Annotated in this window: 61 protein-coding genes; 18 read left to right on the forward strand and 43 right to left on the reverse strand. The window is 72.0% G+C overall.

What is annotated here, in order from left to right; all coding sequences use genetic code 11:
* Positions 1-65: 65 nt before the first annotated feature.
* Positions 66-620 (reverse strand): YceI family protein, encoded by a 555-nt coding sequence (locus AB0M28_RS13200; protein ID WP_365402499.1) that lies wholly within the window; start codon positions 618-620, stop codon positions 66-68.
* A gap of 98 nt (positions 621-718) precedes the next feature.
* Here AB0M28_RS13200 and AB0M28_RS13205 point away from each other — a divergent pair, with 98 nt between their 5' ends.
* From AB0M28_RS13205 to AB0M28_RS13220, 4 genes are read left to right on the forward strand one after another with little or no spacing between them, the layout of a single operon-like run.
* The gene (locus AB0M28_RS13205; protein WP_365402502.1) at positions 719-1,237 is read left to right on the forward strand and encodes a MarR family transcriptional regulator; all 519 of its coding nucleotides are present in this window, start codon (positions 719-721) and stop codon (positions 1,235-1,237) included.
* A gap of 27 nt (positions 1,238-1,264) precedes the next feature.
* A complete protein-coding gene (locus AB0M28_RS13210; RefSeq protein ID WP_365402780.1) occupies positions 1,265-2,017 on the forward strand; it encodes a molybdopterin-dependent oxidoreductase in 753 nt (250 codons plus the stop codon).
* Positions 2,001-2,654: a cytochrome b/b6 domain-containing protein gene (locus tag AB0M28_RS13215; protein ID WP_365402503.1), complete on the forward strand. Its 654-nt coding sequence runs from the start codon at positions 2,001-2,003 to the stop codon at positions 2,652-2,654. The genes AB0M28_RS13210 and AB0M28_RS13215 overlap by 17 nt, the downstream gene beginning before the upstream one ends.
* The gene (locus AB0M28_RS13220) at positions 2,623-3,873 is read left to right on the forward strand and encodes an AI-2E family transporter (protein WP_365402506.1); all 1,251 of its coding nucleotides are present in this window, start codon (positions 2,623-2,625) and stop codon (positions 3,871-3,873) included. The genes AB0M28_RS13215 and AB0M28_RS13220 overlap by 32 nt, the downstream gene beginning before the upstream one ends.
* Positions 3,874-3,881: 8 nt before the next feature.
* Here the strand turns inward: AB0M28_RS13220 and AB0M28_RS13225 are convergent, their stop codons facing one another.
* From AB0M28_RS13225 to AB0M28_RS13235, 3 genes are all read right to left on the reverse strand, one after another.
* A complete protein-coding gene (locus tag AB0M28_RS13225) occupies positions 3,882-4,340 on the reverse strand; it encodes a group II truncated hemoglobin (protein ID WP_365402509.1) in 459 nt (152 codons plus the stop codon).
* 69 nt (positions 4,341-4,409) lie between these two features.
* Positions 4,410-6,542, reverse strand: a complete 2,133-nt coding sequence (locus AB0M28_RS13230) for a regulator (RefSeq protein WP_365402512.1) — start codon at positions 6,540-6,542, stop codon at positions 4,410-4,412.
* Positions 6,543-6,545: 3 nt separating this feature from the next.
* On the reverse strand, positions 6,546-7,487 hold the full coding sequence (locus AB0M28_RS13235) for an EamA family transporter (protein WP_365402515.1): 942 nt from the start codon (positions 7,485-7,487) through the stop codon (positions 6,546-6,548).
* Positions 7,488-7,627: 140 nt separating this feature from the next.
* Between AB0M28_RS13235 and AB0M28_RS13240 the strand changes: the two genes are divergently transcribed.
* The gene (locus AB0M28_RS13240) at positions 7,628-8,119 is read left to right on the forward strand and encodes a MarR family transcriptional regulator (RefSeq protein ID WP_365402517.1); all 492 of its coding nucleotides are present in this window, start codon (positions 7,628-7,630) and stop codon (positions 8,117-8,119) included.
* Positions 8,120-8,125: 6 nt separating this feature from the next.
* Here AB0M28_RS13240 and AB0M28_RS13245 read toward each other — a convergent pair whose 3' ends face one another.
* Positions 8,126-8,797 carry a response regulator transcription factor gene (locus AB0M28_RS13245; RefSeq protein ID WP_365402520.1) on the reverse strand — a complete coding sequence of 224 codons (672 nt, stop codon included), beginning with the start codon at positions 8,795-8,797 and terminating at the stop codon, positions 8,126-8,128.
* The gene (locus AB0M28_RS13250) at positions 8,794-10,242 is read right to left on the reverse strand and encodes a sensor histidine kinase (protein WP_365402523.1); all 1,449 of its coding nucleotides are present in this window, start codon (positions 10,240-10,242) and stop codon (positions 8,794-8,796) included. The genes AB0M28_RS13245 and AB0M28_RS13250 overlap by 4 nt, the downstream gene beginning before the upstream one ends.
* Positions 10,243-10,444: 202 nt before the next feature.
* Between AB0M28_RS13250 and AB0M28_RS13255 the strand changes: the two genes are divergently transcribed.
* Complete coding sequence (locus tag AB0M28_RS13255; RefSeq protein WP_365402526.1) at positions 10,445-11,128, forward strand: ABC transporter ATP-binding protein; 684 nt, start codon at positions 10,445-10,447, stop codon at positions 11,126-11,128.
* A complete protein-coding gene (locus tag AB0M28_RS13260) occupies positions 11,125-13,482 on the forward strand; it encodes an FtsX-like permease family protein (protein WP_365402529.1) in 2,358 nt (785 codons plus the stop codon). Before AB0M28_RS13255 ends, AB0M28_RS13260 begins: the two co-directional genes overlap by 4 nt.
* 53 nt (positions 13,483-13,535) lie before the next feature.
* Here the strand turns inward: AB0M28_RS13260 and AB0M28_RS13265 are convergent, their stop codons facing one another.
* From AB0M28_RS13265 to AB0M28_RS13280, 4 genes are all read right to left on the reverse strand, one after another.
* Positions 13,536-15,524, reverse strand: coding sequence for a serine/threonine-protein kinase (locus tag AB0M28_RS13265; protein ID WP_365402532.1), 1,989 nt, complete (start codon positions 15,522-15,524; stop codon positions 13,536-13,538).
* 181 nt (positions 15,525-15,705) lie between these two features.
* Positions 15,706-17,925, reverse strand: coding sequence for a catalase/peroxidase HPI (katG, locus tag AB0M28_RS13270; RefSeq protein ID WP_365402535.1), 2,220 nt, complete (start codon positions 17,923-17,925; stop codon positions 15,706-15,708).
* Between the two features lie 111 nt (positions 17,926-18,036).
* Complete coding sequence (locus AB0M28_RS13275) at positions 18,037-18,468, reverse strand: Fur family transcriptional regulator (protein WP_365402538.1); 432 nt, start codon at positions 18,466-18,468, stop codon at positions 18,037-18,039.
* A 27-nt stretch (positions 18,469-18,495) separates the two neighbouring features.
* Positions 18,496-18,837, reverse strand: a complete 342-nt coding sequence (locus tag AB0M28_RS13280; protein WP_365402541.1) for a winged helix-turn-helix transcriptional regulator — start codon at positions 18,835-18,837, stop codon at positions 18,496-18,498.
* Between AB0M28_RS13280 and AB0M28_RS13285 the strand changes: the two genes are divergently transcribed.
* The 3 genes from AB0M28_RS13285 to AB0M28_RS13295 all read left to right on the forward strand — a co-directional run bounded on the left by AB0M28_RS13285 (position 18,781) and on the right by AB0M28_RS13295 (position 21,076).
* The gene (locus AB0M28_RS13285; RefSeq protein ID WP_365402786.1) at positions 18,781-18,906 is read left to right on the forward strand and encodes a hypothetical protein; all 126 of its coding nucleotides are present in this window, start codon (positions 18,781-18,783) and stop codon (positions 18,904-18,906) included. The genes AB0M28_RS13280 and AB0M28_RS13285 overlap by 57 nt on opposite strands.
* A gap of 416 nt (positions 18,907-19,322) precedes the next feature.
* Entirely contained in the window at positions 19,323-19,781 is a 459-nt protein-coding gene (locus AB0M28_RS13290; RefSeq protein ID WP_365402544.1) for a CBS domain-containing protein, read from the forward strand.
* On the forward strand, positions 19,778-21,076 hold the full coding sequence (locus AB0M28_RS13295; RefSeq protein WP_365402547.1) for an ArsB/NhaD family transporter: 1,299 nt from the start codon (positions 19,778-19,780) through the stop codon (positions 21,074-21,076). The genes AB0M28_RS13290 and AB0M28_RS13295 overlap by 4 nt, the downstream gene beginning before the upstream one ends.
* A 7-nt stretch (positions 21,077-21,083) precedes the next feature.
* Here AB0M28_RS13295 and AB0M28_RS13300 read toward each other — a convergent pair whose 3' ends face one another.
* The 4 genes from AB0M28_RS13300 to AB0M28_RS13315 all read right to left on the reverse strand — a co-directional run bounded on the left by AB0M28_RS13300 (position 21,084) and on the right by AB0M28_RS13315 (position 23,587).
* On the reverse strand, positions 21,084-21,629 hold the full coding sequence (locus tag AB0M28_RS13300; protein ID WP_365402549.1) for a PASTA domain-containing protein: 546 nt from the start codon (positions 21,627-21,629) through the stop codon (positions 21,084-21,086).
* A 136-nt stretch (positions 21,630-21,765) separates the two neighbouring features.
* Positions 21,766-22,092: a TfoX/Sxy family protein gene (locus AB0M28_RS13305; RefSeq protein WP_365402552.1), complete on the reverse strand. Its 327-nt coding sequence runs from the start codon at positions 22,090-22,092 to the stop codon at positions 21,766-21,768.
* A gap of 53 nt (positions 22,093-22,145) precedes the next feature.
* Positions 22,146-22,610, reverse strand: a complete 465-nt coding sequence (locus tag AB0M28_RS13310) for a DUF5990 family protein (protein WP_365402555.1) — start codon at positions 22,608-22,610, stop codon at positions 22,146-22,148.
* Between the two features lie 8 nt (positions 22,611-22,618).
* The gene (locus tag AB0M28_RS13315; RefSeq protein WP_365402783.1) at positions 22,619-23,587 is read right to left on the reverse strand and encodes an alkylmercury lyase family protein; all 969 of its coding nucleotides are present in this window, start codon (positions 23,585-23,587) and stop codon (positions 22,619-22,621) included.
* A gap of 83 nt (positions 23,588-23,670) precedes the next feature.
* On the opposite strand from AB0M28_RS13315, the gene AB0M28_RS13320 reads away from it, so the two are divergent.
* The gene (locus AB0M28_RS13320) at positions 23,671-24,075 is read left to right on the forward strand and encodes a heavy metal-responsive transcriptional regulator (protein WP_365402558.1); all 405 of its coding nucleotides are present in this window, start codon (positions 23,671-23,673) and stop codon (positions 24,073-24,075) included.
* An 82-nt stretch (positions 24,076-24,157) separates the two neighbouring features.
* Here the strand turns inward: AB0M28_RS13320 and AB0M28_RS13325 are convergent, their stop codons facing one another.
* Positions 24,158-24,526, reverse strand: coding sequence for a hypothetical protein (locus tag AB0M28_RS13325; RefSeq protein ID WP_365402561.1), 369 nt, complete (start codon positions 24,524-24,526; stop codon positions 24,158-24,160).
* 648 nt (positions 24,527-25,174) lie between these two features.
* On the opposite strand from AB0M28_RS13325, the gene AB0M28_RS13330 reads away from it, so the two are divergent.
* On the forward strand, positions 25,175-25,411 hold the full coding sequence (locus tag AB0M28_RS13330; protein WP_365402564.1) for a helix-turn-helix transcriptional regulator: 237 nt from the start codon (positions 25,175-25,177) through the stop codon (positions 25,409-25,411).
* A gap of 154 nt (positions 25,412-25,565) precedes the next feature.
* Here the strand turns inward: AB0M28_RS13330 and AB0M28_RS13335 are convergent, their stop codons facing one another.
* The 3 genes from AB0M28_RS13335 to AB0M28_RS13345 are packed head-to-tail and all read right to left on the reverse strand — an operon-like array spanning position 25,566 to position 26,378.
* Positions 25,566-25,904, reverse strand: a complete 339-nt coding sequence (locus AB0M28_RS13335) for a hypothetical protein (protein WP_365402567.1) — start codon at positions 25,902-25,904, stop codon at positions 25,566-25,568.
* Positions 25,901-26,155: a hypothetical protein gene (locus AB0M28_RS13340; RefSeq protein ID WP_365402570.1), complete on the reverse strand. Its 255-nt coding sequence runs from the start codon at positions 26,153-26,155 to the stop codon at positions 25,901-25,903. Before AB0M28_RS13340 ends, AB0M28_RS13335 begins: the two co-directional genes overlap by 4 nt.
* Entirely contained in the window at positions 26,145-26,378 is a 234-nt protein-coding gene (locus AB0M28_RS13345; protein ID WP_365402572.1) for a hypothetical protein, read from the reverse strand. The genes AB0M28_RS13340 and AB0M28_RS13345 overlap by 11 nt, the downstream gene beginning before the upstream one ends.
* A 174-nt stretch (positions 26,379-26,552) precedes the next feature.
* On the opposite strand from AB0M28_RS13345, the gene AB0M28_RS13350 reads away from it, so the two are divergent.
* The 3 genes from AB0M28_RS13350 to AB0M28_RS13360 are packed head-to-tail and all read left to right on the forward strand — an operon-like array spanning position 26,553 to position 28,441.
* Entirely contained in the window at positions 26,553-27,296 is a 744-nt protein-coding gene (locus AB0M28_RS13350) for a DUF6879 family protein (protein WP_365402575.1), read from the forward strand.
* 10 nt (positions 27,297-27,306) lie between these two features.
* Complete coding sequence (locus AB0M28_RS13355) at positions 27,307-28,161, forward strand: DUF5753 domain-containing protein (protein ID WP_365402577.1); 855 nt, start codon at positions 27,307-27,309, stop codon at positions 28,159-28,161.
* A 58-nt stretch (positions 28,162-28,219) separates the two neighbouring features.
* Positions 28,220-28,441 carry a hypothetical protein gene (locus AB0M28_RS13360; protein ID WP_365402578.1) on the forward strand — a complete coding sequence of 74 codons (222 nt, stop codon included), beginning with the start codon at positions 28,220-28,222 and terminating at the stop codon, positions 28,439-28,441.
* A 307-nt stretch (positions 28,442-28,748) separates the two neighbouring features.
* Here AB0M28_RS13360 and AB0M28_RS13365 read toward each other — a convergent pair whose 3' ends face one another.
* Entirely contained in the window at positions 28,749-29,192 is a 444-nt protein-coding gene (locus tag AB0M28_RS13365) for a hypothetical protein (protein WP_365402580.1), read from the reverse strand.
* Between the two features lie 201 nt (positions 29,193-29,393).
* On the opposite strand from AB0M28_RS13365, the gene AB0M28_RS13370 reads away from it, so the two are divergent.
* Both AB0M28_RS13370 and AB0M28_RS13375 read left to right on the forward strand, forming a co-directional pair.
* Complete coding sequence (locus AB0M28_RS13370; protein WP_365402581.1) at positions 29,394-29,753, forward strand: hypothetical protein; 360 nt, start codon at positions 29,394-29,396, stop codon at positions 29,751-29,753.
* A gap of 57 nt (positions 29,754-29,810) precedes the next feature.
* Entirely contained in the window at positions 29,811-30,446 is a 636-nt protein-coding gene (locus tag AB0M28_RS13375; protein ID WP_365402583.1) for a hypothetical protein, read from the forward strand.
* A gap of 102 nt (positions 30,447-30,548) precedes the next feature.
* On the opposite strand, the gene AB0M28_RS13380 is transcribed toward AB0M28_RS13375, so the two are convergent.
* The 18 genes from AB0M28_RS13380 to AB0M28_RS13465 all read right to left on the reverse strand — a co-directional run bounded on the left by AB0M28_RS13380 (position 30,549) and on the right by AB0M28_RS13465 (position 46,120).
* Positions 30,549-31,184: a collagen-like protein gene (locus tag AB0M28_RS13380; protein WP_365402586.1), complete on the reverse strand. Its 636-nt coding sequence runs from the start codon at positions 31,182-31,184 to the stop codon at positions 30,549-30,551.
* Positions 31,181-31,444, reverse strand: a complete 264-nt coding sequence (locus AB0M28_RS13385) for a hypothetical protein (RefSeq protein ID WP_365402589.1) — start codon at positions 31,442-31,444, stop codon at positions 31,181-31,183. The genes AB0M28_RS13380 and AB0M28_RS13385 overlap by 4 nt, the downstream gene beginning before the upstream one ends.
* A gap of 28 nt (positions 31,445-31,472) precedes the next feature.
* A complete protein-coding gene (locus tag AB0M28_RS13390) occupies positions 31,473-31,724 on the reverse strand; it encodes a hypothetical protein (protein ID WP_365402591.1) in 252 nt (83 codons plus the stop codon).
* Between the two features lie 2 nt (positions 31,725-31,726).
* Positions 31,727-32,545, reverse strand: a complete 819-nt coding sequence (locus AB0M28_RS13395) for an N-acetylmuramoyl-L-alanine amidase (RefSeq protein ID WP_365402594.1) — start codon at positions 32,543-32,545, stop codon at positions 31,727-31,729.
* Positions 32,546-32,603: 58 nt separating this feature from the next.
* Positions 32,604-33,065: a hypothetical protein gene (locus AB0M28_RS13400; RefSeq protein WP_365402597.1), complete on the reverse strand. Its 462-nt coding sequence runs from the start codon at positions 33,063-33,065 to the stop codon at positions 32,604-32,606.
* Positions 33,066-33,074: 9 nt separating this feature from the next.
* Positions 33,075-36,896, reverse strand: coding sequence for a hypothetical protein (locus AB0M28_RS13405; RefSeq protein WP_365402600.1), 3,822 nt, complete (start codon positions 36,894-36,896; stop codon positions 33,075-33,077).
* An 8-nt stretch (positions 36,897-36,904) separates the two neighbouring features.
* Positions 36,905-40,066 carry a hypothetical protein gene (locus tag AB0M28_RS13410; RefSeq protein ID WP_365402603.1) on the reverse strand — a complete coding sequence of 1,054 codons (3,162 nt, stop codon included), beginning with the start codon at positions 40,064-40,066 and terminating at the stop codon, positions 36,905-36,907.
* A 140-nt stretch (positions 40,067-40,206) separates the two neighbouring features.
* Positions 40,207-40,692 (reverse strand): hypothetical protein, encoded by a 486-nt coding sequence (locus AB0M28_RS13415; protein ID WP_365402605.1) that lies wholly within the window; start codon positions 40,690-40,692, stop codon positions 40,207-40,209.
* A complete protein-coding gene (locus AB0M28_RS13420; RefSeq protein WP_365402608.1) occupies positions 40,689-41,150 on the reverse strand; it encodes a hypothetical protein in 462 nt (153 codons plus the stop codon). Before AB0M28_RS13420 ends, AB0M28_RS13415 begins: the two co-directional genes overlap by 4 nt.
* Before the next feature lie 67 nt (positions 41,151-41,217).
* Positions 41,218-41,640 (reverse strand): minor capsid protein, encoded by a 423-nt coding sequence (locus AB0M28_RS13425; protein WP_365402611.1) that lies wholly within the window; start codon positions 41,638-41,640, stop codon positions 41,218-41,220.
* Positions 41,633-42,004, reverse strand: a complete 372-nt coding sequence (locus AB0M28_RS13430; RefSeq protein ID WP_365402614.1) for a hypothetical protein — start codon at positions 42,002-42,004, stop codon at positions 41,633-41,635. The genes AB0M28_RS13425 and AB0M28_RS13430 overlap by 8 nt, the downstream gene beginning before the upstream one ends.
* Before the next feature lie 12 nt (positions 42,005-42,016).
* Entirely contained in the window at positions 42,017-42,334 is a 318-nt protein-coding gene (locus tag AB0M28_RS13435; protein WP_365402617.1) for a hypothetical protein, read from the reverse strand.
* On the reverse strand, positions 42,331-42,744 hold the full coding sequence (locus AB0M28_RS13440) for a hypothetical protein (RefSeq protein WP_365402620.1): 414 nt from the start codon (positions 42,742-42,744) through the stop codon (positions 42,331-42,333). Before AB0M28_RS13440 ends, AB0M28_RS13435 begins: the two co-directional genes overlap by 4 nt.
* 15 nt (positions 42,745-42,759) lie before the next feature.
* Positions 42,760-43,272, reverse strand: coding sequence for a hypothetical protein (locus tag AB0M28_RS13445; protein WP_365402623.1), 513 nt, complete (start codon positions 43,270-43,272; stop codon positions 42,760-42,762).
* Between the two features lie 17 nt (positions 43,273-43,289).
* Positions 43,290-43,856, reverse strand: coding sequence for a hypothetical protein (locus AB0M28_RS13450; RefSeq protein WP_365402624.1), 567 nt, complete (start codon positions 43,854-43,856; stop codon positions 43,290-43,292).
* Positions 43,853-44,254 (reverse strand): hypothetical protein, encoded by a 402-nt coding sequence (locus AB0M28_RS13455; RefSeq protein ID WP_365402626.1) that lies wholly within the window; start codon positions 44,252-44,254, stop codon positions 43,853-43,855. Before AB0M28_RS13455 ends, AB0M28_RS13450 begins: the two co-directional genes overlap by 4 nt.
* A gap of 5 nt (positions 44,255-44,259) precedes the next feature.
* Positions 44,260-45,324, reverse strand: a complete 1,065-nt coding sequence (locus AB0M28_RS13460) for a major capsid protein (RefSeq protein ID WP_365402629.1) — start codon at positions 45,322-45,324, stop codon at positions 44,260-44,262.
* A 16-nt stretch (positions 45,325-45,340) separates the two neighbouring features.
* Positions 45,341-46,120 (reverse strand): hypothetical protein, encoded by a 780-nt coding sequence (locus AB0M28_RS13465; protein WP_365402632.1) that lies wholly within the window; start codon positions 46,118-46,120, stop codon positions 45,341-45,343.
* Positions 46,121-46,164: 44 nt separating this feature from the next.
* Here AB0M28_RS13465 and AB0M28_RS13470 point away from each other — a divergent pair, with 44 nt between their 5' ends.
* Positions 46,165-46,764: a hypothetical protein gene (locus tag AB0M28_RS13470; protein ID WP_365402635.1), complete on the forward strand. Its 600-nt coding sequence runs from the start codon at positions 46,165-46,167 to the stop codon at positions 46,762-46,764.
* A 15-nt stretch (positions 46,765-46,779) separates the two neighbouring features.
* Here the strand turns inward: AB0M28_RS13470 and AB0M28_RS13475 are convergent, their stop codons facing one another.
* From AB0M28_RS13475 to AB0M28_RS13500, 6 genes are read right to left on the reverse strand one after another with little or no spacing between them, the layout of a single operon-like run.
* On the reverse strand, positions 46,780-46,938 hold the full coding sequence (locus AB0M28_RS13475; RefSeq protein ID WP_365402638.1) for an Rmf/CrpP fold protein: 159 nt from the start codon (positions 46,936-46,938) through the stop codon (positions 46,780-46,782).
* A 14-nt stretch (positions 46,939-46,952) separates the two neighbouring features.
* Positions 46,953-48,899: a phage minor capsid protein gene (locus tag AB0M28_RS13480; RefSeq protein ID WP_365402641.1), complete on the reverse strand. Its 1,947-nt coding sequence runs from the start codon at positions 48,897-48,899 to the stop codon at positions 46,953-46,955.
* Positions 48,900-48,914: 15 nt separating this feature from the next.
* A complete protein-coding gene (locus AB0M28_RS13485; RefSeq protein WP_365402644.1) occupies positions 48,915-50,408 on the reverse strand; it encodes a capsid protein in 1,494 nt (497 codons plus the stop codon).
* Positions 50,409-50,467: 59 nt separating this feature from the next.
* Entirely contained in the window at positions 50,468-50,656 is a 189-nt protein-coding gene (locus AB0M28_RS13490) for a hypothetical protein (RefSeq protein WP_365402647.1), read from the reverse strand.
* Positions 50,656-51,939 carry a PBSX family phage terminase large subunit gene (locus tag AB0M28_RS13495; protein WP_365402649.1) on the reverse strand — a complete coding sequence of 428 codons (1,284 nt, stop codon included), beginning with the start codon at positions 51,937-51,939 and terminating at the stop codon, positions 50,656-50,658. Before AB0M28_RS13495 ends, AB0M28_RS13490 begins: the two co-directional genes overlap by 1 nt.
* The gene (locus AB0M28_RS13500) at positions 51,929-52,480 is read right to left on the reverse strand and encodes a hypothetical protein (RefSeq protein ID WP_365402652.1); all 552 of its coding nucleotides are present in this window, start codon (positions 52,478-52,480) and stop codon (positions 51,929-51,931) included. Before AB0M28_RS13500 ends, AB0M28_RS13495 begins: the two co-directional genes overlap by 11 nt.
* Between the last annotated feature and the right edge of the window lie 730 nt (positions 52,481-53,210).

Consider the following 53,210-nt stretch of genomic DNA (forward strand, 5'->3'; position numbering starts at 1 on the left):
GAGCGGGGAGCTGAGCTCCCCGCCCCCCTCAGGAGGTGGTGGTCACCGCACGCGCGCTGGCGCGGTCAGGCCGCGTCCGGCGACAGCGCCTCGATGTCGAGGGTGATCCGGATCTTGTCGGAGACGGCCGCGCCCGCCGCGCCGCCGGTCACGCCGAAGTCCGCGCGGCTGATCTCCGTGGAGGCGGAGAAGCCGGCCACCTTGCCGCCCTGGTAGTGGTCGCCGAAGCCGCCGATCTCGAGGGTGAGGGTCACCGGCTTGGTGATGCCCTTCAGGGTGAGGTGCCCGTCGACCAGGAACGTCTCCTCGTCCTCGATGCGGATGCCCGTGGAGCTGAAGGTCATCGTGGGGTGCTTCTCGACGTCCAGGAAGTCCTCGTTGCGGACATGGTCGTCGCGCATCTTGTTGGCGGTGTTCACCGAGGCGGTGCTGATCACGGCCTCGACCTTCGACTCCAGCGGGTTCTCCGCCGTCACGATCGTGCCCTGCACGTCGTCGAAGCGGCCACGGACCTTGGAGACGCCCAGGTGACGAACCGTGAAGGCGGCGTCCGTGTGGACGGGGTCGATGGTCCAGGTGCCCGCGAGGAAGCCGGGGACGGTGAGCTCGGTGCTGGTCATGGAAAGCCTCATCTCGGTTATTGCGGAACTATTGGTTGAACGCTCATCTAACATAACAGGAAACAGTTGAAACCTCAAGCACCGGGTATGCTGGGAGTATGACCGACAGCGACTTCCGATGGCTCACCGAGGACGAGCAGCGCGTGTGGCGCTCGTTCATGCAGGCTTTCAACGACTTCAACGCCCATCTGGACCGCCAGCTGCGGCAGGACTCCGGCATCCCCGTGGCGTACTACGAGATCCTCGTGATGCTCTCGGAGGCTCCCGGCCGGCGGCTGCGGATGGGCGAGCTGGCCGAGAAGCTGAGCTCCTCGCGCAGCCGCCTCTCGCACGCGGTGACCGCGCTGGAGAAGGCCGGCTACGTCTCGCGCTGTGCCGCCGACGGCGACCGCCGCGGCCAGGTGGCCCAGCTGACGCAGACGGGCTACTCGGTGCTCGAGGCCGCCGCCCCCGGGCATGTCACCGAGGTGCGCAGCAACCTCTTCGACCTCCTCACCCCGGAGCAGCTGACGGCGCTGGGCGAGATCGCCGCCGCCATGAACGGCAAGATGAAGGGCGTGTGCGCGCAGGCCCGGGCGGAGGCCGAGGCGGAGGACTGTCCGACGACCGTCGTCTGACGTCTTTCTTACGAACCGGCCCCGCCCCTGGCCCCGGGCCGCCCCGGGTGCTCGAATCGAGGGGTGGATCCCGAACTCAGCGGCACCCCCGTGGGCCGCCGCCTCGTCCTCGGCATACTGGCGCTCGGCGCCGGCGCCGTCGTCGCAGCCCCGGCCGTCCAGCGGCAGTTCGAGAAGGGCCTCGGCTCCGTCGCGGGCAAGGACCCGACGGGCCTGACGGGCCTGCTGCCCAACGGCGGAGGCTTCCGCTACTACTCCGTCGCCGCCTCCGTCCCGCACCGCGACGAGACGGACTACGGCCTGAAGGTCGGCGGCCTCGTCGACCGCCCGCACACCTACACCCTCCCCGAACTGCGCGCCCTGCCCCAGCGCCGCATCGTCCGCGACGTGCAGTGCGTGACCGGCTGGCGGGTGCTGAAGGTCCCCTTCGAGGGCGTACTGCTCTCCGACCTGCTGGACGCCGCCGGCGTACGCGGCTCGGCGAAGGCCGTCCGGTTCACCTGCTTCGACGGCGCCTACAGCGAGAGCCTCACCCTCGACCAGGCCCGCCGCGACGACGTCCTGGTGGCGCTGCGGATGCAGGACAAGCCCCTCGGCCACTCGCACGGCGGGCCGGTCCGGCTGTACGTCGCGCCGATGTACTTCTACAAGTCGGCGAAGTGGCTCTCCGGCATCACCCTCACCGACGAGGTGGTCCCCGGCTACTGGGAGCGCCTCGGTTACGACGTCGACGCCTGGGTCGGCCGCTCCAACGGACGTGACGATGCTCCGACCGCCTGACCACCGCGAGCAGGGCATCCCCCGCTTCACCCCCGCCGAGCGCTGGGTGCACCGCACCACCGCCTGGCTGATGGGCCTGCTCCTGCTGACCGCCGCGGTCCTGTACGTGCCCCAGCTCGCCGAGCTGGTCGGCCGCCGGCTGCTGGTCGTGCGTGTGCACGAGTGGAGCGGGCTGCTGCTGCCCGTACCGGCGCTGCTGGGGCTCGTCTCCCGGGCGTTCCGCACCGATCTGCGGCGGCTGGGGCGCTTCGGGCCGCACGACCGGAGCTGGCTGCGGGCCGCCGCGCGCAGGGACCCGGTGCGGGAGGCGGGGAAGTTCAACGCCGGACAGAAGCTGTACGCCGGGTTCACCGCCGGGGCGGGGCTGGTGATGCTGGGGACGGGGCTGCTGATGTGGTTCACGCATCTGACGCCGCTGCGCTGGCGGACCAGCGCCACCTTCGTACACGACTGGCTGGCGCTGGGCTTCGGGCTGGTGATCGTCGGCCATGTGTGGATGGCGCTGGCCGATCCGGAGGCGCGGCGGGGTATGCGCACCGGCCGGGTGTCGCCTTGGTGGGCGACTGCCGAGCACCCCCTGTGGACACAGCTGACAGACTTGGACCGTGCCGGACCACGACGCGACCCAGACGCCTGACGACACCGCCGAGCCCGAGCTGCCCGGCGACGGCCCCGCGCCCGCCGACGGGCCGGGGTCCGGCGGCGACGACCGCCCGCCGCCCACGGGCGGCGGCGGGCGGAGCGACAAGATGCCGCTCTGGCTGCCCAAGGCCGTGGTCCTGGCCCTGACCCTGTACGCGGCCTTCCTCCTGGCGAACTGGGCCTTCCACCGGCTGACCGGCCTGCTGCTGAACATCCTCGTGGCGTTCTTCCTGGCCCTGGCCATCGAGCCGGCCGTCGACTGGATGGCGCACCGCGGCATACGCCGCGGGCTGGCCACGGCGCTGGTGTTCCTCGGGGTGGTGGTGTTCTTCGGCGGCTTCCTGGCGCTGCTCGGCTCGGTGCTGGCGGACCAGGTGCGGGAGCTGGTGGAGAACTTCCCGTCGTACGTCGACTCCGTCGTGGTCTGGCTCAACGACCAGTTCGGAACGCAGCTCGAAGCGGACAAGCTGCAGGACGACTTCCTGAGCTCCGAGTGGGTGCAGAACTATCTGAAGCAGAGCGCCGACAACGTCTGGACGGTGTCCACGACCGTCCTCGGCGGCCTGTTCAAGCTGCTCACCATCCTGCTCTTCGCCTTCTACTTCGCCGCCGAGGGCCCGCGGCTGCGCCGGACGCTGTGCTCCGTGCTGCCGCCCGCCCGGCAGGCGGAGGTGCTGCGCGCCTGGGAGATCGCGGTCACCAAGACCGGCGGCTACCTCTACTCACGCGGTCTGATGGCGCTGATCTCGGGCGTCTGCCACTACATCGTCTTCCTGATCCTCGACATCCCCTACGCCCCGGCGCTCGCGGTGTGGGTGGGCGTGGTGTCGCAGTTCGTCCCGACGGTCGGTACGTATCTGGCGGGGGCCCTGCCGATGCTGCTGGCGTTCACGGTCAGCCCGTGGGCGGCGCTCTGGGTCCTCGTCTTCGTGATCATCTACCAGCAGTTCGAGAACTACGTCCTGCAGCCGAAGATCACCTCGAAGACGGTGGACATCCACCCCGCCGTCGCCTTCGGCTCGGTCATCGCGGGCGCGGCCCTGATGGGCGCGGTCGGCGCCCTGATCGCGATCCCGGCGACGGCCACGCTCCAGGGCTTCCTCGGCGCCTACGTCACCCGCTACGAGGTCGACCCCGACGCCCACGCCCCCCGCCCCCGCCGGGGCCGCGGCCGCACCCTGCTGCGGCGGATGCGCGGGGCGCTGCGGCGCTGAGCCCGACGTCAGCCGTCCCCGGCGGACTCCTCCGGCCAGGTCCACCGCGGCATCGTGCGCAGCGGGTGCAGGTCCGCGTCCGACTCCGCGTGCGAGTTCTGCCGCGCGACCTCGGTGCCGAACTCGACGTGTGTGCGCAGCGCCTCGCGGAAGGGGGCGTCGGCGGGCAGTCCGGCCTTGTCGGCCGCCGCCAGATACAGCTCGGCGAACCGCCGCCGCTGCTCCTCCGTGATCCGCAGCCCCCGGTGTACGGCGATGATGTGCGCGAAGCCGCCGTGCTCCCGGGTGAAGTCGTCGGGGCCGCCGAACACCTCGCTGTCGAACGCCGTCAGCGCGTCCACATGCGTGGGGCTGCCCTCCCCGAACAGGGGCTGGAGCAGCGGGTCGGCGAGCACGTCGGTGTAGAAGACGTCGATGAAGCGGCGTAAGGCGTCGTGCCCACCCGCGTGTTCGTAGAGGCTCTCCATGCGGGACAGCATTCCCAGGCCCGGGCGGAAGCCACAAGCGCCAGTTGTCCGCCCTACCGCCCTGCCGTCCTACCGCCCCCGCGCCGCCGGCACGCCGCTCTCCGGCCGGGGGGCCGCGGGTGACGACAGCAGTTCGTCCACGACCGCCGCCAGGCCCTGGTGGCGGCCCGTCGCGACCGCGCGGAGGTAGCCCTCGTCGCCGAGGGCCTCGCGGGCGAGCCGTTCGCACTCGAGGTGCGGGAGGTCGAAGTGGGCCGAGCCGAAGCGCTTCGTGCCGAACGACTGCCAGCCCGCCTCCGCGCCCCCGTGGATCCGCGCCGCGAACCCGGGGTCGGTGCGGGCGACGAGCGGGGCGATGTGCTCCAGCGTCATCGTCATGCCGATCGCGTCGCGGAACACCCGCTTGATGGCGAGGCACTCGAGGTTGAGCTCCAGCGCCCGGACGGCCGAACCGCGCCGCCACAGCGTGTACGCCCACGCGTAGAGGGCGTAGCTGCGCGCCCACAGCTCGCCGCTCTCCACGGCCAGATCGTGCGCCTCGTGCAGCAGCGCCGTCGCCTCGTTCGTCTCACCCGCGAAGGCGAGGCACTGCCCGAGCTGCACCTGCGCCAGCAGGGCCAGCGAGTCCAGCCGCCCCAGCTCCCGCAGCCGCCGCACCGCGTCCCGCAGCAGCGCGACGGCCTGCGGCATGTCGTCGCTGATGGCGTACGCGATGCCCAGCATCTGCCGGACGTGTGCCTGCGCCACCTCGTCGCCGCTGATCTCCGCGAGCTCGGCGCCCTCGGCCGCCGCGTCCTTCGCCGCCACCGGATCGCCGGCGATGACCGCGAGGAACGCCGTCACCCACAGCGCGCGCGCCCGCGGCGCCGGCTGGGTGGTCCGCGCCGCCAGTACGCGCCCCAGCCATGCTCGCCCCTCGGAGAGCCGGCCGCAGCCCATCCAGTAGAACCACAGCGTGGAGGCGAGCTGCTGGCCCAGATGCGCGTCCTCGGGCCGGCGCAGGCAGTGCTCCAGCGCCAGCCGCAGATTGGGCAGCTCCCGCTCGATCTGCTCGGGCACCTCGGACTGCCGCGGGCCGAACCAGTCCAGCTCGCACCAGATGGCCACCCCGAGATACCAGTCCCGGTGCCGGTCGCGCAGCCGCTCGGTCTCCCGCAGGGTCCCCAGCCACTGGGCGCCGTACTCCCGCACCGTGTCGAGCATCCGGAACCGCACGCCGCCCTGCCACTCCTCGCGCAGCACGACCGACTGGGAGACGAGCTGGCCGAGGACGGAGGCGAGATCGGCGACCTCGAGGCTGTCGTCGGCGCAGACGTACTCCGCGGCGTCGAGCCCGAAGTCGCCGGTGAACACCGACAGCCGGGCCCACAGCAGCCGCTCCCGCGGGGTGCACAGCTCATGGCTCCAGCCGATCGCCGTACGCAGCGTCTGGTGCCGGGCCGTACCGCCGCGCCCGCCGGACACCAGGAGCCGGAACCGGTCGTCCAGCCGCTGGGACAGCTGGTCCGGGGAGAGGCTGCGCAGCCGGCCGGCGGCCAGCTCCAGCGCCAGGGGGATGCCGTCGAGGCGGCGGCAGAGCTCGGCCACGGCGGCGGCCTTCGCGCCCGCGGGGTCGAAGCCGGGGACGACCGTGCGCGCCCGGTCGGTGAACAGCCGCACCGCGTCGGAGCCCGGGGCGTCGGCGGGGAGCGGGGCGAGCGGGAACAGCCGCTCGCCGTCGATGTCCAGGGGGCGCCGGCTGGTCGCCAGCACCCGCAGTCCGGGGGCCTTGCGCAGCAGTTCGGCGGTGAGGCGGGCGCACTCGGCGTCCGCGTGCTCGCAGCTGTCCAGCACCAGCAGCGCCCGGCGGCCCGACAGCCGGTGGGTCAGCAGCCGCAGCGGGGGCGCCCCGCCGGCGTCGGCGAGCCCGAACACGTCCAGCGCGGCGTGCACCAGCCCGTCACCGCCGGACAGCTCCGAGACCTCCAGCAGCCACACCCCGTCGGGGTACCGGCCGGCCAGCTCGGCCGCCGCCCGCAGCGCGAGCCGCGACTTGCCGACCCCGCCCACCCCGGTGACCGTCACCAGCCGGGCCCGCTCCAACGCCTCGCCGAGCAGGCCGAGTTCGCTGCGGCGCCCGATGAACCGGCTCAGCTCGGCGGGCAGGTTGCCCGGCGGGCGCGGCGCTGAACCGTCGTGGGGGAGGCGTCTGTTGCGTCGCATAGCTCACCGAGCGTACTGACGGGGCTGCGGTGCGTGGGGGTGTTGGTGCGATCGAGACCTGACGTTCGAAGCGCGGGAGCGACGCGCGGCGGCCGGCCGCAGCTGGCCGGCGGCCAGCGCGCCCAGGACCACGACGCCGCCGAGGATCTGCCACGGGGTGAGGGACTGGCCGAGGGCGAGCCAGCCGAGGGTGGTGGCGACGAGCGGGCTGAGCAGTCCGAGGAAGGTGACGTTCGTCGGGGACAGGGCGCGGATGCCGCGGAACCACAGGACGTAGGCGAACGCCGTGCCGAACAGGGTGAGATACGCGTACCCCGCGAGGTTGCCGGCCGTCAGCCCGGCCGGCGGGGCGCCCTCCACGGCCAGGGCGACCGGCAGCAGCACCAGGCCGCCGGCGACGAGCTGCCAGCCGGTGGTGGCGAGCAGCGGTGCGGGGGAGGCCCAGCGCTTGCTGAGGACGACGCCCAGCGCCATCACGCCCGCGCCCGCCGCGGCGGCCGCGACGCCGAGCCAGTCCAGCGCCGCGTTCGCCCGCAGGACGAGCAGGCTCACCCCGCCGACGCCCGCGATGCCGGCGAGGACCGGCCGCAGGGTGAGCTTCTCGCCGAGGAGGCCGGCGGCCAGGCCCACCGCGAGCAGCGGCTGCAGCGCGCCGATGGTGGCGGCGACGCCGCCGGGGAGGCGGTACGCGCCGATGAAGAGCAGCGCGAAGAACGCGCCGATGTTCAGCGTGCCCAGTACCAGCGACCGCCACCACCACACGCCCTGCGGCAGCCGGCGGGTGAGGGCGACGAGGAGCAGCCCCGCGGGCAGGGCGCGCAGGAGGGCGGCGAGCAGCGGCCGCCCGGGCGGAAGCAGCTCGGTGGTGACGAGGTACGTCGAGCCCCACACGGCCGGGGCGATGGCGGTGATCAGGACGGTGGTCGTGCGGCTGGTGGCGGGCATGGCGTCCGACTCCCCTTCGGGTTGCTTAGCTCTAAGGGAATTTACCTCACGACTAAGGTAACTGTCTCATCGTTAAGATAAATTCCCCGAGCGGGCATCCGATGTGGCCGCGCCCCGCCGTCGCCGCATAGCCTGGCCCCGTGGCAGATCACGTGGACCGAGTGCTGGAGCAGTGGGCCCGAGAGCGGCCCGATCTGGACGTCTCGCCGATGGCCGTCATCGGCCGCGTCTCCCGGCTGGCCCGCCTCCTGGACGGCGAACTGCACCGCGCCTTCACCCCGTACGGACTGGACCGCGGCTCCTTCGACGTGCTGGCCACCCTGCGCCGCAGCGGGGCCCCGCTGACGCCGACGGAGCTGATGCGCTCGTCGATGGTCACCTCCGGCGCGGTCTCCCAGCGGCTGGACCGGCTTCAGGCCCGCGGGCTGGTCGCCCGCACCCCGAGCGAGTCGGACGGCCGCGGCGTCCAGGTCTCCCTCACCGAGGAGGGACGGGAGCTGATCGACCGCGCCGTGGAGTCGCACGTCGAGAACGAGCACCGCATCCTCGCGTCCCTGCCCCGCGAGGAGCGCGACACCCTCGCCGCCGCCCTGCGCGAACTCCTGCAGGCGCTCGGCGACAAGCAGCCCTGAGCCGGCTCAGTCCGGCGTGCCCGGGGTGATCAGCCCCGTCTCGTACGCCGCGATCACCGCCTGCGCGCGGTCGCGCAGCTGCAGCTTCGACAGGATCCGCGCCACGTGCGTCTTGACCGTGGCCTCGCTGAGGTGGAAGCGGCGCGCCAGCTCCGCGTTGCTGTGGCCGCGGGCCAGTGCCTCCAGGACCTCCAGCTCGCGCGGGGTGAGCGAGGAGAGGTCGCGGTGCAGCGCCGCGCTGCGGGTGCCGGCCGTGGCGAAGCGCTCCACCAGCCGGCGGGTGATCGCCGGCGCCAGCAGCGCGTCGCCGGAGCGGACCAGCCGCACCGCGGCCGCGAGATGCTCGGGCGTGACGTCCTTCAGCAGGAAGCCGCTCGCGCCCGCCGTCAGCGCCGCGTAGACGTACTGGTCGAGGTCGTACGTGGTGAGGATGATGATCCGCGGGGCCTGGGACTCGCCCGTGAGGATGCGGCGGGTGGCCTCCAGGCCGTCCGTCCCCGGCATCCGTACGTCCATCAGCACCACGTCCGGCCGGGTGCGCCGGACCGCCGCCACGGCCTCCTCGCCGTCGGACGCCTCCGCGACCACCTCGATGCCGTCCGCGGCCAGGATCATCCGGAAGCCCGTACGCACCAGGGCCTGGTCGTCCACGATGACGACCCGGGGTGCCTCGGTCACGGGACCTCCAGGGGGATGACCGCGCGGACCCGGTAACCCCCGCGCGGGCGTTTGCCGGTCTGGAGCGTACCGCCGTACACCGACAGCCTCTCGCGCAAGCCCATCAGCCCCCGTCCGTTGCCCTCCGCCGGCAGCGGTACGCCGCCGTCGTCCTCCACGGCTATCCGCAGCTCGTCCGGCGCGTACGCCACGGTCACCGTGATGTCCGCGCCCGAGGCGTGCTTCACCGCGTTCGTCAGCGCCTCCTGCACCACCCGGTACGCCGCCAGGTCCACGCCCGACGGCAGCGGCACGGCGTCGCCCTCGGTGCGCACCGAGACCGCCGAGCCCGTCGCCCGTACCCCCTCGACCAGCTCCGTCAGCCGCGCCAGACCCGGCTGCGGGGCGAGGTCCGCCGTGCCCGCCGGATCGGGGCCTTCGGCGGCCATCGTCAGCAGGCCCATCACCTGGCGCAGCTCCGCCATCGCGGTGCGGCCCGCCGTCTCGACCGCCAGCATCGCCTCCCGCGCCTGGTCGGGCTCGGCGTCGAGCACCTTGCGGGCGGCCCCCGCCTGGATCGTCATCATGCTCACGTTGTGGGTGACCACGTCGTGCAGCTCGCGCGCGATGCGCTGCCGCTCCTCGTCCACCGCCCGCCGGGTCGCCGCCTGCTGCTCCTGCTGCAGCCGGCGCGCCCGCTGCTGCCACGCGTGCAGCGCGTTCGCGGCCAGCGCGACGGGCACCAGCACCAGCAGCGGGACCCAGCCGCGGTCGACGTCCGGTACGAGGTGGCTGCGCCACAGCAGCGCCACGGCCGCCAGCAGGCTGCCCACCGCGGCCTTGCGGTACCGGCTGTACATCACGGCGCTGTACGCGGCGATCAGCACCGCCGCGAACGTGACCGCCGTGGCGTCGGTGGACACCTCGCCCACATGGAACAGCGACACCCCCGCCAGCACCGCCCACAGCGCCCCGAGCGGATACCGCCGCCGCAGGGCCAGCGGCGCCACCGCCAGCACGCCCAGCGCCAGCTCCCACCACTGGACGGGCGGCAGGTTCTGCTCCAGCGCGGCCCTGACCTGGGCGCCGACCGGCAAGCAGTCGTGCACCTCGCCAAGCGGGTCGGACGGCGGGCAGATCCGCACGCCCTGCCCCTCCAGGCGCTCCTGCTCGAGCGGGTCGATCGGTTCCACCGGTTCCGTCGGTTCGGGTACGCCCTCGTTCCACGGATCCGGCTCCGCCGGCACCTTCGGCGGGGCCGGGGCGTCACCGGGGCTCTGCCACAGGGCCGCGGGCCGGTCCTGCAGTTCGACCCACGACCGGTCGAGGTCCGTGCTCACCACGCCGACCGCCAGCACCAGCGCCAGCAGCGCGTCCACCGCCCACGGCCGGCTGCGCGCGGCGCGCCCCGCCCGCGCCACCGCGGCCCGCAGCCGGCCCGAGCGCCAGCGGTTCTCCCTGTTCACCCGGATAAGTGTGCCAAGGCGCCGGGTGTCCGCGGATCCCTCGTGCGGCGCACTGCCGTCGACTCGTGGCGTACATCGCAGGGATGACGCCCGCCCGCATGGGCCGAGCGCGGTACGGACGTTCCGCACCGCGGGCGACGTGCCCGGCGCCCTGCCGCCCCTAGCTTCGGGGAGCCAGCGAAGGCCCATCAGCGGAGGACCCATGCCCCTCATCGACGTCACCGACGTGCGCAAGACCTACGACGACGGACCGCCCGCGCTCGCCGGGCTCAGCCTGCGCGTCGAGGCGGGCGAGGCGCTCGCCGTGCTCGGGCCCTCCGGCAGCGGCAAGTCCACCCTGCTGAACCTGATCGCGGGCCTGGACCGCCCCACCGAGGGCAGCGTCACCGTCGACGGCCTGCGCGTCGACGAGCTGGGCGAGAGCGCCTCCGCCCGCTACCGCCGCGCGCGCATCGGCATGGTCTTCCAGTTCTTCAACCTGCTCGACGATCTGACCGTCACCGACAACGTCCTCCTCCCGGCGCAGCTCTCCGGCATGCCCCGCAAGCAGGCCGCCGCCCGCGCCGCCGAACTGCTCGCCTTCCTCGGCATCGACCGGCACGCGCACGCCTACCCCGGACGGCTCTCCGGCGGCGAGCGGCAGCGGGTCGCCGTCGCCCGCGCCCTGATGAACCGCCCGCCGCTGCTCCTCGCCGACGAGCCCACCGGCGCGCTCGACACCGCCTCCGGAGCGGAGGTACGGGAGCTGCTGCGCGAACTGAACGCCGACGGGCAGACGATCGTCCTCGTCACGCACGACCTCGCGCTCGCCGAGTCGTGCGCCACCCGCACCATCGAACTCGTCGACGGCCGGATCGCCAGAGACGTCACGGCGGTGGCCCGGTGACCGCTCTGGGCAAGGTGGTGCGCGCCGGAGTCGGCCGCAAACGGGTGCAGACGGCGGTGATGGTGCTGACCACGCTGCTGTCGGTGGCGGCGTCCGTGCTGGCGCTGGGCCTGCTGGAGGCGTCCCGGGCACCCTTCGAGCGGGCCTTCGCCCGGCAGCACGGGGCCCATCTGACGGCCGAGTTCCAGGGCGTGACCGCCGCGCAGGCCAGGCGGACCGCCACGGTGGAGGGCGTGTCCGCGACTGCCGGCCCGTATCCGGTGGCCGCCGTGCGGATCCGCCCGGCCGGCAGCGGACCCGCCGTGTTCGGGGCGCCGTCGATGACCCTCGCCGGCCGCTCCGCCGCCCACGCCGACGTGGACGACGTGAGCATCGTCCGGGGCCGCTGGGCGCGGCAGCCCGGCGAGATCGTGCTGGAGGCGGGCAGCCCCTTCGCTGATCTGGACCCCGACGGCAGGGTGAAGGCCGGGGACACGGAGCTGACCGTCGTCGGCGTCGCCGAGTCCGTGGGCGGCAGCGCCGACGCCTGGGTCGTCCCGGACCAGCTGACGGCCCTCGCGGCGAAGCCCTCGTACCAGATGCTCTACCGCTTCACGGACGCCGACAGCCGCGCCGACATCAAGGCGCACGGCAAGGCCGTGGCCGCCGCCGCGCCCGAGGGCTCCGTCGCCGGCACCCAGTCCTATCTCGACGTCAAGCAGGCCGCCGAGGAGTCCACGGGCGCCTTCATCCCCTTCGTCACCGCCTTCGCCCTGCTGGGCCTGGCCATGTCCGTGCTGGTCATCGGGATCGTGGTGAGCGGCGCGGTGGGGGCCGCGACCCGCCGGATCGGCATCCTGAAGTCCCTCGGCTTCACCCCGCCCCAGATCGGCCGCGCCTATGTGGCGCAGGCCCTGATCCCGTCCGCGGTGGGCGCGGCCCTCGGCACGCTGCTGGCCAACGTCCTCGCCGTACCGCTCATGGCGGAGGTGGCGGAGGCGTACGGCACCGGGACGCTGTACATCCCGGCGTGGGTGAGCGCCGTGGTGCCCCTGGCCGTGCTGGCGCTCGTCGCCGTCACCGCCCTCGGTCCGGCGCTGCGCGCGGCGCGGCTGCGCACCGCCCGGGTGCTGGGCGTCGGGCGGGCGACGGAGTCGGCGCGGGGGCGGAGCGTACGCAATCTGCTCGGCCGGCTGCCGCTGCCGCGGTCGGTGACCCTGGGGCTGGCGGGGCCGTTCGCGCGGCCCGCCCGCTCGGCGACCATGGCCGGGGCGGTGGCGTTCGGCACGCTGGCGGTGACGTTCGCGGTGGGGCTGGGCAGCACGCTCTTCGCCATCCAGCGCGACGGCGACCCCGACCGCGGCGCCGAGCCGGTGACGGTCCGCACGCTGCGGTTCGACGATCCGGTGGCGGGGGCCGTACCCGGGCCGCCGGTGGGCGGGCCGCCGAAGCCGGCGGACCCGGTGCGGACGGCGGCGGTGATCGAGGCGCGCCCCGAGACCGCGTCGTACTACGGGATCACCGAGTTCGAGGCGCGGGCGCCGGGCCTGAAGGGCGGCGTGCCCGTGAAGGCGTACACGGGGGACAGCGCGTCGAGCAAGCACACGATGATGGCCGGCCGCTGGTTCGAGAAGAAGGGCGAGGCCGTGGCGGCGTCGCGCTTCCTGCAGAGCACGGGCAAGGAGATTGGCGACACGGTCGCCCTGGCCGACGAGGGCCGCACGGTGCGGCTGACGATCGTCGGGGAGGTCTTCGACCTCGGCGACGACGCGATGTCGGTGCGCGCCGACCAGACGTCCCTCGCGGGGCTCCGGCCGGAGGAGGGCATGACGGACTTCACCGTCGCGGTGGTGTCCGGCACCGACACCACCGCGTTCATCAAGGCGCTGGACGCGGACCTCGAACCGCTCGGTGCCTCGGCCGAGCCCACCGAGCCCAGCAAGTCCAGCGTGATCGTGGCCATGCAGGGGCTGATCGTGACGCTCACCCTGATGCTGATCACGGTGGCCGGCCTGGGTGTCCTCAACACCGTGGTGCTGGACACCCGCGACCGGGTGCGCGACCTGGGCGTCTTCAAGGCCCTGGGGATGACCCCGGGGCAGACGGTCAGCCAGGTGCTCACCCAGGTCGCCGCGATCGGCCTGGTGGCGGGCGCGATCGGCGTCCCGCTCGGCGTGGCGCTGCACGGTTACGTCATCCCGGCGATGGGCGACGCGGTGGGCACCCCCGTCCCGTCCTCGCACATCGACATCTACGGCACGCTCCAGCTGGCACTGCTGGCCCTGGCGGGCGTCGGCATCGCGGTGGCCGGTGCGCTGCTGCCCGCCGGCTGGGCGGCCAAGGCCGCGACGGGGCGGGCGCTGCGGGCGGAGTGAGGGCCGCGTGCGCGGGCGTGACAGGCCGTACTGCCTGTCACGCCCGCATGTCCTCAGCCGGACCGGTCGAGTACGACCGAGTCCCCGGAGCCGTCCAGGGCCGTCAGCCGCAGCTGGTCCGTCCCCTCCCGGCTCAGCAGCCCGCTCCCCCCGGAGGCCGAGCAGTCGCCCCGCGACTTCTCCGCGACGGCCTGCGGCGGGCCGAAGACCAGCCCGTCGCGCACCGATACGAGCAACGACGGTCCCTCGCAGTGGCCGTCGTCGGAGTCCACGGAGAGGTAGAAGACCTCGCTGCCGATCGCGCCCTGCTGGACGGTGACCGTGAACGGGTTGGTGCTCGCGCCGGACGCGGGCACCCAGGTGCCGAGGAACGCGTCGTCCACGACCCGCTCCCCGGTGACCGCCGGCTCCAGCACCGCCGTCGTCGTACCGGCGCTCCAGTCGAGCTTCCCGTCGGAGCGCAGCCGCAGGGTCTCCTCGCCGGAGGCGGCGCAGCCCGTGCCGTGGGCCCGGGTCAGCCGGTTCGTGATCACCAGCGGGCCGCCCGCCGAGTCCAGCGTGCCGCTCGCGGCGCACACGGCGGCGTCCTGCGCGTGCAGCACGCTCGCCACCTCGGCGCCCCGCTCGCCCTGCGTGATGACGATCCGGTGTATCTCACCGGTCTCCGCGCCCTGTTCGTCGAGCACCCGGCCGTCCCAGGCACCGAGGTACCCGGTGGGGACCGCCCCGGTCGCGGACGCGCTCGGGCTGTCCGAGCTGCCCCCGCCGCCACCACCGCCCCCGCCGGACGACCGGACGGCCACCGCCGCCACGACGAGTGCCAGGGCGACCGCGGCGGAGGCCCCGACGATCACCAGCGGCAGCCGGGAGCGGCGCGGACCGGTGGGCGGCGGCGGTGTTGCCCAGGGGTTCCCGGGCGGCCGGGGGAGGGCAGGCGCTGGCTGCGCGGGCGGGGTCCACGGGCCCGGTCCGTACGCCTGCTGGGGCCGCGGTCCGTACGCCGGTTGGGGCCGTGGCTCCGGTGGCGGGGGCGTGCCCCAGGGCGGGGGAGGGGTGGCGGGTACGGGGCCGGGCGGCGGTGTCGGGTGAGCCGGGGCGGGCGGCGTCTGTACGGCCCCGGGCGGCGGTACGTCGTACACCGCCGTCCGCGGGGACTCCGCGTCGAGCAGCCGCGCCGCCTCCCGCCCCAACTGGGCCAGCAGCGGGGCGGGCAGCCACGCCCCCTCGTCCGGGGCCCGTACCCCGGCCGCCACCTTGTCCGGGGCGGGCCGCGCCGCGGCGTCCTTGGCGAGACAGCCGCGGACCAGGCCGAGCAGCCCCTCCGGCACCCCTTCGAGGTCGGGCTCCTCGTGCGCGATGCGGTACATGAGCGCCTCGCCCGACCCCGCCGACACCCCGAACGGGGGCCGCCCGGTGGCCGCGAAGGCGAGCACCGCGCCCAGGCAGAACACGTCCGCCGCCGGACCGACCCGCAGGCCGCGCACCTGCTCCGGCGACATGAAGCCGGGCGAGCCCACCACGATGCCGGTCCGGGTCAGATCGCCGGAAGTGTCGGCCTCCAGCGCGCGGGCGATGCCGAAGTCGATGACGCGCGGACCGTCCACGGTGAGCAGGACGTTGGACGGTTTGAGATCGCGGTGCACCAGGCCCGCGCCGTGCACTGCCAGCAGCGCGCGGGCGAGCCGGTCCGCGAGGATCCGTACCGACGTCTCCGGCAGCGGCCCGTCCCGGTCCACCACGGTGTGCAGATCGGGCCCGGCCACGTACGCCGTGGCCACCCACGGCTGCGCGGCCTCCGTGTCCGCGTCCAGCACGGCCGCCGTCCACGGCCCGGCGACCCGCCGTGCCGCCTCCACCTCCTGCCGGAACCGCCGCCGGAACTCGGGGAGTCCGGCGAGTTCGGGCCGTACGAGCTTGACCGCGACGGTACGCCCCCGCTCGGAGCGGCCCAGGTACACCTGGCCCATCCCGCCCCCGCCGAGCCGCGCCAGCAGCCGGTAAGTGCCGATCCACCGGGGATCCCCGGCGTGCAGGTCCTCCATGGCGTGCCTCCCCCCGGGGGCATCCGATGCGCCCAGGATAGGGCGCTTCGCCCCCGCTCGTCCCGGGGTGGGCGAAAGCCGTCCACCCCGCTTTTATCGGGGTGGGCCAAAGCCGTCCGGGCCGGTCCTCGCGGACCGGCCCGGACGGCTTTCGGGGGTGACCTCCCGCAGGAGGCGCGTGCTACTTCTTCACGTCGAACCGGTCGAGGTCCATGACCTTCGCCCACGCCGCGACGAAGTCGGTCACGAACTTCTCCTTCGCGTCGTCGCTCGCGTAGACCTCGGCGAGCGCCCGCAGTTCGGAGTTCGAGCCGAAGACCAGGTCGGCGCGGGTTCCGGTCCACTTGACGGCGCCGGAGGCGTCGCGGCCCTCGAACTCGTCCTGCGCGGCGGACGTCGACTTCCACGTCGTACCCAGGTCCAGCAGGTTGACGAAGAAGTCGTTGGTCAGCGTGCCCGGACGGTCGGTGAGGACGCCGTGCTTCGAGCCGCCCTGGTTGGCGCCGAGCACCCGCAGACCGCCGACCAGGGCCGTCAGCTCGGGGGCGGTCAGCGTCAGCAGGTTCGCCTTGTCGACCAGCAGGAACTCGGCCGGCAGCCGGTTGCCCTTGCCGGTCCAGTTGCGGAAGCCGTCGGCCTTCGGCTCGAGGTTGGCGAACGACTCGACGTCCGTCTGCTCCTGCGAGGCGTCGACCCGGCCCGGCGTGAAGGGCACCCGGACCTCGACGCTGCCGTCCTTCGCCGCCTGCTCGACGGCCGCGGAGCCCGCGAGCACGATCAGGTCGGCCAGCGAGACCTGCTTGCCGCCCTTGGCGTTGAAGGACTCCTGGATGCCCTCGAGCGTGCGGAGCACCTGCGCCAGGCTGTCCGGGTCGTTGACCTCCCAGCCGGCCTGCGGCTGCAGCCGGATCCGGGCGCCGTTGGCGCCGCCGCGCTTGTCGCTGCCGCGGAACGAGGACGCCGCGGCCCAGGCGGCGGAGACCAGCTGCGACACGGTCAGGCCCGAACCGAGGATCTGCTCCTTGAGGGAGGCGATGTCCGCGGCGTCGACGACCTCACCGGTGCGCGCCGGCAGCGGGTCCTGCCACAGCAGCTGCTCGGAGGGGACCTCCGGGCCGAGGTAGCGCACGACCGGGCCCATGTCGCGGTGCGTCAGCTTGTACCAGGCGCGGGCGAAGGCGTCCGCGAACTCCGCCGGGTTCTCGTAGAAGCGGCGCGCGATGGGCTCGTACACCGGGTCGAGGCGCAGCGACAGGTCGGTGGTGAGCATCCGCGGACGGTGCTTCTTCTCCGGGTCGAACGGGTCCGGGACGGACTCCGGGGCGTCCTTCGCGATCCACTGGTTCGCGCCGGCCGGGCTCTGGGTGAGCTCGTACTCGTACTCGAAGAGGTTCTTGAAGAAGCCGTTGCCCCACTCGGTCGGGGTCGACGTCCAGATCACCTCGAGACCGGAGGTGATGGCGTCGCCGCCGACACCCGTGTTGTACGTGCTCTTCCAGCCGAGGCCCATCTCCTCCATCGGCGCGCCCTCGGGCTCCGCGCCCACGCTCTCGGCGGGGCCGGCGCCGTGGGTCTTGCCGAAGGTGTGGCCGCCGGCGATGAGGGCGACGGTCTCCTCGTCGTTCATCGCCATCCGGCGGAACGTCTCACGGATGTCGCGCGCCGCGGCGATGGGGTCGGGGTTTCCGTTGGGGCCCTCGGGGTTGACGTAGATCAGGCCCATCTGGACGGCGCCGAGCGGGTCCTCGAGCTGGCGGTCGCCGGTGTAGCGCTCGTCGGCGAGCCAGGTCTGCTCGGGGCCCCAGTACACGTCCTCGTCGGGCTCCCACACGTCCTCGCGGCCGCCGGCGAAGCCGAAGGTCTCGAAGCCCATCTGCTCCAGGGCCACGTTGCCGGTGAGGATCATGAGGTCGGCCCACGAGAGGGACTGGCCGTACTTCTTCTTCACCGGCCACAGCAGCCGGCGGGCCTTGTCCAGGTTGCCGTTGTCCGGCCAGCTGTTGAGCGGGGCGAAGCGCTGCTGCCCGGCGCCCGCGCCGCCGCGGCCGTCGCTGATGCGGTAGGTGCCGGCGCTGTGCCAGGCCATCCGGATCATGAGCGGGCCGTAGTTGCCGAAGTCGGCCGGCCACCAGTCCTGCGAGGTGGTGAGCACCTCGGCGATGTCCCGCTTCACGGCCGGCAGGTCGAGGGCGAGGAAGGCGGCCTTGTAGTCGAAGTCGCCGCCGAGCGGGTTGGCCTCGGCGGGGTTCTTGGCGAGGATCCGCAGATTGAGCTGGTCCGGCCACCAGCCGCGGTTGCCGCCGCCCTGCGTGGGGTGCGGGGCGCGGCCGTGCGCGACCGGGCAGCGGCCCTCACCCTCCGCGTTCGTGTCGTACGAGACGGGCTCTTGGTTCTCCGACATGGTGATTCCTCCGGGGCTGAGCGGGGTGTATCGGAAATTGCGAGGGGTTCGGTCGTCGATCGCGAGGGGTTCAGTCGTCGATGAGGTCCGCGACCGGTCTGGGCGCGCCGGTCATGATCGCTGTCCGTCCTGGCACCGGGGGCAGAGCCCCCAGTAGATGACGTCGGCCTCGTCCACCTGGTAGCCCGCGGCGTTCGCGGGCTCCAGGCACGGCGCGTGGCCGACGGCGCAGTCGACATCGGCCACGGCGCCGCAGTTACGGCAGACGAGGTGGTGGTGGTTGTCGCCCACCCGGGTCTCGTAACGCGCGGCGCTGCCCATGGGCTCTATCCGGCGCAGGATGCCGGCGTCGGTGAGCGCGTTGAGCGCCTCGTACACGGCCTGGCTGGAGACGGCGCCGACCCGTTCTCTGACCAGCGCCGCGACGGCCTCCGCGGGCTGGTGCTGCCCGGCGCGCAGGGCGTCGATGATCGCCACGCGGGCTGAGGTCACCCTCAGCCCGGCTCCGCGCAGCATCACGGCGGGGGTCTCCGGTTCGGCCATACCGCTACTCAACCGCCTAAACACGAGCTAGTCAAATACCTGAGGGACACAAGTTTGCGCGTGTTGCGGCGCGCCCGCAACCGGAGGGCGTCCCGGCGGCCCGTCCGTCAGGCCGCCGGCGCCCCGGGTGCCCAGGCCGCGGCGCATGCTCCACCGGGCGAGCGGGCGCAGGACGTCCACCTCTTCCCGGCCGTCGGGGGTCAGCTCGTAGCGGATCTGCACGGGAGTGGTCGGGATGACGGTGCGGGCGATGACGCCCGCCGACTCGAGTGCCTTCAGGCGCTGGGAGAGCAGTCGGGACTGCTCACCGACATGACCCCGGACGCCGCCCGCGTCCTGGCCACGGCGTTGGTCCCGCTCGCCGGCCACACCGACGGCGCCTACGTGAACTTCGAGAGCGCCCCCGGCGGCGTCCTGCGTTCCCGGTCACCGGCGTGACGGCTACGGTTACGAGTCGGTCCGGACGGGCCGGACCCGCAGCAGATCCCGTGACCCGCAGCAGATCCCGTACTCGAGCCGGCCGGGCCCGGCGAGGGCGCGCGCCGTGCCGCCTTCCACCGGCTGTCACCACCGACCTGACGCCCGAGCAGGTCCACCGTGACGGGCGGGGGCTTCGCCGCACGGCTCGCGCAAGTCCCGTAAAGATCGCGTCAGGGTCGGGTAGGGTCGCTGGCGGTGTGCCGGGAAGTCTGGTCGGCGAATAGAGGGATCGTTCTCTTCGCTGATCGGGGGCGGGTGTTGTGGTGTCGGCCAGTAGTGCCATCGGGATCGCGCCGCTGGCGCGATCCCGCCCGCGTCGCTGCCGCTCCCGCTCGGGCGGACCCGGTTTGATCGGCGGCAGAAGGGAGCCGACGATGCGCGCGCACGATCTGGCCGAGGACTACCCGACCGTGTCCACCGGTGACGAGGCGATGACCGCCGCACGGCTCATGGCCGAGGAACGGCTGCCCGCCCTGCTGGTGCTGGACCCTCGGGGCGTGCCGGCCGCGATCCTCCCGGCCTCGCAGCTGGTGAAGACCCTGGTGCCGCCGTACGTGATCGAGGATCCGGCGCTCGCCGCGGTGATCGACGAACGGCACGCGGACCGGCTGTGCGCGGCCCTGGCCGGGCGCACGGTCGGCGACCTGCTGACCGGCTCGGCCGGCCCGCCGCCGATCGCCGCCCCGGACGACACCGCGCTGGAGGTGGCCGCGCTGATGGCACGCACCCGCAGCCCGCTGGTCGCCGTCCTCGACCGCGACAAGGCCGGCCCCCGGCTGCTGGGCGTGATCACCGCCTCGCATCTCCTGCACCGGCTCCTCGGGGCCGCATGAACGACTGGCAGAGCTGGGCGGCCGTCGTCGTCTTCGTCGGTGCGTACACGCTGATCATCAGCGAGAAGATCCACCGGGTGGCCGCCGCGCTCGGCGGCGCCGCGCTGATGCTGGCGATCGGCGCGACCGACGACGCCTCCGCCTTCTACTCCGAGCACTCCGGCATCGACTGGAACGTCATCTTCCTGCTCATGGGCATGATGATGATCGTCGGGGTGCTGAAGAAGACCGGCATGTTCGAGTACCTGGCGATCTGGGCGGTCAAGCGGGCCCGCGCCCGCCCGTTCCGGGTGATGGCGATGCTCATCGTCATCACCGCGCTGGCCTCGGCGCTGCTGGACAACGTCACCACGGTGCTGCTGATCGCCCCGGTCACCCTGCTGGTGTGCGAGCGCCTGGGCCTGCCCGCCGCCCCATTCCTGATCGCCGAGGTGTTCGCGTCCAACATCGGCGGGGCCGCCACCCTGGTCGGCGATCCGCCGAACATCATCATCGCCAGCCGGGCCGGACTGACCTTCAACGACTTCCTGGTCCACCTCGCCCCGCTGTGCGCCCTGTTGACCCTGGTGCTGATCGTCCTGTGCCGGTGGTTGTTCCGCGCCACCTTCGTCTACGACGAGGAACGCGCCGAGCAGATCGCGGAGCTGGAGGAGCGGGAGGCCATCAGCAACCCGCGGCTGCTCGCCCAGGGCCTCGTCGTGCTCACCCTGGTGGTCGCCGGGTTCGTCCTGCACCCGGTGCTGCACTACGAGCCGTCCGTCGTGGCGCTGCTGGGGGCCGGGCTGCTGATCGCGATCTCCACGGTGGAGACCGGGGAGGTGCTCGCCGAGGTGGAGTGGCCCACCCTGGCGTTCTTCGCCGGCCTGTTCATCATGATCGGCGGCCTGATCGAGACCGGCGTGATCGGCGAGGTCTCCAAGACCCTGGCCGACGCCATCGGCGACAACGAACTGGACGGCGCCATGCTGCTGCTCGGCGGCTCCGCGCTGCTGTCGGGGATCGTGGACAACATCCCGTACGTCGCCACGATGGCCCCCATCACCGCCGACCTGGTGCAGGAGATGGGCGGGTCCCGCGACCACGTGATGTGGTGGGCGCTGGCCCTGGGCGCCGACCTGGGCGGCAACGCGACCGCCATCGGCGCCTCCGCCAACGTGGTGGTGCTGGGCATCGCCGAACGCAACCGCCAGCCGATCACCTTCTGGACCTTCACGCGGTACGGCCTGATCGTCACCGCGGTGACGATCGCGATCTCGGCCGGGTACATCTGGCTGCGGTATTTCGCGGTCGCGTGAGGACTCCCTACGGGCAGGACTCCTCGACCTTCACGACGCCGAAGTCGACCTTCGTGTCCGTGGGATGCTCACCCGCCGCCGGAGACTGATCGCACACCTTCCAGTTCCGGTCGAGGATCGAGAAGCGACCCTGACCGGTGACGTCGTGCGAGTCGAGGTAGTAGAACCCGGCGGCCTGCGAGGTGTCCTGGGCGTCCTGCAGGCCCTTCCCGACGAGGTCGGGAAGGGCGGCTGTCTCGACCTCGGCCTCGGGCTCTTGCTCGGGCTCGGGGGACGACTTCGGCGCGGGGGCGCCGCTCGCCCGGGCGTCGTCGGGCGCCGGCGCACTGCTCGACGCCCCCGCGGCCGGCGCCCTGCTGCCGCCGGTGTCGTCGTCCCCTGCGCCGACGACAGCGCCGACGATGCCGAGCACGACGACTGCGGCGAAGACCCCGACGCATCCGAGGCCGACCTTGGCACCGGTGCTCATGCCCTGCGGGTCCGGGTCCTGGGGCGGCTGGCCGTATCCGTCGTACGGGTGTTTCGGTGATCGGCCCTGTTCCGGGTAGCTCATGGTGATCCCCCCTGGGGTGCGTGAGCTTCGGGACGATACGGGCGTGACCCGATGCGCCGCATGAGCCGAACAGCCCCCACGGGGGGCGCGAGTCAGCACTTGGGCGCGGCTCGTACAACCGGCCGCGCCCCTCACCTCACTTGGCGGGCAGCGTGACGACGTAAGCCAGCGCGGTCGCGATCCAGCGGTCCAGTGCGGGGTCGTCCAGCGCGCTGCCGGCAACGCGCACCCATCCGCGCATCGTTCGCGCGCCCATGACGGCGGGACGCACACCCCGGCGTTCGAGCGCGTCCGGCACGGCCTCGGCGCCCACGCGTACGAGCAGGTCGTCGCCGCTGACCGCGATCACGAGATTCCCGTGGGCGAGGAACGAAAGCCCGCCGAACATCCGCTTCTCGCTGACCGCCACCTCGTCGCTGAGTGCCTCGCGCACCCGCTCGGCCAGCACTTCGTCGTAAGCCACGAAGGGCAGCCTACGGCGAACCCCCACGCGGGGACGGCGGTGAGCGACCCGTTTCAGCTCGCTTCGGCGGCGCCCCATGTGACCGCCGGCGGGACGGCCCGTGCGCACAGCGGCATCCCACCGTCGTCGGTGAGCCCGAGGCGCGCGACCAACAGGCCTCCGCGTACGGCCGCGTCGAGGACGTCGCGGGGGACGGAGCCGAGCATGAGCTTGGCGCGGCGGAACATCGTGAAGGCGCCCGCTTCGTCGACGGTGCCCCAGGTGAGGTAGACGAACCGCTCGCCCGGGCGGCCCTGCACGTACGGGCCCTTGACATCGACGCCGTCGGGCGAGGACGCGACCGTGCACTCCAGCGTCCAGGTGGCCGTGTGCGCGTCACCGGGGTGCGGGTCGAGGAGCTCGGCGGGGCGGTCGCGGCGCTGCACGGCGACGTGGATGTTGCGGTACGACGGGATGCTGCGGTCGCCGGGCGGGCACGTGAGACCGGGCAGGTCGTGGGCGTCGATCCGGATCCGCATGACGGCCGTCATCCCCGCCCGTCGGCGGTCGCCGCGGCGCTGAGCAGGCCGCCGAAGACGGACCGCCCCAGTGCATGGGCCCGGGCCTGGTCGACGACGCTCCCGAGGTAGTCGGGATGCTGCTCGGACCAGGCCTGCGCGCTGCGGCGGCTGCCGAAGAAGTTCAGGGCGCCGCAGACGACATCCGCGGCGGCCCCGGCGCAGGAGCGGCTGCCGACGTAGACCACGGCCCCGGCGGGCTGCCAGGTCATCGATCCACCCGTCGCGGTGACGGTGACGGCGTCCCCGGTGACCGGATCCGTGGAGGTGATCACGGCGTCGGCGGCGAGCATGTCCGGGATGCCCAGCGCGTCGATCGCGCACATCGCCCAGACGTCGACCCCGCCGGCGAGCCGGACCCGGTGGGCGGTGGGGGCCGCCGAGAAGGGGTAGGCCGCCGCGATCCGGCCGCGGTCGTCGGCGACGAGGAAGTCCTCGGCGGCCAGCTCGGCCACGACATCGGCAGCCGTACGGCCGTGGGCGGCCGCCGCGTCCTCGAGCTGGCCGAGTTCGGGGGCGTCGCCCGTGGCGGCGAAGTGGCGCAGCACGGCCTGCTGGACGGCACGCAGCCCACCGGCCACCGGGGCGAGGCGTCCCCGGCCACCGCGACCGAGGACGTCCAGCGGCTCCTCGACGGCGCCGCCCACGGCCAGCACAAACCGCAGCGCCTCGACGCCTGGCGACCCCTCCACGCGCCCGTCGGGCCCGCGGTACAGACGGCACGACAGCGACGCGGCGACACCCGGCACGGCAAAGGGGTCCACGCCGTCGACGAGCACGGTCGGCGAACCGGCCATCCCGAGCCGCTCCGCCTGCACCTCATCACCGACCTCGACCCACTCGACGCACGCGGCACGCCCCTCCAGCGCGTGCGCGAGCCGCTCCCTGAGCACCGACGCGCCGGGGCAGCCCGGCACGGCCAGCACGGTGATACGCATGGTCACGCCCTCCATCGCAAAGCCTGCTCCCTCCGACCGTAGACCTTCCAGCGCACTGGAAGGTCAAGGCGTAGCCTCGACGTATGCGCATCGGAGAGCTGGCGGCGACCACCGGGCTGACTGCCAAGACGATCCGGTTCTACGAACAGTCCGGCCTGCTGCCCGAGCCCGCCCGCACCCCGGCCGGCTACCGCGACTACCCGCCGCAGGCGACCCGCCGTCTCGCCTTCGTCCGCCAGGCACAGGCAGCCGGACTCACGCTCGCCGAGATCCGCTCGATCCTGACGCTGCGTGACTCGGGCGAGGCGCCCTGCGTCCATGTCGCGACCCTGATCGGCCAGCACCTGAAGGACATCGAGCGCCGAATGGCCGAACTCCACCAGACCCGCACAGCCCTCCACACACTCGCCGCCCGCGCGGCCACCACCGACCCGAGCACCTGCACGACCACGGAGATCTGCAGCATCATCGACACCGCGTCCGGATGACAACGGGGGACTCCCGCACCACGGTTGACAACCCACGCCTGCCGGCAACCCCTCGCCGGGCTCGGCGCCACGTGATGAGGCGTCAGTCGTGCCTTGAGCGAAAGATCTGCTCCGTGCCGTCCTGGTTCTCGTGCTCGACGGTCCACGGCAGGCCCAGACTGTCGAGCGCCGCCAGGAGGTCTTCGATCCGGGCTGAGTCCACGAAGCCGCTGAAGACAACCGGTGAGAGGGGGAGGATCTCCAGCTGGGCGAAGGTGTGCTCGACCTCGAACTCGTCCCAGCCCGACCGCCGGACACTCCACCCTCCTGCGTAGAAGACTTCCGCCGCGAGATGGGCGTCCGTCACCGAGGTCAGCGACCCGCAGACGTGGTTCCCAACCTCCACCTCCAGGGCCGCTACCGCCTGCTCGTCAAGCTGCGGTCCAGGCGTGCCCCCCGAGGTGAAGTCCATGGGTGTCAGTCTCCAAAGGCTGTGAGAAGTGGCAACGCCGTCGGTGACGAGTGCGCGGGGAGCTTCCCCGCGATCATCGTGGGACGGTCCGGCACCTCTGCTTGCTGCGCATACAGCCTCTGACCAGCGAAAACGGCGCCTCGCTCCGAGGGGAGGATGTGCGCCCGCGGCAGGACTCGAACCTGCGGCCAAGCGCTTAGAAGGCATTCGGGGCTGAATGCTGCGCTTACCTGCGTTTTCCCAGGTCCCGTTTCACCGTATTAATCGAAGGCGCTTGGCCTATCGTCCCGCCCATTTTGGCGTGAACTCGCGGCACCGCCCCTCACCCACAGTAGCGGGTGAGGGGCAGCTCAGGGGGCGGGTCTCCGGCATCCGGCCGGAGCGGCGCACCTCGCAAGTGGCACCCACCGCACCCCCTGTACGGAGCCGCCGGCGGCAGGGTCTGGGGCGCCGGCGGCCGATGTGCGTGGGGGGCGCAACTACTCTGGCGGCACGTGCCTCAGGCAACCAGCCTCTTGACGTGGACATCCCCCTTTCGGGTGATCCACGCCGCGCGTGCGCCGGGGCCCGCGCCACCCCACAGCCATGATCGCGACATTTACCTGACCAGGTAAAGACTTCCCGGGATGATCACTTCAGCGTGGTCGGGTGCCCCTCGACCCACTCCCAGCCTCGGTACTCAACCGACGCGAGATCATCGGGGCACGCATCCGCGCACGACGCATCCACCAGAACCTCACCCAACAGGGCCTCGCCGAAGCCGTCGGCATCGACCTCAAGACCGTCCACCGCATCGAGTACGCCCAGTCCGACCCCAGACTCTCCGTACTCCTGCTGATCGCCGACGCCCTCGACATGCCCCTCGCCCAGCTCGTCGACGACTGAGCCCCCGGCCCGCCGCCGACGGGGATGCGCACGGCAGGCCGGGGGGTCGTCCCGTCCGGTGCGTGCCGCCCCGGCCTTTCTCTGGGATCGCACCGAACGGGGGTCAAGCCCGCCCCCAGCGGACACAGCGGATGTTGGGTGGGGGCGGGGGTCTTCAGCGGGCGCAGCCGTGGCCACGGGCCGCGTCGGCCGGCGGGCTCGGTATGCACTCCGCGCAGCCGTAGTACGGCACTTCGAGGCCGGGGCCTCGCGTCTGGTTGACGGTGGCGTGACCGATGACGGTGAGGTCCTTGTCGGTGCCGCAGTAGATGCACTTGTCGCCGGCCTGCGGGCCGTCCTCGCGCTCGTCGTCCGGTCCGTCGTCGGGTTCGGCGGCGGCCTGTCCGAGGCGTTCCTCGCGGGTGCGCTGCGCCCACTCCAGTAGCCGCAGGTTCTCATCCCCCTGTACGCCGCCGACGTCCGGCAGCCAGTGCAGCGGCACGTACTCGCTCACCGCGCGGCCTCCCGCCGCTTCCGCTCCTCGACGCAATCGCACTCCGGAGTCGGACAGCCGCAATCAACCGTCACCAGGGGCTTGCTCGCGTAGGCGCCGCCCTCGGGCCACACCTTGCCCGCCCACCCCGGGCACAGATCGTGCGCGTTGACCATGCACTCGCGGGAGATCCTCCGCGGCTCCGAGGGCGGCCGGCGCTGCGGGCTCGCCAGCAGGGCCCGCACCGACAGGCCCTCAATCTCATGGCACATCGGGCTCACCCCCCGCCGTCCCCTGCAGGGCCTGCGCGAGCTGCAGCGCCACATCCGCCCGCACCCCGCCCAGAGTCACCAGCTTGAGCCGGCGCGCCGCGCCCACATCCACACCGAGGGACGGCAGCACAATGCCGTGGACCGTCAGGGCATCCCGCAGCTGCTCGACGGCCGCATGCGGGTCCGCGAGCGTCGTCTTCGTGTTCTGCCGTGGGGTCGCCATACCGGGGACGCTACGGACGCCTCTGTGCGCTGGTCTATGCGATGTTCGCGGATGTTCTCGCCAGGACTTGGGATGTGCTCGGGTGTTCTCACGGAGCCGCCCGCGTGCTGTAGTGGAGGGGGCACCCGTCCGGCAATCCTGGTCCCATCCACCCCAGTTCAGGAGGGCCAAGCCATGGCGCGACGCTTACGCTTCAACGGCACGGACAGCAAGAACGGCGGCTGCCCCGCCGTACACGAGGACCTCGACACCGGTGAGATCGTCGTCCAGGGGCCGCCGCTCACCGACCGCGCGGACCTCGAGCAGCTGCAGCACTTCGGCGAGGATGACGTCGCGGTCGTCGTCCCGCGCGAGTTGCTCGTCAACCACGGTCCGAAGGAGATGCGGCGGGTGCCCAAGGTCATCGACCTGGAGGAGTTCGGCCGGCTCTTCGAGACCTTCGAGCACTCCGCCCGCCGACTGGAGTCCCGCCGCGGCTACGCCTCCGACCGCCAGGACCCCGACTTCCGCACCTGGCAGGACACCGGCAGCGTGCCGTGCGACCTCGGCACCGACTGGTGCCGCACCATGCTCCGCCAGACCGGCGACGGCAAGCTCGTCGAGCGGGTCCGGATCGTCGACGACCCGGTCACCGAGGGGCAGCGCTTCCTCCTCGCGTACGCCGCCTGCAACGAGGCCACCGGCGAGGCCATCACCTGCCTGCACCGCGCGGACGCCGAGCGGCTGGACCTCCCGGCCGCCGACTTCTGGGTGTTCGACTCCCGCCTCGTCGTCCTGCTCCGCTTCGACGACGCCGACGTCCTGCACGACGCCGAGGTCATCACCGAGCCGGCCGAGGTCAACCGGTACCTGCAGGCGTACGACGCCGCCGCCCATCACGCCGTGCCGTACCAGCGCGTCGTCGCCCAGCTGGCCTGAACTGCGGCCGGTGAGCACGGACTACCAGCAGGCGAGAGAGGCCCTCGGGCTGCGCCTACGCGAACTGCGCCTCTCCGCCGCCGGTGGCCGGCTCACCGGCCCCCAACTCGCCACCCTGCTCGGCTGGGCACACTCCAAGGTCTACAAGCTGGAAGGCGGCAAGCAGACCGCCACCCCCGACGACCTCCGCGCCTGGGCGGCCGCCACCGGCCACGCGGACCTCGTCGACGAGCTGCTCGGCCGCCTGCAGGGGTTCGAGTCGCACATCCGATCCTGGCGCCGCCAGCTCGCCGCCGGCCACCGCCCGGTACAGGAGACCTGGAACACCGAAGTCGCCCGCGCCCAGCTCATCCACGCTTGGGAGGAGGCCGTCATCCCGGGCATGCTGCAGACCGCGGACTACGCCCGGCACCTCTTCCTGCGCTACGCCGCCCTGCAGTCCTCGCCGCCCGATGCCGACGACGCGGTACGGGCCCGCATGCGCCGCCAGCAGTGGCTGTACCACCCCGGCCACGAGCTCCGCGCCCTGGTGTGGGAGGCCGCTCTGCACGCCCTCGTCTGCCCGCCCGTGATCCTCGCCGCCCAGCTCGACCGGCTTGCCGGAGTCATCGGCCTCGACACCGTCGAGCTCGGCGTCCTCCCACTCTCGGCCTCCCTCAAGCTGCCGGCCGCGAACGGTTTCTGGGTGTTCGATGAGCGGCTCGTCATCACGGAGGACTGGCATGCGGAGCTGTGGCTCGACGACATGGAGAGCGTGACCGGGTACCTGCGGGTGTGGGGGGCACTGCGGGACTCCGCGGTGTATGGAGCGGAGGCGCATCGGGTGATCGCTCGGGCGCGGGGCGCCCTCAACCTGCGGAGGTAAGGGCCGGTAAGCGATCTCCTTCTGGCGGTACCGTGACGTCAAGCAAGGGGGGGTTCGTATGCGTTCAGATACGGCGTTCGCGGTGTTCGTGGTAGGCGCGCTGCTGATGTTCTTCAGCTTCGTGTTCGACGCTCCGCTGATCTTTTACGTGATCGGTGGGCTGATGACGGTCGGCGCGGTGGCTGCGGGGACAACGCGGCGTCGTGCGGGGCCGCCGCCTGATGTGACGTTGCGTCCTGGCGGGGGCGACCGGCCATGGCGGAAGCCGCGCGATCAGTAGGGCGAACGCGGGAGCATGACGGAAAGCCCCCGCCGCCCGGTCCCAGAGGACCAGACGACAGGGGCGTCGTGGTGGGGGCCAGGGTCCGCGTTCAGGCCATCAGTGCGGCAGCCTCACCGTTACAGGGCCCCGTAGGGCCGGACCGGCTCCCATCCCTGGACACCCCGATCATCATCATGTGGGAGTCTTGTGGCGCCGGGGGCAGGCCCGGACGACGGGTGCCTTCTGATGGAAGGACATCCGGGCTGTCCTGTGCCATCGAAGTCTGGTCGTTGTGTCATCTGAACTTGAGCGGCGCCGAGAACGGCTACGCGCGCAGCACGGCGCGTTTAAGGTCCACCAATGCCTGCATCGCCTGATCATCCTCGACTGGCCCCAGTCGCTGCACCAGCACCGCCCTTACACGGGGAAGGTTTTCGGACCAGTGGGCCAGCGGCCGGCTGATCAGGCGGTCGAGGAACTTCAACGGGCGCCGGCTGGCTGCGCCGCCATCCTCGATGGCGCGCCGCCCAGCGTAGAGCCGCTCGAAGCTCCAAAGGACCGTGAAGTAGGCGGTACGAACGTCGGGCAGCGCATCGTCCCTGAAGCTGTCGGGGGAATGTAGGAGAGTCCCGAGCAGGTCGCGGGCCTTCGCTACGTCGCCACTTGTCAGATCTGCGTGGAGGATCCGTGCCAAGTCGAAGTCGCCATGCCGACGCTGCCAGTAGAAAACGGCCATGGACGTGCACAGCGACACGATGGAGATCGCCAACGTCGCCACATCGCTTACGGACACCCCGCCCCCTCACTCCTGTCGTGAACGCGAGAGTAAGGGGCCGAGCGTGTTCAGGTCACTCAAAGCTCCGTGGCACACGCTCAAGGTTCGATGGCACAGAACACGGGCGCATGCCCGTTGGCATAGCTGCCGGTGGTGCACTCGCCGAGTAAATCGAACATATGTTTCACTGGGCTCATGCCCGCCCCGCTCCCACCAGACCGCGCCCGGCTGGAGACCCTGCGCCTCTACCTGCAGCTCCAGCTCGACGAGGTCGACCGCGCCCTCGCCGCACTCCGCGAGCCACGCCAGCCGTACGCCATCGAGCACGTCCCGAACCCATCCGGGACCGGGGCCGGCCGGGGAGTGCTGCACCTCGCGGTCTGCCGCAACATGCAAGACCTCGCGCCCGGACGTCGGCTGATCGAGGCAGGCGAGGCGATGGCGCTGCAGGCGTACCTCGATAAAGGGGGGCCCACGGCGGCGTGCCCGGAGTGCAAGCCACAGAGGCGGTTGGAGGCCGTCGCCGGGAAGGGCGCGGAGCGGCGTCGGGCATGAGCAGCAACACGGCGGAAAGCGCGACGGGCCGCGTCTGGCACCGCTACCGTGCGGCGGATGAGCAGCATCCATTGGGCCAACATCTTCAGCACCGTCGGAGGTCTCTCCGGTGCCGCCGCGGCTGCTGGCGCCTGGCGAGCCGCCGTCGTGTCCAACCGCACAGCGGATGCGGTTGCGCGCATCGAGAGGGACCGCCGGCAGAGCGAACTCACCCCGAGCTTTGAGATCACCGCCGAGTTCGTCAGCGATGACCAGGCGAAGCTGAACGTACATCTCAAGGGTCCGGTGGCCCTCGGCTACCTGAATGAGGTCTCCATTTCGATCGACGACGACGACATGGACCGCACCGTTCGTCTCCCGAGCGGGCGCCCCGACAGACGCCCCACCCAGGAGGACATCGACAATCAGGTGTGGGGGCCGTTCAAATTCGCCCATGGTGGAGACGGCGCAAACGAGTTCGGGCGGACGGTGACCCCGTTTCCACTCCGTGTCGGTCGTGGGCGCCCGCTCAACATGGACCGGATCCGCGCCCCGTTCTGGTGGGAAGGCAGCGACGCAAACGACCGGTGGGACCGGGAGCAGGCGGGTACCCCGATCCGGCTGGTCCTGGTCTGCCGACACGAAGACCTTGATCCATGGACGATTCCGTATCCCCTGGACTCGCTGCCGCCGATCCACATGACCATCGGCTAGGCACGCCCGAGCGGCAGGTCGACGTCGGAGAGCCAGCTGCCACAGTGAAAGGCCCCCGCCGCCGGCCCGAAGGCCGACGACGGGGGCAACGCACTTCTACGCCTACTGCCAGCGAGGACGATCAACCACCGCAGCCTGCGACTGCGGACCAGGGGGATTCGGATCAGGCGCACCATCCCGCCGACACACCAACGCGGCCGGATCCCACGACGGAGCCTGCAGCGAGTAGCCGTCCGGACAGTTCTGCCCGTCCGCGCCGTCGCTGCCATCCTCCCCAGCAGGCCCAGGCGGGCCGGCCGGACCAGCCTCGCCCTGCGGGCCAGCCGGGCCAGGCTCACCGTCGACGCCGTCCGAACCGGCGGCCCCCGGCGACCCGGACGGGCCCGGACTCCCCTCCGGCCCGGGCGCACCCTGCTCACCCGCAGGCCCCGGCGGGCCAGGGATCGGCACCGGAACCTCCGCCCGGTCCGGCAAGTCCTCAACCGCCTCCGAGGGGTCCGGCGCGGCCGGCGTCTTCCCCTCGGCCTGCACCTGCGCCCGCAGCTGCCGTACGTCGGTCGCCAGCGTCGAGACGGCCGTTCCGCGCCGGTTGGCCTCCGCCGCCAGCTGCTCCGCACGCTGGTCGCTCTGGTCGATGCGATGCCACAGGATCACCGCGACGCCAGACAAGGCGACAAGCACGCACGCGGTGAAGATCCACCGCCAGCGTTCGGCGAACACCCGCTGAGTCCGGGTCACGGCTGTCCTCCGGGGGGTAGATGCGCGCGGAGTCGAGCGATCTCCGCCTGGTCCGCGGCCCGTAGCGCGGCCTGCTCGGCGATGTGCGCGTTCAGCTCGGTGACCTTGCGGTCGAGGCGGTCGCGCTCTGCTTGCAGGCTGCCGGTCAACGACGAGTAGCCGGTGATGTGGTTCTCGCCGCGTTTGCCGAGGTACGCCACCACGCCGCCGACGACCGCGCCGATGCCGACGAGGAGGCTGCCGAGGGTGGTGGCGTCCAAGGTGGCTCCTTACAGCGTGCCGGGCTGCTCAGCTCTTGGTCAGGGACGCGCTGTTGGGGTCACCTACCGCGCGCGCGACGAGGCCCTTCACGAGGGACACCACCGCGACGACGCCGCCGGCCAGCGCGGAGTACCACATGGACCCGTCGAGCGGCTGCGTCACGACGACGCCCGCGGTGAACCCGCCGATGAACGAGGTCACGATGCGCTCGGCGAGGTCGCGGCCGTACGTCGCGGCGGTGCGCGCCACGGCCGAGGGGTTGGGAAACGAGGTCGTCATGGTCAGCCCTTCACGTTGAAGTGGTGCTTCTTGCCGAGCCTCTCCAGCGAGGCCCGGCCGGGGACGCCATCGGCGTCATCCCCGGTGAAGCCGCAGCGGCGCTGCCAGGCGGCGTACGCGCTGCGGGTCTTGGTGCCGAAGTGGCCATCGGCGTACTCGCGGCCGAGCAGCCGCTCGGCGACGAGCGCCGACTCGACCGTCTTCACGCCGTAGTACGAGATCGGAGTCCCAGCTCGCGGCGGATCGGCGTGCGCGGCGGCGATCAGCCGCGACAGGTCCACAGTCGGCTGTGCAGGGGCGGGCGCCGCCGGCGCCGTACCGCCCGGCCGCGGGGCGCCCTTCTGCACCCACGCGTAAAGCGCGGCACCAGGGCAGGCCGTCGCGTGCCCGTCCTTGTGGCCCTTGATCTCGGTCCCGGCGTCGCCGGCCCGGCGAAGCCACTCGATCGCGTCCCGCAGCCCGTGCAGCATGCGGTCCGTGGGCTTGGTCATCCCCGACGAGCCGAGGAGCGCGAGCACCGCGTAGTGGTCCTCGTTCAGCTCGCGGCTGCCGTTGGCGCCCGTCCGGCGGTGCGCGCCGCGGCCCTCGTACACGGTGCCGTGCTCGCACACGATGGCGTTGTAGGCGATGTCGACCCAACCCTCGGTCTTGTTCGCGAGGTGTGCGGCGCGGACCTCGCGGACCTTGTCGTCACACCGCGCGTGCTCACGACTGGAGTAGGGCGATCCGAGGTAGTGGACCTTCACGCCCTTCGTGGACGCGATGTACGCGGCCGGCGAGGTCGCGGGGGCGCCCCACCGCTCGCGGGGGACGAAATCCATGGTGCCTCCTGGACATGAGGACGCCCCGGGGCCGGACGGCACCGAGGCGGGGGTGGGGTCAGGTGAGCGGGGCCACGATGAGTTCGCGCCGCAGGATGGTGCCGGTCGACGCCCCGCTGACCTTGTGCAGCAGGATCACGTTGTAGACCGCGCCGGGAGTGAGTCCGGACAGCACATGCGAGATCGTTTTCCGGCTGCCGTCGGTGCCGTAGTGGATCAGTCCGGTGCCGTCGGCGACGGCCTCTACGACGGTGCCGGAGCCGATGACGGCGCCCAGCCGGGTCTCCGCGGCCACTGACGTGCCCAGCGTGCTGCTGTTGGACACCTGGGCCGTGACTTTGATCTCCACGCGGCCTGTCGTCGGGGCCGTGAAGACGGCGCCGCACACGGCGTAGGTGCCGCCCGACGTGGTCTGTCCGAACGATGTCGACGTGGTCGTGTATGAGCTGAGTTCGACATCCCACACTGTCGGCGGGGTGTCCAGTGCCCGCACCCTCGATCCGGCCAGCAGGTCAGGCATACGTCCTCCTCACAGGGCCCTCCTGGTGGGGTACGCCAGCGACAGGGACTCGCCCGCCAGCTGTGGCTTCACGACGGTGTTGACGGCCCGGGCGACCACGACCGACTGCGCGCTCACGAACGAGGTGAACCGCACATCGACGGGCACGGTGCCGCCGGTCAGGACCCGGGTCCGGCAGCCGATCTGGCCGACGCCCGTGAGCTGCGTGTCGACCTGTGTCACCTGCCAAGCTGCGGGCTCTGGATCGGTGGGGAGCCAGGCCCGGGCCCGCAATGTGCTCCCACGACCTTGGAACCGCATCCGCACCCGCGTACCCGGAGCGTGGGTGATGCTGGTCGTGAAGACGGTGAAGCTGGTGGCGACCCCGGCTACAGTCTTGATCAGCGTCAGGGTGACCTGCTGCGAAGTTGTGAATTCCAGCCTCGCCCCGTAGTAGTTGGACGTGTCCGTGAACCGCGCGATCAGATACGCCTGCTGGTTCGCTCCAGCGGCCAGCGCCGACGACGCGACGTCCACCCGCAGATCGAAATCCGCATCGGTGACCGCGGGCAGCAGCGTGAAGCGGTTGATGTTCGACGTGTTCACCGTGTGCACGCCCTGTGCGCCAGCGACCGAGTAATCCGACGCTGCGCCGCCGTTCGTGGTCCAGGCGAATCCCTCGACGTCCGTGCCGCCCCACCCCGACGACACCGATCGTCCGAACAGGTCGTATCGGGCGTCGCCGGTGATGGCCTCGGCGCGTACCACCTCGCCGCCCAGCTGCAGGTCCAGTGGGAAGGCGTCCACCACTTCGTCCGACCGGGTGCGGCGCACCGTGATCTGCGTGGCGTACCACACGTTGGCCGCGGCCGGAGTAGCCCCGTGGCGCGCCCGGGCCACCACCCGCGAGGCTGACACTGGCGCCGTGAACGTCTGCTTGAGGAACACCCACTGTCCAGCGGTCACTGCGGTGGCGCTGCCGAGCGACGACGAGATGTACGCGTCCGCGGCGTCGTACCAGTCGACGCACGCGCGCAGGTCCGACCAGCCGCCCGGGCTGTACACCCAGCAGGAGACCGTGTAGTCCACCGCGACCGCGACCGTTCCCGCCGCCGAGTGGTCGGAGTTCACGCCGCCCGACGCGGACACCCCGTCCGGAGTGACCTGGATCGCCCAGTCCGCCCCTGAGCCGAGTCCGGGCGGCGCCGCTACGCGTGCGATCGTAGCGCTGGCGGCAGACCAGCCTGTCAGGTCGGATGCCACCCGCGGGTTGCCGTTGATCGCCGGGCGTGCGGGCACCCACCACGGACCCAGCGTCGTCGCCACCGCGAGCTCCGTATCCGCCGCGGCGGCCGGCGACGCCAGCTCGGACCCCGCAGTATCCCGCCGGCCGAGCACGGCATCGTCGCGCACTCCCACCGACCAGGGACCGCCGGGCGCGCAGTTGAACACGATGTCCCACTCGCGAGCCGACCTCCACGTCTCCTCATAGCCCAGGACGATCAGATCCACGTCGCCGGGCGCCACCCAGATCGGCATGCCGGTCAGGCGGATCAGGTCGCCGACGTCGACCGCGAGGATCTGCTCCAGCAGCGCGGCAGACGCCTTGTGCACGCGGACGCGGACCTGCGGATAGCGGCGGCCCTCCCACGTGCCCAGGTGCAGCCGCCAGCCCGCCTGAGACGGGGTCTGCAGGTCGGAGTGCAGGTTGAGGGTCGTCGACACCGGATACGGGCCCACCCCGTCCGGCGGGGCCAGTACCGAGAGCGGGCCGGAATCCTCCGTGACCCGCGCCGAGGAACCGTTCACCCGGGAGACCGTGACGTCGTTCTCCGTGGCGTCGTCATCGCCCGTCGGCTCCAGCGGTGTCCCGAGGACTCCGCCCGCATAGGCGAGCGTCAGCGCGGGCGTCTGGTTGTACATCGTCGCCCGGCCCCGAAAGCGCAGCGCCGGCCGCTCGCGGTCCTCGTACAGGATCCCGCCGTCCGCGTCCGCGGCCTCCTCCAGCAGCTCCAGCGAGTGCGCGGGCAGCTGCGGGCCCACGGGCTCCTGCTCGGCCACCGCCCCGCACACGGTGAGCGGCAGGTTCTCCTCCGTGGCGAGGCGCTGCATGCGCTCGCCCGCGGTCTCCCCGGTCCAGGCGTCGATCGCCCCGTCGTACGCGGTGGTGTTGGTCGTCGGCCACACCGAGATGTGGCCGATGGCCATGCCGTCGAGGTCGGTCGACCAGCCGGCGCCGTGCGAGGCCACCGATGTGGGCCGGCCGACCGTACCGGCGAACGACGAGCTGAAGCTTCCGGCGTCGCCGCCGACGTCGGTCCAGGTGATCGACCACGCTACGGAGCCGCCGGACTGGTGGGCCTCGAACCGGACCCTCATCCACTGCCCGAACAGATCGGATCCGGTGCCGATGGCCTGGCTGAAGACGGTGGCGCCGTCGTCGTCCTTGCCGATGACGGTGGAGCCGCCGGTGCCGGACTGGATCGTCCACTCGGCGACGGTGCCCGTGGACAGGATCCGCAGCATGGTGCGCTGCGTCGCCGGGCCCGTCGCCAGGTAGTACACCCACTGCACATGCCACGCCGTCAGCGTCGTGGCAGGCGTGGGGACGGGCGCGGACATGGTGCATGGTCGGCTGGTGCCCGTGTTGAGGCCGGGCAGCGGGCTCGACGACGGCAGCGTGTCGACCGACGCCCAGTTCACCGGGCCGAGCCGTGCGGGTTTCACCCCGGCGATCGGCGAGGCCCCTTGCGTAGCGGACGCGCCGTCCTCGAGCGGCCAGTACGCCAGCGGCTTGTGCGACGGGATGCGGCGGCGCAGCGTCGACTCCAGCTGGGTGCTACCGCGCCGGTAGCGGCGCAGGATCCCGGCGGTGGTGGCCTCGACCCAGGCGTGCGCGCCGGAGGCGTGCCAGCGGGCCGGGTACGCGGCCAGCTCCTGCGACAGGCGTGTTCGCCGGTTGGTGATCGACGTGTTGCCGTTCAGCGTCCAGGTGCGGCCCGCGCCGTCGACGAAGCTGCCCGCGCCGATCGCCTGCGCGGTGAAGTCGGGGTTCGCGACGACGCTGCCGTTGATGCCGTTGCGGATCTCCACCTTGTGGACGCGGCCCGCGGCGGGTACGAGCGTGTCGTCGGATGCGTCGCCGATCCTCAGCGGGGCGGTGCCCGCGAAGATGGACGTTGCCGCCGGGATGATCACCGAGTTGCCGAGCTGCGTCCACGGTCCGGCGATGCTCGGCGCCGTGTAGAAGAAGATCTCGTGGTCGCCGAAGGGGGCCACGTTGACGTCCATCGCCACCCGCACAGCCATGCGGCCCGACGCCGGTACCGGCAGCAGGACGCTGGAGAACGCCGAGTTCAGGCCGATCCCGTCCGTCGACCACTGGAACTCCAGGAGCCCGTCCCAGGTGTCCAGCAGCCAAGAGTGGCTGCCGGGGCTGTACTTGCCGATGATCTCGATGACCCCGGCTTCGGCTGGCTGCGTCCAGTTCGACAGCGTCGCCTCGATGCGGATGTCGATGTCCCCGGTGATGTCCAGCGCGGCAGCGTCCGGGGTGGACGCGTAGTCGCCTACCGCGCCGGGCAGGTCCAGCGCCGGCGATCCGGCCTTCGCCGACAGCCTGAACGGGGTGTTGCGGCCGAACTTCCCGAAGTGCGGGCCGGTCGGGTTGTCCGGGCTGAACTGCCCGTTCGTGTTGTTGATCAGGGGGCGCAGCGTGGACGGATCCACCCGCGCCCCCTGGTCCCGCCGCCCCCGCGAGTGCGTCAGCGCCTGCCGGGAGAGGATGTTGCCGGTGGCATCGACCCACACGCCGCCGATCAGGAACTCGCCGCGTACATCGAAGTCCGGCATGGCACCTCCTATCGTCGGCTGCCGAAGGTGAGCTGAACGTCCCCGCCGCCGGTGTCCGAGACGACCCCGCGGATCAGCCGGGTCATCGCCTCCGGGCCGGACCACTCCAGCCGGATCGTGTGCACACCCCCGCCACCGCCGCCGGGCCCGCCGGCCAGCGCGCCCCCGCCTGCGAGTGCCGCGCCCGCGGGCAGCCCCATCTCGGGGGTGCCGATGTGGGCGGCCGCCATCAGGGAGCGGGCAGCGTCGGCGACGAGGCCCTGCCGGGAGGACAGACCTGCCGCGAGGGCGTCGCCGATGGAGTGGCCGGAGTACAGCGTCCAGCCCCGCCCCGCGAAGGGGCCTTCCTTCGCGGGCGAGAAGGGGAACAGGCTGCGGGCGCCGTCGAGAACCGACTTCGCGGCGTCCTTCACCGCGCTCAGCTGGCTCTTGATGCCCTCGATGAACCCGCGCATCAGGGCGCGCCCGGAGTCGTACAGGTACCTGCTCAGGTCGCCGAGCGCGGACAGGGCGCGGCCGGGCAGCGACGCCACCGAACGGACCGCGGAGCGCACGCCGTCGGCGATGGCGTCCACCATCCGTGTCCCGGCCCGGGAGGCGAGCGAGGCCAGCGCCCCCGGGAACGCGGTCAGCGCCGCCAGTGTCTTGCCGGGCAGGCCGGTGAACCACTGAACGATCTCCCGCACCAGGTCCGGGATGATCGAGTGTCCGACGAGGATGTCGTACAGCCACTGGAAGGCGTCCCGGATGCCCTCCGTGAGCCCGGTCACCGCGTCGATGGTCGGCTGCATGGCGTCCTTGAACGCGCCGAGCCCCTTGATGATCATCTCCAGTGCTGGGACGACCGCGTCACGGATCACGACCGTGGCCAGCCGCAGCATGATCACGCTGAGCTGCACGAGCGGCGGGATCAGCGGGATCAGCGCAGGCATCAGCTGCGTCATGATCTCCGTGCCCAGCAGGGCCAGTTGCGGCAGCAGCGGTGCGAGCGCCGTGAGGATCTCGCCCAGGCTGCGGCCGGTCTCCTCGAACGCCGGGATCAGCATCGGGATCAGCGGCAGCAGCTGCTCCAGCGCGTCGACGAGCGCGTTCGCGGTCTGCTCGGCCATCTCGCCGATGACGTCGGACAGTCCGGCGATGACGGGCGCCAGGGTGGCTCCCAGCACGGTGGCGAGCTGCCGGACGATCGGCGCGAGCGCCCGGGCCACGACAGCGACCGCGTCCAGCAGCGGTGTCAGCGCGGGCAGCACCGCCGCGACCAGCTCCCCGACCACGACGAGGAGCGGCGCCGCGGCCTCGACGAGCGACCCGACCGCGCCGGCCGCAGCGAAGAGCACAGGGCCGAGCGCGCGGATGACGGGTTCCAGCCCGTCGGCGAACGCCTTGATCAGAGTTTGGGCGGGCGGGCCGAGAGCGACGAGCACGGGGCCGATGACGCTGAGGGCCTGGACCAGCAGCGGAGCGGCGGTCTGCGCGAGGACGCTCATGGTCTCGAACAGGGCCTTCAGCCCGGCCTGTACAGGCTGGGAGGCGAACGCGTCGGCCAACGCCCCGGTGATCGTCTGGAGCATGCCGATGAACGCGCCGCCCGACGCCGACGAGGCGCTGAAAATGCTTCCGAAGATCGAGAAGACGTTGCCGGCGACCTCCGCCATGTCGCCGATCAGGCTGATCGCCTGCTCGATCGCAGCCTGCAGCCGGCCGTCCTCGAACGCCTGGGACAGGTTCTCCCCGATGCGTGCGGCGGCGTCGCCCGCCTGCGCGGTGAGCCGCTCGAAGCTGGGGCCGGCCGCTGCGGCCAGCTGCCCGAACGCCGTCACGACCACGCCGGGGACGCCGGAGAGGTTGTGCAGGCCCTGCGACGCGGAGGCCATCGCCCGGCCGAGGGTGCCGTTCTGGGCGAGTTCGCGGGCGGACCCGAGGACGCCCTTGGCCATGGTGTTCAGGGCTGTCGCGGAGTTGACCAGCTCGCGCCGTAGCAGGGGCAGCAGGGCGCCCGCGGTGGTGCGCAGCTCGCCCGCCAGGCCCTTGAAGAGGGCTTCCTGCACGTCCAGGCGCAGCGCGTCCCAGGCGGGCTTCAGGGCGATGACGGCCTGCACGAACGCACGCGCCGCCGGGGACAGCTTGGCCAGCGCAGCGGCGAGCGCATCGACGCCGCCCGCTCCGCCCCCGCCGCCGGCGCCTTGCGCGAGGGCCTCCTGCGCGTCGGCGACCGCGCGCATGCGGTCCTCGACGTCCCGCTCGGCCTGCGCCAGACGCTCCTTGGCCTGGGTGACGGCATCCGTGCCCTCGACCCCGGCCTTGTTCGCGGCCGCGGTGTCTTCCCGCAGCCGCGCCGTCTCGATCCGCTGTTCCTTGAGCCGCTGGACGGCCTGGTCGTACGCCAGCTGTGCCCGGGCCCGCTCCTCCTCGGAGGAGTCGCTGTTCTTGACCCGGTTGAGTTCCTCCTCGGCGTCCTTGACGTCGAGGATCGCCTGCTGCTCGTCGAGCTGCGCCGAGGCCAGCGCGTTGTTCATGTCCTGCAGGTCCCGCGCACCCTGCTTACGGGCCGCGTTGAGCTCCAGCTGCGCCTGCCGGGCGGCCTTCTGCGCGTCGCGTAGCGCCCGCTCCGCGTCGGCGACCGCCCGCACCGCCTGCGCGTGCTGGTTGGTGCCCCCAGCCGCGCCCCCGGCCGCCGCACCGGCGTCGGCGAACGCCGCCGTCAGCGCGTCCCCGACACCCGACCCGCCGATCTTCAGCGCGCCGACGGCCTGCGCCACCGACAGGATCGCCGTCGTCGCCAGCGCCGCCGCCGGAACGATGTTGACCAGCGCGCCCACCAGACCGGCCGCCGCCGGCACGGCCGCGCCCAGCATCGATGCCGCCCGGGCCGCCTGAGCGGCCGCCGACCCCAGCGCCGAGCCGAGCCCGCGCACCATGCCGCCCAGACCGCCCAGGCGCCCCATGTCGCGAGACGCGCGGCGGCTGGCGTCGCCGGTGCGGTTCGTGTGGCGGGTGACGTCGTCCAGGGACCGGGACAGGGACACGTACCGGCCCCGCATGTCGCGGATGCTGCCGTCGGTGGAGCGCTGCAGGCCCCGCATCGCCAGCTCGGCCTGCAGCATCGCGCGCCGCGCCGGGTCCGGGTCCAGATCGAACGTCGCCAGGAGTTCGCCGACGGTCATCGCCATGGGACGCCCCCCGTCTCAGCCGCGAAGGGCCGCCTGGATGCGGTCGGGGTCGTCGACGATGGCCAGCTGCGGCCCGGCCACCCGGCGGAACGCGGACTCTGCGGAAAGGCCGCTGAGGAGCACGTAGAAGCGGCGGACCGTCAGCTGCGCGATGTCTTGCGGGCCGAGCCGGTACTCCCGCTGGAAGTCCGCTTCGAGCGCCCACCAGTGCTCTTTGACTGCGCGCGTCGTTCGGCTCGGTTCGCGGGCGTGGGCTGGTCTTTTCCCTGCTCCACGTCCACGACGGCCTTGTACGCCTCAGCGAAAGAGATGTCGGTGCCGCGGCCTTGGGCCATCCCCCACGCGAGCACGACCTTGAACTCACGCAGGCCCATGCCGTTGGCCACCCACTCGCCGTAGACGTCCTTGCCGAACAGGCGGGCCACCAGCTCGTGAATGTCGGCCTCGCTGCCCGACGTCTGCAGCTCGTCGGCGCGCTCTACAAGGGCGAGCGGGAGGTCCGTGGGGACGGCCACCTCGACGTCGCGGATGACCTCGGTACGGACCTGTTCCTTCGCGCGGACCTCCGCCCAGAACGAGTCCCAGCTCTCCGTGGGGCTGCTCTCGGCAGCCTCATCCGCGGTCACGGGCGGGGCAGGGTGGTCGCGGCGCCGGAACGCGTGAACGTCACGGACCAGCTGACCTTGTCGTTGTTGCCGCCGCCCTCCTCGCCCATCTCCGCGGTGGCCGTCCACACCGCATACGTGGTGTCGCCCGGGGAGGCGAACCGCACCCGGCCCCACGACGCGTCGCCGACCTGGTCCGCGAGCGTCTCGACGAGCTGCTGGCCGGCGTCGAGGACACCGGTGGCGACGTCCTTCAGCCGCTTGCCCTCCAGCTTCAGCGTCTTGCCGCGCTGCATCACCTGCGACTCCTCCTGGCCGCCGGAGGCGAAGTCGGTCATGTCCGTGGACTCGGTCTTGCGGCCGACGGAGAACGTCATGATGCCGTCGCGGCCTGCGCCGATGTCGACCCACGTGCCGGGGCTTGCGGGGTTCTCGATCTGGAAGACGCAGTCGCGGGCGTTGTACTGGGTCGCGGCCATCGGGTGCCTCCTGGCATGGCTGAAGGGCCCGGCCGCGACGTGCGGGCGGGCAAAGATCGTTGGGGGGTTATCCGCGGTGCGCGGTGGGCTGCCGCACCGTGCAGCGGTAGTTGACGACGTGCTCGAACCGGCCGGCCTCGTCGCGGCCCATCGACGCCGGCGCGGCCTGCATGGCGATCGCGAGGATCAGGTGCGTGCCGTCCGGGAGGATCAGCGGGCCGAGGCCGTGCAGCTCGGAGCGGATCGCCTCAGCGCGGGAGCGGGAGACGCGCGGGTCGGCCGCGCCGCGCACGCGGATCTGCACCCGCGGCTCGTCGTAGGGGTTCGCGGAGTCCGACTCCGGGCCGCCGTAGCCGGTGAGGACCACCGCCAGACCCGGCGTGCTGGGCATGGCCTCAAGGAAGCAATCCCCACCGGCAGCCGCAGGGTTGTAGGTGGCCAACCCCTTGGACGTCAGGTGCAGGGCCAGGCCCTCCAGGACGTCAGCCACCGCGCAGCCCTCCCAGGAGCCCGCCGCGCCGGATCTCGGCGGCGATGATGGCCAGCACGACCTCACGCTCTGCGAGCATCGGCACCTCGAGATACTTCGCCTGCCGGCCGGGGGCGTGCCGGAAGTCGAGACGCTCATGCTGGACGACCGCGTAGACGGTGTCGAAGACGACGGCGCCGGAGATCGCGGCGTCGTCCATCACCACGCGGCCGGAGCGCTCCAGCGTGCCCTCATCCAGGGGGATGATCTTCCGGGCCTCGCCCAGGACGTGCTCCAAGCCCTTCTCCAGGCCCGTCCGGGCGTTGCGCTGAGTACGGGCGAGCCACGCCCGGCCCTCCCATCGGAACTGACTGGTCTGCGCCACGACACGCCCTCCTCACACGAGCTGCAGCTCCAGATGATCCGGCGTGGGCAGGCCGCCGCCGTCCCGCCGCAGAGCGGCGATCACACGCGTCGCCCTGCCGTCCGGCAGCGTCACCCGCGACTCCGCAGGCGCCACCGTGTCCAGCCGGCAGTACGCCGTCGACGACGACACGACCACCTCGCCGTGCCGGTCGCGGACCTCACGCGTCTTCTCATCGAGGAAGCAGCGCACGGCCACAGGGCCGCCGTACACAGGGCCCGTGCCCGACTGCCCCTCGTACGGCTCGACGGTCACGGTGTGGCCGAACAGGAAGCTGATGTCCGTGCTCACCCGGAGACCACCACCCCGAGGACGAAAATGTCCCGGGTCAGATCCGGTGAGCGCAGCACGTCCCACACCCGCGGGGCGATCTCCCGCGCGGGCGACGCGCTGCCCGACACATCGGTGACCGAGCGGGACAGCTTCGCGGAACCGATCTCGATGGTGCCCCAACCGACGCCAGACGCGCCGTCCGGGTCGCCGCCGGCTGCCTTGACGTACCAGCGGGCCTGCGCCACCGTCGCCCGCCGAAACGCCTCCCGGACGATCGTGTTGGACGGGTAGCCGTCCTCGTCGGCGTCGAACAGGGAGGTACGGAAGATCTCCGCGTCGAGGAAGTCCGACGCGGCCTCGCACAACTCCTCGGCGTTCTCCGGGGGCGACGGGCCGAGGTCGGCCGGTGTCGCGTACAGACGAGGCATCCGGCCCACCTCCCCCTACGCTGAAGCGCCGATCAGGATGATGTCGTACGTGACGCCGCTGCCGGCGCCGCCGTTGGCGACCTTCAGCAGGTCCGCGGTGCCCGCGGTGACCGCGTACGCGACAGCGTCCGGCGCCCACAGCGCCAGCACACCGCCCGGCCGCACCGTCACCGTGTGCGTGGCTCCGCCGGCCCAGGACACGAAGCCGTTGGCCGCGGCCCCACCGACGATCACGTTGTTGATGTTCGCCGAGTCGGCCTTGACGATCAGTCCCTTGATCCGGGCGAACGTCAGCGTGGCCCCGAACGCGTCCAGCAGGACCGCGGCGAGGTCCAGATCCTCGCTCGCGGACGCTGCCAGCGTGCGCCGGTCGGTGAACAACCGGTCAGCCTGGTTCGCCGCGACGCCGGAGCCCAGCGCCAGCGGGGACTGCCCCCAGTCCAGCTTGATCTGGCCGGTGGCCAGGTCGAGGAGGCTGGTCTGGTCGGCCTGCACGCGCAGCGTGAGGCTGCTGCTGTTGAGTGGCATCCAGGTTCACCCTCTCGTCAGGTTGCGATGACCAGCGGCACCGCCCGCTTGAATGCGGGGGTGGCGATGGTCGCCGGAGCGGTGCCCGTCAGCGCGGAGCCGGACGTCTGGGAGAGGTTGCCCTCCCCGGTGAGGAACGGCTTCGCGCCGACGGAGCCGACGACCGTCGGGACGGTTGTGGCGGTCACCGACAGCGCCGCGTAGTAGATCCCCGACTTGGTGATCCGCTGCGGCGTCGCGAGCGCGAACGTCTTCGCGGTGTCGGCCGCCCACGCCTCGGTGAGCTTGTCCGCCGACTGCGCCATCAGCGCCCCCGCACCGGAGTACAGGGCCGCGAAGTGGTTCGTCGGCGTACCGGCCGCGGTGCCCGCGCTGATGAACGTCAGGTTGGTGACCAGGTCTCCGTCCTGGAGGTACAGCGCCACCGAGCACATCACGCCGGTCGCGGCCGCGGCGACGTCGTCGAGGCCCACGCGCGGCAGGTTCGCCCGGTGGAATGTGGCTTCGGGGTCGGGGCGGCCGGCGGAGTTGAGCCAGCCGAGGTCGTTGCGGGGGTTCCCGCGGAAGGTTCCGAGGAGCGTCATGACGGGTCGCTCTCCTTCGTCTGCTGCTCGCCGCGGGCGAGGACGGTCTTGCGGGCCTTGCCGTTGCGCTCGGCGTCGAGGACACGGGCGACCTCGACCTCGTCGTCGGCGTGTTCGTCGAGGTAGGCGATGACTGCGGGCGCGTCGTGCTGCGCCGGGTCGAACACCTGCGGGTCGCGCTGCGCCGGGACGCCGGTGACCAGTTCCTGGACGCGCTCCTCTTCCGTGACGTCGTCGGCCTCGGCGACGCCGTAGCCGTGCCGGCGGAAGTACTCCAGCGCCGCCCGGCCCTCCTTCGTGTCGGTGTCGACGTAGCCGGTGCCCTTGTGGAAGTGCACGCCCACCGACTCGCCGGTGAACGACCGCACCGGGGCTTCGATCTTGTACTTGTTCGGCACGCTGATCACCGCACCTTCACGTTGCGCAGCACGCCGCACGACTTCGTGTTGCGCAACACTGCGGCCACCGGGCCCATCTCGACCTCACCCGTCTTGACCGCGCCGGGCACGGTGAAGTCGGGCAGGTACGTCTCGACGAGCGGGGTGCCGGCCATCGCGGCGCCGTGGAAGGCGTCCAGGCCCATGCTCACGGCGTAGATGTCGGTCAGGCCGGTGATGACGCCGCCGGCGCCACCGCCGTCGGTGTCCGCCGACCGGATCGGGATGATCGGGGCGGAGCCGTCGGCGCGGTCGCCGATGTCGACGAGGACCCAGTCGCCGTACCGCTCGACGAGGATCCCGAGGCTGTCGCGCTCGGCAGTGAACTGCGAGGCGCGGCGGGCCAGGGACTTGATCCGGGAGATCGACTTGGTGTTGCCGAGGATGGCCTTCACCCCGGCCGGGATCGAGCCGTCGGCGCCGGTGTCGCCGGAGCCGGTCTGCGAGCCCATGATCCGGGACAGGAAGTCGTCGAACGCGTCGAACGCGCTCATGGCGATGTCCTCGGTGGTGACCGTAGCCGGAGACCAGTCGAGGTAGCCCGTCGCGACACCCTCGGTGAGGGGCAGGTACTCGGTGGACTGCCCGACGAGGGCCTTGTCGAGGCCGTCGAACCCGGCGTCGTCGACGGCGGTGTCGCCCAGGATCAGTTCCTGCTGGAAGCGGGTCCGCATCGAGGTCAGCTTCTGCGACATCTGGAACATGATCTCGTTGGACTGCGCCGGGCCGAGCCGGGCGAGCTTGCGGTCGACGTTGAACGCGCCGCCGAGCGGGTGCAGCTCGACCGTCTTACGCTCGCGCGTAGCCTGGTTGGGGACGAACTCCTCGTTGAACTTCCGGAACGCCGCCGTCGACGGGGCCAGCAGGCGGGTGTAGCCGTAGGTCAGCGAGCCGCCGCCGGTGCCCGGGGTGACGGTGTCGTCCCAGACCATGTTGCGGAACAGCCAGCTGTTGCGGCGGAGGTTGTCGATGACGGCGTAGTCCACGTCCGCCTGGGTGTTGAGCATCGCCTGAGCGAGCGTCACGGGCATGAGGTTCTCCCTGTGGTCAGGTTTGGTAGTGATCCGCGATAGCCCCGGCGAGGGAGCCGGAGCGCTTCTTGGCGCCGCTCTCGCCGGTGCCTCCGGACAGGTCGCCGCCGGAGCGGCCGGCGGGCTGCAGGGCGTACGCCGGGTTGTCCTTGACGGCGGTCTTGATCGCGTCGTCGAGGTTGGCGCCGAACGTCTTCGCGGACGGGTCGAGATCGGCGATCTTCTGCTGGAAGGAGACGGAGTCGAGGAGCGCGCTGGCCCTGGCCCCGTGCTTCTCCGCGCGGTCCCGGACCGCGTCCTTGATCGACAGTTCGCGGATCGTCGCGTCCCGCTTGTCGATCTCGGTCTGCGACTCCTGGGCGGCGGCCGTGCGGCCTGCCTTCTCCGCGGCTGCGACCGCCTTCTCCTGCTCGGTCATGTTCTGCTGCTTGAGCTTTTCCAGCTCCTCAGCAGCACCCGAGTTGGCCTTCGCGCGCTTCTCCCACTCCCGGGAGTGGCCCATGGCCTCGCGGTACTTGGCCTCCCAGTCGGTTCCGCCGTCCGTGCCGGACCCGGACTGCCCGGGGTCCTTCCCGGAGGGCTGCCCGCCCTGGCCGGAGCCTGCGCCGGCACCGTCGGAACCGCCCTGTCCAGCCTGCCCGGTGTCACCGGAGCCGGACTGTCCGCTGGAGGCGGAGCCGCCTTCGCCCTCGCCGTTGCCACCCGCGATGGCGTAGATCGGGCTGCCGTTGCGGCGGTACCCGAGCACGGTCATCGCTGCATGTGCTGCGAGGGGGTGCTTGAAAGGGTGCTGCATGGTGTTCTCCCGTTTCGGGTTGCCCGGCGGTGCCCGTGCGGGCGATGCCGGAAGACAAAGGCGCGCAGCTGCGCGCACACGCCGTTCTCAGCGCGCGCGATGCCGCCTACGGTCTGCGCATGAACGCATGGACACTCGTGGGCGGCATCGTGCAGCTCGTCGGGCTCGCGCTGGCGGGCGTCGGCGTCCGCGCCACGCGACTTCAGTACGGGCCCAATCGGCTCGGCATCGTGGGCACGGCACGGCGGCTCTGGCGCGAGGTGCTGGCTGGCCTCGGTCGACGGCAGCAACGGCCTCACAACGTGGTTGTCGGCAGTGCCGCCTTCGCTGGAGGAGGCTTAGCGTTCGGCGCGACCGGCATCGTGGGGCCGAGCCCTACCGCCACACTTGAGGAGACCGTTGCTTTCCTGGTGAGGCAGTCCACCGAAACGCAGAAGGTCACAGCCGATCTACGCCAGCGCATAGACGACGAGCGGGGAGCACGCGAGACGGCCGAGGTTCAGCTCAAGGCGGCTATCGCCGATGCGGCTTCGACGGCCAGAGCGGAACTCGCCGAGTCGCAGGCCGGCGGGCTGCGCCTGGAGACCTGGGGCCTGCTTCTCGCTGCCCTCGGAACGGTCCTCGGCTTGATCGGCGGGTTCTGACGCGCCTGGAACGGTCTACTCGCCCGGCAGGGGGCGGGTCTTGGCGTAGCCGCGGAGCCACGCCGAGCGGCGCAGGTCGCCGCGCTCGTACGGGCACGCAGTCGGGCGATCGCCCGCGCGGCCGGCCGCGGCGCCCTCGTGCAGCGCGCGCGTCACCTGCTCTCGCGGCCCCATCGCGGCCCCCTTGGTCAGAGTCGGTTCTGCTGGTCGCCGCGCGCCTTGCGGGCCCTGTCGCCCTCGCTGCTGCGCTGCCCGGTGACCTGCTCGGTGTACTCGGCCAGGGTAGTGCGGGGGTGATCCTGCCACCACCGCTTCAGCTCCTCTGAGGCGCGCGCGTAGGCGATGTGTGACGGACCCGTGAACATGCTGATCGGGTCCATCCCGTCAGCCTCGGCCTGGCGGGAGAGCAGCACGCCGCGGAGCGCGTCCTCGGCGTCGAGGTACTGGGCGTAGACGTGCTCGCGGTACATCTCCCGCACCTGCGCCCGGGTATATGCACTGCGCCCGGCGTCGGCCGCGGCCTGCCGGTCGGCGAGCCACCGCTCCTCGCGGGACAGATCATCGCGGTCGATGTCCGGGGCGAGGGCGAGGTGCGCCCAGTCCTCCGGCTCGGCCGGGGCGAGCAGCTCGTCGACCGCGGCCCGGTCGGCCAGCTGGCCCTCGACGGTCGCGGCGCCGCGCGCCGACGGGAGCGCGGCGGGCGGATACCGGCGGTCGATCTCCGCGGCGATCCGCTCAGCCTCCTCGAACGTCGCGAACCGCAGGGCCCAGCCGAGGTCGTCCTCGCTGTACCCGGTGACGTCGTCTACGAGCCGGCCGCCGGGGAACAGGCTGTCGCGGCGCCGCTGCTCCTCACGCTGGCCGATCTCGGCCTCGATCTGCCGGAAGTCGTCGGCGTCCAGCTGCGGTGAGCGCATTGCGGCGGCGAGGTCGTCCTCGCTCATCTCCCGCAGCGCCCCCGGGTCGGTACGTACCCGGACCGCCGCGGCCTGCTCGCGTGTCGGCGGCGCCGGGGCGGCCGCCTTGGGGAGCTGCTCGCGTTCCCGCTTGCGGCGCAGCGCGTCATGCTCGGCGAGATGCTCCCGCAGCGCCTTCTGCCACTCGCGGACCTTCCTGCCCGCAGCGCGCCGCTCGTCGTCAGTCAGCGCCGCGGCCTGCCGGCGCTTCCACGCCCGGATGTGCCGCTCGATCTGCCGCTGCCGCTGCGTGTCCTCGTACGTCGTGCCCGGCGTCGGCGGAGTGTGCGGGCGGGTCGTCACCCCAGGGATGTACGCGGAGAGGCTGTGCCTGCAGTTGGGGTGAAACAGCCCCGCCGCGCGGGCCTCCACCAGCGTCCCCACGACGTGCACCGCGACCGTACGACCATCCTCGGTGGCGTGCTCGACGCGCACCGTCCGCGGCCCCGGTTCGCCGGCCAGCGCCAGCACCTCGCCCTCCCAGCGGGCACACAGTGGGCACTCCAGCGGAGCGTCCGACACCATCACGAGCCCGACGCCGAGTTCGGCCAGGCGATCCGTGTGCCCCTCGATCGCAGCCCGCGCGGTGACGGACCGCACCGCCATCTCGGCGTACGACGCGACGTTCCAGTTCCGGCCGGCCCGGTCGGTGAAGGCGGTCACGCCGTTGCGGGTCAGCTGGTTGAGGACGCGCTGCGACGCCTGCCTGCGGGTCTCCGTGCCCAGCAGCACACCGCCGGAGGCGCGCGTCACGACGCTGCGGAAGACATCGACCACAGCGCGGGTGATGCGGGCGTACAGCGGCCGGGTGTCCCGGGCGTACGAGGCGGCGAGGCGGTCCACCGCGGCCGCGCCCGGCAGCTGGCGGCGGATGAACGCCTCGTTCCCCACGGGCACGGCGCCCAGCTCGACCAGCGCGGCCTGCTCGCCCCGCTGGTACGCCTCGGCCAGCGCCAGCCGGACCGCGCCGTTGGCGTCCTGCTCCAGCGCGCGTGTGACGTCCTCGACGGCGCGCCGCAGGTCCCCGACGGCGGCCAGCTTGAGCTGCGCCCACGCTGGGGAGTCGATCCCTTCCACGAGCGCCTTGGCGAGCCGCTCCAGCAGGTCGACCTCGGCCGCGTCGTACAGCTCCCGCACCCGCGCGGCGAGGTCCTCGGCCATCTCGGGGGAGACCGGCATCGTGCACCCCCGCGGCTACTCGTCGCCCGCGCTGCCTGACGGTGCGGGGAAGCCCTCGGCGCCGGTGAGGACCGGGTCGGCCATGGGCGGGGCGACCTCGTCGCGGATCCGCGCCACCTCGGCCGCGACCTCTTCGTCTTTGAGGTCCGGGTTGGTGAGCCGTACGAGGGTGTCGGTGGACGCGGCCTCGGCGCGGCGCAGCAGCTCGGCCGTCTCCGCCAGGGTGCGGATGTCGTCCTGCACGGAGTCCGCGAAGACCACGTCCGGCCGCTCGACCTCGACGCCGGCCACGCCCGGGAAGAGGGCGGAAGCCTCGAGCATGAGGAGCACCTCGACGACGTCGGCGATGCCCGCCGCGGCGAGCTCCGCCTTCGTCGCGCGGGTCGTCATCGACCGTGCGGTGCGCGCCTTGATCTCCGTGGCGGTGACCGCCTGGCCGTCGCTGTCGTCGCCGAACGTGCCCCCGCTGTACCCCGCGTTGCGGATGACCTTGCCGACCAGTTCCTCGATCGTGGCCCGGTGCTCCGCGTGCCGGATCGCGAACTGGTTCAGGGTGATGCCCTTCTCCCCGGTCGGGGGGATGTTCATCTCCGCGAACACCTCGCGGTCCTCCCACGACACGCCCTGGCCGGGGCCGTTGGACTGCAGGTAGCCGGCCGGGACGATGATCCGGGAGCGGGCGAGGCGTACGTCGCGCATCCAGGAGGTGTACGTCTCGTCGATCGCGGACAGGAACGTCTCCGCGCCCTGAAAGTCGCTCGTGCCGAGGCCGGCGGCGCCGGGGATGTCGTCCCAGTCCGGGGCCTCCATCGTGTTCGGGATGTAGGAGGCTGCCAGCCGCTTCCCGATCGGCAGCGCGCGGACAGGCAGCAGGTCTTTGGTCTGCTCGAAGGCGGCGAGGTCGATGGGCTTGCCGAGGTTGTGCTCGGTGCCCTCGTACACGCCGTGCAGGATGACGCCGGGCTCGTGGCGCTCGAGGTGGCGGACGATGCGTTGCCCGTCGGCCTCCAGCACGGTCCAGAACGTCACCGCGCGCAGGACGTCGCCGTGCGCGAATTCCGGTGCGGCGCCGTCCGCCCGGACGGAGGAGATCCAGGGGCGTTCGCGGATGTCGGTGTCCCACACCACCCGCAGGTACGAGCCGCCCAGAGCTGAGCCGTCGCTGCCGGAGCCGATCAGGGTGCGCTTCATGCTCACGTCCATGAGCTGCTCGAGACGTTCCTGAGTGCCCGTGTTCTTGGCCTTCAGCGCGGGCGGCTCGGAGTACAGCAGGCCGGAGCTGGTGCGGGCGATGTCGCGGGCGAGTGGCATGTGGAGATTCGCGCGCTTCTCGCCGAGGGGGGTGGGCTCGCCCCAGAACCACCGCGCGACGCGGCCCACGATGCCGCCGCGGTACTGCGAGGGCCGGTTCTCGGGCGGGCCGAAGCGGGCGTTGTCGCGGTGCCGGTTCTGGTAGCGGTAGGCGAGACGGTCGGGGTTCGCGGAGTACCAGGCGGACCAGTCGGCCATGTCCGCACTGATCGCGGGGTGGACGGGCGGCCAGGGGTCATTCTTCCCGGGGCGGGGCATCAGGTCGTCGCCTCCTCGCCGCTGCTGGGGTGCTCGATCTCATCGGCGGCGGCACGGAGCGCGGCGGCGACACCGCAGGACGTGACTGTCACCGTGGCGGTGCAGGAGACGGGCATGTCGATGACGCCCACCTCCTGCTCGGCGCCGTCACCGATCCGCATGAAGATCGGGATGTGCGTGGTCGCCATCAGGCCGCCTTCGCGTAGTCGATCAGGCCGCGCCACTCATGCGCGGTCGAGTGGACGGCGTAGCGCAGCGCGTCCGCGCTGTGGTCGTCGACCTTCAGGGGCTTGTCGTCGCCCCGCTCGGCCGCCCTCTCGTCCCAGGCGTAGCCGGGAAGCTCGCCAAGGAGGCCCGCACAGGAGCGGTGGACGCGCAGCAGGCCGGAGCCCAGCGCTACGCCTACGGAGCGGATCCCGTCCAACACGTCGTTGATCGCGGGGGCGATGTTCGGGACGCGCTCGGTCCACAGCTGGTTCATGAACGATGCAGCCGACGGATCCACAAAGATCCATTCAGGTTGGACGCCACGAGTGTTGCCGCTCTCACCCGGCCGGCGCACGTTCGCCAGCCACTGACGCACTCCCTGGCTGTACTCGGCGTCCGTGAGCTGCCGGAACGAGTCGGCCGAGCTGTACCGGTACTCCGACACCACGTACAGGTGCTGGTCCTCGGCCAGGCCGAGGAGGACCGCGGAGAACGGGTTGACGGTGCCGTAGTCGATGCCGACGGCGAGCCACCGGCGCATGTACGGCAGCAGGTCGACGACGTGCCGGTCCTCGTCCCACATGTCGTAGACGGCGCCTTGGGCGAGGCACCACTCGCCGAGGATGAACCTCCGGTACCACAGGCCGTGGTACTGCGCCTTGAGCCGGGCGACGAATCCGGGGTCCAACGACGGGTTGTCGTCGAGGGTGAAGTGCCAGTTCACCAGCCCCACGTGGGCCGACTTCAGGAGGAAGTCCCGGCGCAGCCAGTGGAACGGCCCGTCCGGGTTCGTCGTGGCCATCAGCCTGGACTGGTCCCCGACGCGGAGTCGGGACAGCAGCATCATCCAGAACGCCTGCGGCAGCAGCGTCGCCTCGTCGACGTACGCCAGGGCGATCGTCGCGCCGCGGATGCGGCCCTCGGCGCGGGCGTCGGAGGCGCCGACGAGGTGCACTGTACGGCCCAGGATGCGTGCGGTGTTCGCGCCGTTGGTGTGGATCACGTGCTTGGCGATCGGCCCGAAGAGGTGCGTCGACTGCAGCGGGTCGAGGATGTTCCGCTCGATCGTCTGCAGGGTGCGGCCCACGATGACGACGAGCCCGTGATCCGGGGTGACGGTGAGCCTGATCAAGAACGCGATCAGCGAGGCGATGGTCTTGCCGGAGGACACCGCCCCCGACCACAGGGCGATCGGGGCGTCCTGCGCCTCGACGATGCTCTCTACCTGCCGGCGGGACAGCGGGACAGGGAGGTCACGGAGCATCACCGTCCCCCTCGTCTGCGGGCTGCTCCTCCGCTGCCTGCTGCGCGGCCTTCTGCTCGCAGTACACCGCGGTCAGGCCGGTGAGCATCTGCCCGACCATCGACTTGGCGGCCTCGGCGCCTCCGTCGTCCTGCGGGGGGCACAGCTTCAGCGAGCGGTCGATGGCGATGCCGGCGGCGGCCATGAGCGACTTCTTCGCGTCGGCCGGCGGCTCGTCGATGTACTCCTCGGCGTAGGTGTTGTCCTTGCCGCCGAACGCGAACACCTTCGCGGGCTGCCACATGCGGGCGGAGAGCCGCTCGGCGTCGGTATGCAGCTCCTCGGCGAGGATCGCGCGGCGCTCGGCGAGGTCGGCCATGCGCGCGCGGGTGGCCTCTTCGGTTGCCGAACGGTCGTAGGTCAGCCCGAGCTTGGCTGAGATGATCGACACGGTTCGGCCGGAACGTTCGAGCTGGCGGGCAATCTCGTTGCGGGAGAGGCCCTGCGCGTGGAGCCAGCGGACCTGCTCGAACGTCTCGTCCGTGACTGGGCGGCCGGACATGATCACCCCCGCTGCCCTGGGGGTGTTCGCCCCTAGCGAAAGAAATGTCGAATTCTCCGGCGTTCACCGATCCACTGTCATGCAGCGGTGTTTACCGGCACCCGCTGCTGCGGGTAGTTCGCAGAAGCCGCCGAACTGCCGCTAAGGAGCGGTAGATTGACCTCGTTCTCAACGGGCGCCCCGCAGGCTTCGCTGTCGACCCGTTCTTCGGCGGCGGAGGCCCTGAAACCCCAGGGCCCTTGGGGTAGTCCGAGGAGGACCGATGGAAGAGGGGGACCCGGGAGACCGGAACCGCTGGTGGTCAAGTCCGAAGCTACGGCTTGCTCTGGAGGTTTCGGGCCTGTTGATCGCCGCCATCGCTTGCGTGGGGCAGTTCCGGTAGATGCCGGGCTGGCCCGTGGCCCCGGAAGGGACCGAGCTCACAGACGTGGGCCCGGCCTCAAGGAGTTCGGCCGGGCCCACAGCGCGGGGTACGTGGCCCGGCCCTGTAGCACCAGGGTCGGGCCATCCCGCATCGGCCGTGAAGCCGATAGTTGCTTTGATACATAGTTTCTATCCATCACGGACTCTAGCGCACAGCGAATTCGACAGCCGTGATTTCACTCTGAAATCGCAGCGGCTGAGTTCGTGAATCTCCAGCGGTCAAGTTGTAGAACGCGAGTTGCGGGTTGGGGTCGAACCGAGGATCCCCTGTTCGTGCGGTGGTTGAGCAGGCCAGAGTCGAACGGCC

This window comes from Streptomyces sp. NPDC051940, from assembly GCF_040680895.1.
Lineage (GTDB): Bacteria > Actinomycetota > Actinomycetes > Streptomycetales > Streptomycetaceae > Streptomyces.

What these genes read in the sequence shown, in the direction of transcription:
- AB0M28_RS13200 (WP_365402499.1), bottom strand. Translation starts at nt 620, where the DNA reads ATGACCAGCACCGAGCTCACCGTCCCCGGCTTCCTCGCGGGCACCTGG.
- AB0M28_RS13205 (WP_365402502.1), top strand. Translation starts at nt 719, where the DNA reads ATGACCGACAGCGACTTCCGATGGCTCACCGAGGACGAGCAGCGCGTG.
- AB0M28_RS13215 (WP_365402503.1), top strand. Translation starts at nt 2,001, where the DNA reads ATGCTCCGACCGCCTGACCACCGCGAGCAGGGCATCCCCCGCTTCACC.
- AB0M28_RS13225 (WP_365402509.1), bottom strand. Translation starts at nt 4,340, where the DNA reads ATGGAGAGCCTCTACGAACACGCGGGTGGGCACGACGCCTTACGCCGC.
- AB0M28_RS13230 (WP_365402512.1), bottom strand. Translation starts at nt 6,542, where the DNA reads ATGCGACGCAACAGACGCCTCCCCCACGACGGTTCAGCGCCGCGCCCG.
- AB0M28_RS13235 (WP_365402515.1), bottom strand. Translation starts at nt 7,487, where the DNA reads ATGCCCGCCACCAGCCGCACGACCACCGTCCTGATCACCGCCATCGCC.
- AB0M28_RS13255 (WP_365402526.1), top strand. Translation starts at nt 10,445, where the DNA reads ATGCCCCTCATCGACGTCACCGACGTGCGCAAGACCTACGACGACGGA.
- AB0M28_RS13265 (WP_365402532.1), bottom strand. Translation starts at nt 15,524, where the DNA reads ATGGAGGACCTGCACGCCGGGGATCCCCGGTGGATCGGCACTTACCGG.
- katG (WP_365402535.1), bottom strand. Translation starts at nt 17,925, where the DNA reads ATGTCGGAGAACCAAGAGCCCGTCTCGTACGACACGAACGCGGAGGGT.
- AB0M28_RS13275 (WP_365402538.1), bottom strand. Translation starts at nt 18,468, where the DNA reads ATGGCCGAACCGGAGACCCCCGCCGTGATGCTGCGCGGAGCCGGGCTG.
- AB0M28_RS13285 (WP_365402786.1), top strand. Translation starts at nt 18,781, where the DNA reads ATGACCCCGGACGCCGCCCGCGTCCTGGCCACGGCGTTGGTCCCGCTC.
- AB0M28_RS13290 (WP_365402544.1), top strand. Translation starts at nt 19,323, where the DNA reads ATGCGCGCGCACGATCTGGCCGAGGACTACCCGACCGTGTCCACCGGT.
- AB0M28_RS13295 (WP_365402547.1), top strand. Translation starts at nt 19,778, where the DNA reads ATGAACGACTGGCAGAGCTGGGCGGCCGTCGTCGTCTTCGTCGGTGCG.
- AB0M28_RS13300 (WP_365402549.1), bottom strand. Translation starts at nt 21,629, where the DNA reads ATGAGCTACCCGGAACAGGGCCGATCACCGAAACACCCGTACGACGGA.
- AB0M28_RS13310 (WP_365402555.1), bottom strand. Translation starts at nt 22,610, where the DNA reads ATGCGGATCCGGATCGACGCCCACGACCTGCCCGGTCTCACGTGCCCG.
- AB0M28_RS13315 (WP_365402783.1), bottom strand. Translation starts at nt 23,587, where the DNA reads ATGCGTATCACCGTGCTGGCCGTGCCGGGCTGCCCCGGCGCGTCGGTG.
- AB0M28_RS13320 (WP_365402558.1), top strand. Translation starts at nt 23,671, where the DNA reads ATGCGCATCGGAGAGCTGGCGGCGACCACCGGGCTGACTGCCAAGACG.
- AB0M28_RS13325 (WP_365402561.1), bottom strand. Translation starts at nt 24,526, where the DNA reads ATGGACTTCACCTCGGGGGGCACGCCTGGACCGCAGCTTGACGAGCAG.
- AB0M28_RS13340 (WP_365402570.1), bottom strand. Translation starts at nt 26,155, where the DNA reads ATGTGCCATGAGATTGAGGGCCTGTCGGTGCGGGCCCTGCTGGCGAGC.
- AB0M28_RS13345 (WP_365402572.1), bottom strand. Translation starts at nt 26,378, where the DNA reads ATGGCGACCCCACGGCAGAACACGAAGACGACGCTCGCGGACCCGCAT.
- AB0M28_RS13350 (WP_365402575.1), top strand. Translation starts at nt 26,553, where the DNA reads ATGGCGCGACGCTTACGCTTCAACGGCACGGACAGCAAGAACGGCGGC.
- AB0M28_RS13360 (WP_365402578.1), top strand. Translation starts at nt 28,220, where the DNA reads ATGCGTTCAGATACGGCGTTCGCGGTGTTCGTGGTAGGCGCGCTGCTG.
- AB0M28_RS13370 (WP_365402581.1), top strand. Translation starts at nt 29,394, where the DNA reads ATGCCCGCCCCGCTCCCACCAGACCGCGCCCGGCTGGAGACCCTGCGC.
- AB0M28_RS13375 (WP_365402583.1), top strand. Translation starts at nt 29,811, where the DNA reads ATGAGCAGCATCCATTGGGCCAACATCTTCAGCACCGTCGGAGGTCTC.
- AB0M28_RS13390 (WP_365402591.1), bottom strand. Translation starts at nt 31,724, where the DNA reads ATGACGACCTCGTTTCCCAACCCCTCGGCCGTGGCGCGCACCGCCGCG.
- AB0M28_RS13395 (WP_365402594.1), bottom strand. Translation starts at nt 32,545, where the DNA reads ATGGATTTCGTCCCCCGCGAGCGGTGGGGCGCCCCCGCGACCTCGCCG.
- AB0M28_RS13400 (WP_365402597.1), bottom strand. Translation starts at nt 33,065, where the DNA reads ATGCCTGACCTGCTGGCCGGATCGAGGGTGCGGGCACTGGACACCCCG.
- AB0M28_RS13405 (WP_365402600.1), bottom strand. Translation starts at nt 36,896, where the DNA reads ATGCCGGACTTCGATGTACGCGGCGAGTTCCTGATCGGCGGCGTGTGG.
- AB0M28_RS13410 (WP_365402603.1), bottom strand. Translation starts at nt 40,066, where the DNA reads ATGGCGATGACCGTCGGCGAACTCCTGGCGACGTTCGATCTGGACCCG.
- AB0M28_RS13420 (WP_365402608.1), bottom strand. Translation starts at nt 41,150, where the DNA reads ATGGCCGCGACCCAGTACAACGCCCGCGACTGCGTCTTCCAGATCGAG.
- AB0M28_RS13440 (WP_365402620.1), bottom strand. Translation starts at nt 42,744, where the DNA reads ATGCCTCGTCTGTACGCGACACCGGCCGACCTCGGCCCGTCGCCCCCG.
- AB0M28_RS13445 (WP_365402623.1), bottom strand. Translation starts at nt 43,272, where the DNA reads ATGCCACTCAACAGCAGCAGCCTCACGCTGCGCGTGCAGGCCGACCAG.
- AB0M28_RS13450 (WP_365402624.1), bottom strand. Translation starts at nt 43,856, where the DNA reads ATGACGCTCCTCGGAACCTTCCGCGGGAACCCCCGCAACGACCTCGGC.
- AB0M28_RS13460 (WP_365402629.1), bottom strand. Translation starts at nt 45,324, where the DNA reads ATGCCCGTGACGCTCGCTCAGGCGATGCTCAACACCCAGGCGGACGTG.
- AB0M28_RS13465 (WP_365402632.1), bottom strand. Translation starts at nt 46,120, where the DNA reads ATGCAGCACCCTTTCAAGCACCCCCTCGCAGCACATGCAGCGATGACC.
- AB0M28_RS13470 (WP_365402635.1), top strand. Translation starts at nt 46,165, where the DNA reads ATGCCGGAAGACAAAGGCGCGCAGCTGCGCGCACACGCCGTTCTCAGC.
- AB0M28_RS13475 (WP_365402638.1), bottom strand. Translation starts at nt 46,938, where the DNA reads ATGGGGCCGCGAGAGCAGGTGACGCGCGCGCTGCACGAGGGCGCCGCG.
- AB0M28_RS13480 (WP_365402641.1), bottom strand. Translation starts at nt 48,899, where the DNA reads ATGCCGGTCTCCCCCGAGATGGCCGAGGACCTCGCCGCGCGGGTGCGG.
- AB0M28_RS13485 (WP_365402644.1), bottom strand. Translation starts at nt 50,408, where the DNA reads ATGGCCGACTGGTCCGCCTGGTACTCCGCGAACCCCGACCGTCTCGCC.
- AB0M28_RS13490 (WP_365402647.1), bottom strand. Translation starts at nt 50,656, where the DNA reads ATGGCGACCACGCACATCCCGATCTTCATGCGGATCGGTGACGGCGCC.
- AB0M28_RS13495 (WP_365402649.1), bottom strand. Translation starts at nt 51,939, where the DNA reads ATGCTCCGTGACCTCCCTGTCCCGCTGTCCCGCCGGCAGGTAGAGAGC.
- AB0M28_RS13500 (WP_365402652.1), bottom strand. Translation starts at nt 52,480, where the DNA reads ATGTCCGGCCGCCCAGTCACGGACGAGACGTTCGAGCAGGTCCGCTGG.